General features: G+C 74.2%; 52 protein-coding genes and 1 tRNA gene (1 of these 53 running past the window's edge). 26 read left to right on the top strand and 27 right to left on the bottom strand.

Translation table 11 applies throughout. From position 1 onward, the window contains the following. Window positions 1-963 carry the 3' portion of a dynamin family protein gene (locus Q1A09_RS11345; RefSeq protein WP_299954829.1) on the top strand. The gene continues 861 nt to the left of window position 1, outside the view, so only the last 963 of its 1,824 coding nucleotides appear in the window; its start codon lies off the left edge, out of view; it ends in the stop codon at window positions 961-963. A gap of 304 nt (window positions 964-1,267) precedes the next feature. Here Q1A09_RS11345 and Q1A09_RS11340 read toward each other — a convergent pair whose 3' ends face one another. After that, entirely contained in the window at window positions 1,268-2,158 is an 891-nt protein-coding gene (locus Q1A09_RS11340; RefSeq protein WP_299954827.1) for a 1,4-dihydroxy-2-naphthoyl-CoA synthase, read from the bottom strand. A gap of 88 nt (window positions 2,159-2,246) precedes the next feature. Continuing rightward, complete coding sequence (locus Q1A09_RS11335) at window positions 2,247-3,743, bottom strand: alkaline phosphatase PhoX (protein WP_299954826.1); 1,497 nt, start codon at window positions 3,741-3,743, stop codon at window positions 2,247-2,249. Window positions 3,744-3,955: 212 nt separating this feature from the next. Here Q1A09_RS11335 and Q1A09_RS11330 point away from each other — a divergent pair, with 212 nt between their 5' ends. After that, window positions 3,956-4,744: an endonuclease/exonuclease/phosphatase family protein gene (locus Q1A09_RS11330; protein WP_299954823.1), complete on the top strand. Its 789-nt coding sequence runs from the start codon at window positions 3,956-3,958 to the stop codon at window positions 4,742-4,744. Here the strand turns inward: Q1A09_RS11330 and Q1A09_RS11325 are convergent. Both Q1A09_RS11325 and Q1A09_RS11320 read right to left on the bottom strand, forming a co-directional pair. Beyond that, a complete protein-coding gene (locus Q1A09_RS11325) occupies window positions 4,731-5,387 on the bottom strand; it encodes a Pr6Pr family membrane protein (RefSeq protein ID WP_299954820.1) in 657 nt (218 codons plus the stop codon). The two genes, Q1A09_RS11330 and Q1A09_RS11325, sit on opposite strands and share 14 nt — an antisense overlap. Window positions 5,388-5,419: 32 nt before the next feature. Continuing rightward, entirely contained in the window at window positions 5,420-5,878 is a 459-nt protein-coding gene (locus Q1A09_RS11320; RefSeq protein WP_299954817.1) for an NUDIX domain-containing protein, read from the bottom strand. A gap of 157 nt (window positions 5,879-6,035) precedes the next feature. Between Q1A09_RS11320 and Q1A09_RS11315 the strand changes: the two genes are divergently transcribed. After that, a complete protein-coding gene (locus tag Q1A09_RS11315; protein WP_299954814.1) occupies window positions 6,036-6,332 on the top strand; it encodes a hypothetical protein in 297 nt (98 codons plus the stop codon). 43 nt (window positions 6,333-6,375) lie between these two features. Here the strand turns inward: Q1A09_RS11315 and Q1A09_RS11310 are convergent, their stop codons facing one another. Both Q1A09_RS11310 and Q1A09_RS11305 read right to left on the bottom strand, forming a co-directional pair. Continuing rightward, on the bottom strand, window positions 6,376-6,978 hold the full coding sequence (locus Q1A09_RS11310) for a hypothetical protein (RefSeq protein ID WP_299954811.1): 603 nt from the start codon (window positions 6,976-6,978) through the stop codon (window positions 6,376-6,378). After that, window positions 6,978-8,675 carry a PHP domain-containing protein gene (locus tag Q1A09_RS11305; protein ID WP_299954806.1) on the bottom strand — a complete coding sequence of 566 codons (1,698 nt, stop codon included), beginning with the start codon at window positions 8,673-8,675 and terminating at the stop codon, window positions 6,978-6,980. Before Q1A09_RS11305 ends, Q1A09_RS11310 begins: the two co-directional genes overlap by 1 nt. Window positions 8,676-8,900: 225 nt before the next feature. Between Q1A09_RS11305 and Q1A09_RS11300 the strand changes: the two genes are divergently transcribed. The 4 genes from Q1A09_RS11300 (at window position 8,901) to Q1A09_RS11285 (ending at window position 11,433) form a co-directional block, all read left to right on the top strand. Further along, window positions 8,901-9,368, top strand: coding sequence for a MaoC family dehydratase (locus Q1A09_RS11300; protein ID WP_299954804.1), 468 nt, complete (start codon window positions 8,901-8,903; stop codon window positions 9,366-9,368). A gap of 145 nt (window positions 9,369-9,513) precedes the next feature. Further along, the gene (locus tag Q1A09_RS11295; protein WP_299954802.1) at window positions 9,514-10,083 is read left to right on the top strand and encodes a TIGR00730 family Rossman fold protein; all 570 of its coding nucleotides are present in this window, start codon (window positions 9,514-9,516) and stop codon (window positions 10,081-10,083) included. A gap of 36 nt (window positions 10,084-10,119) precedes the next feature. Continuing rightward, a complete protein-coding gene (locus tag Q1A09_RS11290) occupies window positions 10,120-10,314 on the top strand; it encodes a hypothetical protein (RefSeq protein ID WP_299954800.1) in 195 nt (64 codons plus the stop codon). Between the two features lie 3 nt (window positions 10,315-10,317). Then, a complete protein-coding gene (locus Q1A09_RS11285) occupies window positions 10,318-11,433 on the top strand; it encodes an NAD(P)/FAD-dependent oxidoreductase (RefSeq protein WP_299954798.1) in 1,116 nt (371 codons plus the stop codon). Here Q1A09_RS11285 and Q1A09_RS11280 read toward each other — a convergent pair. Both Q1A09_RS11280 and Q1A09_RS11275 read right to left on the bottom strand, forming a co-directional pair. After that, complete coding sequence (locus Q1A09_RS11280; RefSeq protein ID WP_299954796.1) at window positions 11,426-12,466, bottom strand: GGDEF domain-containing protein; 1,041 nt, start codon at window positions 12,464-12,466, stop codon at window positions 11,426-11,428. The genes Q1A09_RS11285 and Q1A09_RS11280 overlap by 8 nt on opposite strands. Before the next feature lie 153 nt (window positions 12,467-12,619). Beyond that, window positions 12,620-12,707, bottom strand: a tRNA-Ser gene (locus Q1A09_RS11275). Between the two features lie 147 nt (window positions 12,708-12,854). Here Q1A09_RS11275 and Q1A09_RS11270 point away from each other — a divergent pair. Further along, window positions 12,855-14,657 (top strand): helicase-related protein, encoded by a 1,803-nt coding sequence (locus Q1A09_RS11270; protein ID WP_299954795.1) that lies wholly within the window; start codon window positions 12,855-12,857, stop codon window positions 14,655-14,657. 67 nt (window positions 14,658-14,724) lie between these two features. Next, complete coding sequence (locus Q1A09_RS11265) at window positions 14,725-15,843, top strand: CaiB/BaiF CoA-transferase family protein (RefSeq protein ID WP_299954793.1); 1,119 nt, start codon at window positions 14,725-14,727, stop codon at window positions 15,841-15,843. Window positions 15,844-15,956: 113 nt separating this feature from the next. On the opposite strand, the gene Q1A09_RS11260 is transcribed toward Q1A09_RS11265, so the two are convergent. From Q1A09_RS11260 to Q1A09_RS11250, 3 genes are all read right to left on the bottom strand, one after another. Beyond that, complete coding sequence (locus Q1A09_RS11260) at window positions 15,957-16,811, bottom strand: MaoC/PaaZ C-terminal domain-containing protein (protein WP_299954790.1); 855 nt, start codon at window positions 16,809-16,811, stop codon at window positions 15,957-15,959. Between the two features lies 1 nt (window position 16,812). Next, window positions 16,813-18,168, bottom strand: a complete 1,356-nt coding sequence (locus Q1A09_RS11255; protein ID WP_299954787.1) for a 3-oxoacyl-ACP reductase — start codon at window positions 18,166-18,168, stop codon at window positions 16,813-16,815. A 163-nt stretch (window positions 18,169-18,331) separates the two neighbouring features. Then, the gene (locus Q1A09_RS11250; protein WP_299954785.1) at window positions 18,332-19,615 is read right to left on the bottom strand and encodes an acetyl-CoA C-acetyltransferase; all 1,284 of its coding nucleotides are present in this window, start codon (window positions 19,613-19,615) and stop codon (window positions 18,332-18,334) included. Between the two features lie 104 nt (window positions 19,616-19,719). Here Q1A09_RS11250 and Q1A09_RS11245 point away from each other — a divergent pair, with 104 nt between their 5' ends. The 3 genes from Q1A09_RS11245 to Q1A09_RS11235 all read left to right on the top strand — a co-directional run bounded on the left by Q1A09_RS11245 (window position 19,720) and on the right by Q1A09_RS11235 (window position 23,295). Beyond that, window positions 19,720-20,415 (top strand): TetR family transcriptional regulator, encoded by a 696-nt coding sequence (locus Q1A09_RS11245; RefSeq protein ID WP_299954783.1) that lies wholly within the window; start codon window positions 19,720-19,722, stop codon window positions 20,413-20,415. Beyond that, window positions 20,412-22,457: an acyl-CoA dehydrogenase gene (locus tag Q1A09_RS11240; RefSeq protein ID WP_299954781.1), complete on the top strand. Its 2,046-nt coding sequence runs from the start codon at window positions 20,412-20,414 to the stop codon at window positions 22,455-22,457. The genes Q1A09_RS11245 and Q1A09_RS11240 overlap by 4 nt, the downstream gene beginning before the upstream one ends. A 130-nt stretch (window positions 22,458-22,587) precedes the next feature. Beyond that, entirely contained in the window at window positions 22,588-23,295 is a 708-nt protein-coding gene (locus Q1A09_RS11235) for a trimeric intracellular cation channel family protein (RefSeq protein ID WP_299954778.1), read from the top strand. Between the two features lie 24 nt (window positions 23,296-23,319). Here the strand turns inward: Q1A09_RS11235 and Q1A09_RS11230 are convergent, their stop codons facing one another. Continuing rightward, a complete protein-coding gene (locus Q1A09_RS11230; protein WP_299954775.1) occupies window positions 23,320-26,241 on the bottom strand; it encodes a SpoIIE family protein phosphatase in 2,922 nt (973 codons plus the stop codon). A gap of 105 nt (window positions 26,242-26,346) precedes the next feature. On the opposite strand from Q1A09_RS11230, the gene Q1A09_RS11225 reads away from it, so the two are divergent. Together Q1A09_RS11225 and Q1A09_RS11220 are read left to right on the top strand one after the other, a co-directional pair. Continuing rightward, window positions 26,347-27,441 (top strand): EAL domain-containing protein, encoded by a 1,095-nt coding sequence (locus Q1A09_RS11225; RefSeq protein ID WP_299954772.1) that lies wholly within the window; start codon window positions 26,347-26,349, stop codon window positions 27,439-27,441. Window positions 27,442-27,495: 54 nt separating this feature from the next. Beyond that, window positions 27,496-27,669, top strand: a complete 174-nt coding sequence (locus Q1A09_RS11220; RefSeq protein WP_299954769.1) for a DUF1059 domain-containing protein — start codon at window positions 27,496-27,498, stop codon at window positions 27,667-27,669. A 93-nt stretch (window positions 27,670-27,762) separates the two neighbouring features. Here Q1A09_RS11220 and Q1A09_RS11215 read toward each other — a convergent pair whose 3' ends face one another. Beyond that, on the bottom strand, window positions 27,763-28,686 hold the full coding sequence (locus tag Q1A09_RS11215; RefSeq protein WP_299954766.1) for an aldo/keto reductase: 924 nt from the start codon (window positions 28,684-28,686) through the stop codon (window positions 27,763-27,765). 359 nt (window positions 28,687-29,045) lie between these two features. On the opposite strand from Q1A09_RS11215, the gene Q1A09_RS11210 reads away from it, so the two are divergent. The 3 genes from Q1A09_RS11210 (at window position 29,046) to Q1A09_RS11200 (ending at window position 31,696) form a co-directional block, all read left to right on the top strand. Continuing rightward, window positions 29,046-29,333, top strand: coding sequence for an HU family DNA-binding protein (locus Q1A09_RS11210; protein ID WP_299954763.1), 288 nt, complete (start codon window positions 29,046-29,048; stop codon window positions 29,331-29,333). A gap of 127 nt (window positions 29,334-29,460) precedes the next feature. Then, window positions 29,461-30,699, top strand: coding sequence for a serine hydrolase (locus Q1A09_RS11205; RefSeq protein ID WP_299954760.1), 1,239 nt, complete (start codon window positions 29,461-29,463; stop codon window positions 30,697-30,699). A gap of 46 nt (window positions 30,700-30,745) precedes the next feature. Then, complete coding sequence (locus Q1A09_RS11200) at window positions 30,746-31,696, top strand: acetamidase/formamidase family protein (protein ID WP_299954757.1); 951 nt, start codon at window positions 30,746-30,748, stop codon at window positions 31,694-31,696. An 81-nt stretch (window positions 31,697-31,777) separates the two neighbouring features. Here the strand turns inward: Q1A09_RS11200 and Q1A09_RS11195 are convergent, their stop codons facing one another. Genes Q1A09_RS11195 through glsA form a run of 3 tightly spaced genes read right to left on the bottom strand, consistent with a single transcriptional unit; the run spans window position 31,778 to window position 33,890 of the window. Then, entirely contained in the window at window positions 31,778-32,308 is a 531-nt protein-coding gene (locus Q1A09_RS11195) for a DinB family protein (protein ID WP_299954750.1), read from the bottom strand. A 48-nt stretch (window positions 32,309-32,356) separates the two neighbouring features. Next, window positions 32,357-32,902, bottom strand: coding sequence for a DinB family protein (locus tag Q1A09_RS11190; protein WP_299954747.1), 546 nt, complete (start codon window positions 32,900-32,902; stop codon window positions 32,357-32,359). Between the two features lie 55 nt (window positions 32,903-32,957). Next, window positions 32,958-33,890, bottom strand: a complete 933-nt coding sequence (gene glsA / locus Q1A09_RS11185; protein ID WP_299954744.1) for a glutaminase A — start codon at window positions 33,888-33,890, stop codon at window positions 32,958-32,960. Between the two features lie 48 nt (window positions 33,891-33,938). Here glsA and folP point away from each other — a divergent pair, with 48 nt between their 5' ends. The 4 genes from folP (at window position 33,939) to Q1A09_RS11165 (ending at window position 38,146) form a co-directional block, all read left to right on the top strand. After that, window positions 33,939-34,799, top strand: coding sequence for a dihydropteroate synthase (folP, locus tag Q1A09_RS11180; RefSeq protein ID WP_299954742.1), 861 nt, complete (start codon window positions 33,939-33,941; stop codon window positions 34,797-34,799). A 110-nt stretch (window positions 34,800-34,909) separates the two neighbouring features. Beyond that, window positions 34,910-35,335, top strand: a complete 426-nt coding sequence (locus tag Q1A09_RS11175; RefSeq protein WP_299954740.1) for a PaaI family thioesterase — start codon at window positions 34,910-34,912, stop codon at window positions 35,333-35,335. 136 nt (window positions 35,336-35,471) lie between these two features. Beyond that, window positions 35,472-37,067, top strand: a complete 1,596-nt coding sequence (locus Q1A09_RS11170) for a 4-coumarate--CoA ligase family protein (RefSeq protein WP_299954738.1) — start codon at window positions 35,472-35,474, stop codon at window positions 37,065-37,067. 92 nt (window positions 37,068-37,159) lie between these two features. Further along, complete coding sequence (locus tag Q1A09_RS11165; RefSeq protein WP_299954736.1) at window positions 37,160-38,146, top strand: NAD(P)H-quinone oxidoreductase; 987 nt, start codon at window positions 37,160-37,162, stop codon at window positions 38,144-38,146. A 99-nt stretch (window positions 38,147-38,245) separates the two neighbouring features. Here Q1A09_RS11165 and Q1A09_RS11160 read toward each other — a convergent pair whose 3' ends face one another. Continuing rightward, on the bottom strand, window positions 38,246-39,463 hold the full coding sequence (locus tag Q1A09_RS11160) for a cysteine desulfurase-like protein (protein WP_299954734.1): 1,218 nt from the start codon (window positions 39,461-39,463) through the stop codon (window positions 38,246-38,248). A 93-nt stretch (window positions 39,464-39,556) separates the two neighbouring features. On the opposite strand from Q1A09_RS11160, the gene Q1A09_RS11155 reads away from it, so the two are divergent. Then, window positions 39,557-40,123, top strand: coding sequence for a bacterial proteasome activator family protein (locus Q1A09_RS11155; protein ID WP_299954732.1), 567 nt, complete (start codon window positions 39,557-39,559; stop codon window positions 40,121-40,123). Between the two features lie 15 nt (window positions 40,124-40,138). On the opposite strand, the gene Q1A09_RS11150 is transcribed toward Q1A09_RS11155, so the two are convergent. The 8 genes from Q1A09_RS11150 to serS form a co-directional block, all read right to left on the bottom strand. Further along, a complete protein-coding gene (locus tag Q1A09_RS11150; RefSeq protein ID WP_299954730.1) occupies window positions 40,139-41,662 on the bottom strand; it encodes a chemotaxis protein CheW in 1,524 nt (507 codons plus the stop codon). A gap of 5 nt (window positions 41,663-41,667) precedes the next feature. Next, window positions 41,668-44,481, bottom strand: coding sequence for a PAS domain S-box protein (locus Q1A09_RS11145; RefSeq protein ID WP_299954728.1), 2,814 nt, complete (start codon window positions 44,479-44,481; stop codon window positions 41,668-41,670). Window positions 44,482-44,722: 241 nt separating this feature from the next. Then, on the bottom strand, window positions 44,723-45,277 hold the full coding sequence (locus Q1A09_RS11140; RefSeq protein WP_299954725.1) for a methyl-accepting chemotaxis protein: 555 nt from the start codon (window positions 45,275-45,277) through the stop codon (window positions 44,723-44,725). Then, complete coding sequence (locus Q1A09_RS11135) at window positions 45,196-46,479, bottom strand: methyl-accepting chemotaxis protein (RefSeq protein ID WP_299954722.1); 1,284 nt, start codon at window positions 46,477-46,479, stop codon at window positions 45,196-45,198. The genes Q1A09_RS11140 and Q1A09_RS11135 overlap by 82 nt, the downstream gene beginning before the upstream one ends. A 39-nt stretch (window positions 46,480-46,518) precedes the next feature. Next, on the bottom strand, window positions 46,519-48,153 hold the full coding sequence (locus Q1A09_RS11130; protein WP_299954719.1) for a methyl-accepting chemotaxis protein: 1,635 nt from the start codon (window positions 48,151-48,153) through the stop codon (window positions 46,519-46,521). A 128-nt stretch (window positions 48,154-48,281) separates the two neighbouring features. Then, entirely contained in the window at window positions 48,282-49,091 is an 810-nt protein-coding gene (locus Q1A09_RS11125; RefSeq protein ID WP_299954717.1) for an HAD family hydrolase, read from the bottom strand. Then, complete coding sequence (locus Q1A09_RS11120; protein WP_299954714.1) at window positions 49,084-50,037, bottom strand: HAD family hydrolase; 954 nt, start codon at window positions 50,035-50,037, stop codon at window positions 49,084-49,086. The genes Q1A09_RS11125 and Q1A09_RS11120 overlap by 8 nt, the downstream gene beginning before the upstream one ends. Next, window positions 50,034-51,338 carry a serine--tRNA ligase gene (gene serS, locus Q1A09_RS11115; RefSeq protein WP_299954712.1) on the bottom strand — a complete coding sequence of 435 codons (1,305 nt, stop codon included), beginning with the start codon at window positions 51,336-51,338 and terminating at the stop codon, window positions 50,034-50,036. The genes Q1A09_RS11120 and serS overlap by 4 nt, the downstream gene beginning before the upstream one ends. A 286-nt stretch (window positions 51,339-51,624) precedes the next feature. Here serS and Q1A09_RS11110 point away from each other — a divergent pair, with 286 nt between their 5' ends. From Q1A09_RS11110 to Q1A09_RS11095, 4 genes are all read left to right on the top strand, one after another. After that, the gene (locus tag Q1A09_RS11110) at window positions 51,625-53,058 is read left to right on the top strand and encodes a GuaB1 family IMP dehydrogenase-related protein (protein ID WP_299954710.1); all 1,434 of its coding nucleotides are present in this window, start codon (window positions 51,625-51,627) and stop codon (window positions 53,056-53,058) included. A 10-nt stretch (window positions 53,059-53,068) separates the two neighbouring features. Beyond that, the gene (locus Q1A09_RS11105; RefSeq protein ID WP_299954707.1) at window positions 53,069-53,416 is read left to right on the top strand and encodes a metallopeptidase family protein; all 348 of its coding nucleotides are present in this window, start codon (window positions 53,069-53,071) and stop codon (window positions 53,414-53,416) included. Between the two features lie 226 nt (window positions 53,417-53,642). Further along, window positions 53,643-53,978, top strand: a complete 336-nt coding sequence (locus Q1A09_RS11100) for a co-chaperone GroES (RefSeq protein ID WP_299954705.1) — start codon at window positions 53,643-53,645, stop codon at window positions 53,976-53,978. A gap of 265 nt (window positions 53,979-54,243) precedes the next feature. Continuing rightward, entirely contained in the window at window positions 54,244-54,420 is a 177-nt protein-coding gene (locus tag Q1A09_RS11095) for a hypothetical protein (RefSeq protein ID WP_299954703.1), read from the top strand. A gap of 152 nt (window positions 54,421-54,572) precedes the next feature. Here Q1A09_RS11095 and Q1A09_RS11090 read toward each other — a convergent pair whose 3' ends face one another. Both Q1A09_RS11090 and Q1A09_RS11085 read right to left on the bottom strand, forming a co-directional pair. After that, window positions 54,573-54,845, bottom strand: a complete 273-nt coding sequence (locus tag Q1A09_RS11090) for a hypothetical protein (protein ID WP_299954701.1) — start codon at window positions 54,843-54,845, stop codon at window positions 54,573-54,575. Between the two features lie 10 nt (window positions 54,846-54,855). After that, a complete protein-coding gene (locus Q1A09_RS11085; protein ID WP_299954699.1) occupies window positions 54,856-55,569 on the bottom strand; it encodes a hypothetical protein in 714 nt (237 codons plus the stop codon). Between the last annotated feature and the right edge of the window lie 509 nt (window positions 55,570-56,078).

Here is a 56,078-nt window from a genome sequence, read left to right as displayed (position 1 = left end):
CGCCCGGGCGCCACCGGGGTGCTGCCCGCTGAGGCCCGGGCGGCCCTGCTGGCCCGGCTCGGCGCGTTCGGGGTGCGGCTGGCCACCTCGCTGGTCCGCGAGGGGACCGACGACGCGGCATCGCTCGGCGCCCAGCTGGTACGGCGCAGCGGCCTGGCCGAGCTCGAGCGGCTGATCGCCGTCCAGTTCACCGCGCGCGCCGGTCGGCTGCGCGCCCGGTCGGCCGCCGCCGTGCTGGAGGACGCCCTGCGCCGGGCGCCCCGCCCCGGGGACGACGGTCTGCGGGCCGGGCTGGAGCGGCACCGGGCCGCCGCCGCCGACCTGGCCGAGCTGGACCTGATCGCCCGGCTGCGCGGCGCCGGCGCTCCCCTGCCGGCCGACCAGCGGCCCGCGGCGGCGCGGCTGCTGGGCGCCGAGGGCACCACCGCTGCCGCCCGGCTGGGCATCCCCGCCGAGAGCGACCAGGAGCAGGCGCGGACAACTGCGCTGGCCGCGCTCGGCGACTGGCAGGTCCGGGCCGCTGAGCCGCTCGCGCCGCGGGTCAGGACCGACGCGGCCGAGGTGGTCCTGCACAGCCTGGAACGGGTGCTGTCGGCCGCCGGCAGGTCAGGAACGGCCCTCCCGGAGCCACCGCGTGACCGACCGGGCGGGCAGCAGGAGGGCGCCGGCGAGGCTGAGCAGCCCGGCGGCGCCGATGGCGTACCGGTCGACCTCCGGGCCGCCGGCCACCACGCTGCCGACCACCAGCGACACCGGCACCGCCGCTCCCGCGACCGCCGCCAGCCCCCAGCGGGCCCAGGCGCGGCGGTGCAGCAGCAGGACGACGCAGACGGCGCCGAGCAGCGCCAGCACCCCGACCGCGGAGAGCGCGGTGACCAGGGTGGCCGCGACGCCGTCCCGCACGAGGTCCGCCGGGGTCTGCGGGTCCTGCGCCACCGCCCGGGCAGCCAGCCGCGACCGTGACCCGGCCAGGTCGGCGGCCGCGGCGGCCACCCCGACCACCGCGCCGACCGCGGCGAGCACCTGCAGCACGACCACCGCCTGCAGCACCCGGGGCACCGGTCCGGCGTGCGGCGCGGTCGGCGGCGGTGCTCCCCGGCTGATCGGCGGTCGCGGCGGCGGCCCGCTGCGCCGGGGCGCCGGCAGCCGGACGGCGGGGTCTGCGATCAGGGGGCTCTCCGGGCTCATCCCGGCGGACGCTAGCCCCGCCCGGTGACGCCCGGGTGGACGGCGGGCGGCCGTCCGGCCCGTCCCGGCGGCCGCAGGGTCAGACGTGCCAGGGGAACGGGGAGAAGTCCGGGTCGCGCTTCTCCAGGAAGGCGTCCCGGCCCTCCACGGCCTCCTCGGCCATGTAGGCCAGCCGGGTCGTCTCCCCGGCGAACAGCTGCTGGCCCACCAGGCCGTCGTCGATGAGGTTGAACGAGTACTTGAGCATCCGCTGGGCCGTCGGGCTCTTGGCCACGATGCGACGTCCCCAGTCCAGCGCGGTGGCCTCCAGCTCGGCGTGCGGCACGGCCCGGTTGACCATGCCCATCGCCTGCGCCTCGGTGGCGGTGTACTCCTCGCCGAGGAAGAAGATCTCGCGGGCGAACTTCTGCCCCACCTGGCGGGCCAGGTAGGCCGAGCCGAAGCCGCCGTCGAAGCTGCCCACGTCGGCGTCGGTCTGCTTGAACCGGGCGTGCTCGACGCTGGCCAGCGTCAGGTCGGCGACGACGTGCAGGCTGTGCCCACCGCCGGCCGCCCACCCCGGGACGACGCAGATGACGACCTTGGGCATGAACCGGATCAGCCGCTGCACCTCCAGCACGTGCAGCCGGCCCGGGTTGCCGGCAGCTCCCTCGTAGCCGTACTTCCCACGGACCCGCTGGTCCCCGCCGGAGCAGAAGGCCCAGCCGCCGTCCTTCTCGCTGGGTCCGTTGCCGGTCAGCAGCACGCACCCCACGTCCCGGGAGAGGCGCGCGTGCTCCAGGACGGCGAGCAGCTCGTCGACCGTCTCCGGGCGGAAGGCGTTGCGCACCTGCGGCCGGTCGAACGCGACCCGGACCACGCCGGCGTCCACCGCCCGGTGGTAGGTGAGGTCGGTCAGCCCCTCGAAACCGGGCACCGGCTCCCAGGCCGCGGGGTCGAAGGTCTCCGAGACGTCGGCGCGTGCGCTCACCCGCCGAACGTAGCCGGGGGCACGGCCGACCGCCCGCGCCGGGTTCTCCGGCGCGGGCGGTCGTGTGCCGTGCGGTGCTACCGGGCGGTCAGCGGATCTTGCGGAAGGGACCGGTGATCGCGAAGACGTACCCGGGGTTCGGGTCGGAACCCTCGTCCGGGCCGGAGGTGCCCTCGCCGCCACTGCCGTCGCCCTGGATGTTGGCGAACATCGTCTGCCGGTCGTGCGCGAAGTTCGGGCCGGTGAACTCCGAGCCACTGGCCTCGTTCCGGGCGAAGAAGAACGGCTCGTTGCTGGTCGTCGTCCCCACCAGGTGCTGCGCGCCGCTGCCGTCCTCGGCGATCATCACGCCACCGAAGGGGGAGACGGTGATGTTGTCCGGGCCGTCGGGGTCGTTGTCCTGGTCGCCCGGGGTGTAGACGAACCGGAGCTTGAGCTCGATGGTCTCCTTGCGCGGGTCGAGGAACCACACCTGCCCGTCGTGCGGGATCGCGCTGTCGCCCTCACGCGCGAAGGAGGACACGAAGTAGACCCCGTTGTCGCCCCACCACATGCCCTCGAGCTTGCGGCTGCGGGTGATCGGCTTGGCGTAGGCCTGCTTGCGGGTGGACAGGGTCCGCGCGTCCCGGTCCGGGACGGTGACCCACTCGATCGAGTAGGTCGTGCCCGCCTCGGTGGCCAGCGACAGGTCGGGGACGTGCGTCCCGCCGTCCATCGCCCGCATCGCCTCGAACGCGCCGTCGGTCGGCCCGAACTTCTTCAGGTCACCGGCACGGCGCAGGCCACCCGGGATGCGCGGGGCCGTCCAGCGGTACAGCAGGCCGTTGGGGTTGCTGGCGTCCTCGGTGAGGTAGAGCTGGTCGGCCCGCGGGTCGACCACGACCGCCTCGTGCGCGAACCGGCCCAGCATCTTCAGCGGCTGGGGGTTCATGTTCTCGGCCTGGTCGTACGGGTGGACCTCGAAGACGTACCCGTGGTCCTTGGTGAGCGTGCCGTAGGCGCCCCGGCTGCCGACCCGCGCCTCGGTCTCCTCGCAGGTCAGCCAGGTGTCCCACGGGGTGACGCCGCCGGCGCAGTTGTTGTGCGTGCCGGCGATGCTCACGTACTCGCGGATGCGGTTGTTGTCCTTGTCGACCTCGAGGTTGGTGGTACCGCCACCGCCCATGGGGTCGTAGGTGAAGTCGGGGATCGCCGGGACGGGGTTCTCCTCGGACCCGCTGACCTCGTGGTTGACGACGAGCACGCTGCCGGTGCCCGGACGACGGGGGAAGCTGGCGGTGCCGTCCGGGTCGGCCGGGGTGAACTGACCGCTCTCCAGCCGGGTCACCCCGCTCTCCGCGATGATCTTGTAGCTGAAGCCCCGGGGCAGCGCGAGGATGCCCTTCGGGTCGGGCACCAGGGGCCCGTAGCCGGTGACGCCCGCGGCGCCCGCCGGGGCGGCGCTGGCGCTGCCGGCGCCGAACAGGCTCTCGACGCTGCCGACCAGGGCGACACCGAGTCCGGTGGCGGCGGAGCGGGCGAGGAAGCCGCGCCGGGAGACCCCGGCGTCGTTGGTCTCAGGGTGCTGCTCGTGCGTGGTGGTCATGGGACCCTCCGTACTGGGGAAGCTAGCGGGATCCACGCTCTGCCTCGTACGTGGACGTCCCGTCACATCGAGACGAACAGGTCCGTGCCATCCGGCAGCTCGCAGTCGACCCCGCATGCACTCCCGCGCACGCCACTCCCCCGGGTCGGCAGCGCCGAGCTGCACCACCGCCGAGCTGGCCGCCCCGGCGTCGGCAGGGCAGGCTCCCGAGGATGCGGGTCGGGACGTTCAACCTCGCCTCCGGCCGGGACGCCGGCGGCCGCTCCGTCGACGCCGCGACGCTGCGGGCCGCGCTGGACGACGTGGACGTCGACGTGCTCGCCGTCCAGGAGGTGGACGCCGGCCAGCCGCGCTCGCACGGCGTCGACCAGGCCGCCGAGGTGGCCGCTGCGCTGGGCGCCACCGACTGGCGGCACGCCGCCGCGGTCGCCGGGACGCCGTCGCCCTTCCGCAGCTGGACGCCGGTCGACCCACCGGTGCTGCGCGGGCCGGGCGAGCCGGCCGACGGCCCGCACTACGGGATCGCGCTGGTCAGCCGGCTGCCGGTGCGCCGCTGGTCGGTGCTCCCCCTGGGCGCGGGCCGGGCCCGGCTGCCGCTGCAGGCACCCGACCCGCGCACCGGCCGGGTCCGCTGGTGGTGGTTCCCCGACGAGCCCCGGCTGGCGGTCGCCGCCGAGCTCGACGGGTGCACCGTGGTGGCCACCCACCTGTCCTTCGCCCCGCACACCGCGCTCCGCCAGCTGGTCCGGCTGCGCCGGTGGTGCGCCACCCTCCCCGGCCCGGTGCTGCTGGCCGGCGACCTGAACCTGGTCGGCCCGGTGCCCGCCCGGGTGTTCGGCGGCCGGCGGCTGGTCGCCGAGCCCAGCTACCCGGCCGGCGCACCCCGGGTGCAGTTCGACCACCTGATCGGCCCGGCCGGGCTGGCGGCGGCCCGGCCGCGGGTGCGCCCGCTGGCGATCGGCGACCACCGGCTGGCCACGGTCGAGGTCAGCCTGCGCTGAGCACCTCGGCACGGCGGTCCGTGGCGGGCAGCGCGCGGTCCAGGGCCCGGAACAGCACCAGGAACACCAGCGCCAGCAGGACGACGAAGCCCAGGTTCCCCAGCGCGACGGCGAGCCCGAGGACGCCGACGTCCAGGAAGGGATAGGGGTACCAGCCGGTCACCGCGCCGTGCGCCAGCGTGTAGCCGGCGTAGACCACCGGCCACACCAGCGCGGCCAGCACCGTGACACCGGTGATCCGTGGCCGCGGCCCCAGCAGCAGCCAGCCGAGCAGGGTGGCCACGGGTGACACGTAGTGCATCGCGACGTTGGTCCACCAGGACAGCCCCTGCAGGTGGATGGTCGGGGCGAGCACCACGGCGTACACCAGCCCGGTGACGGTGATGCCCAGCAGCGCGTCCAGTCGCAGCACCCGCCAGCCGCGCCCGTCCCGGTCGGGGTCGCGGGCCAGCGTGGCGGCCGCGGCCACCACCAGCAGGTTGCTCTGGATGGTGAAGTAGCTCAGGTAGCGGATCACCGGGGTCGCCGAGCCGGCGCCGTCGATCGTGCGCACCAGGTCGGTGAGCACCGCGGCGCCCACGACGAGGGCCAGCAGGCCCCACCAGACCCGGGCGAGGGTGGTACGCGGATCGGCAGCGGTCACCCCGACATCCTCGGCCGGAGACGCCCCGGACTTCAGGTGAGCAGCGGACGCAGCACCGGCAGGGACGCGGCGAACCCCGGGTGCAGCTCGGGCAGGTCGTCCAGGCCGAACCAGCCCACGCCGACGCTCTCCTCGTTCAGGGCCAGGTCCGCCGGCTCCAGCGGACCGGCCGGGGTGGCCAGCACCGTGGTGTAGCGCCAGCCGCCGTGGTCGTCGACCGACTCCCGCCCCAGGACGACGTCGGCGCGGCGCAGCCCCAGCTCCTCACCCGCCTCCCGCAGCGCCCCGTCGGCCGGGGACTCCCGCGGGTGCAGCGCGCCGCCGGGGGTGCCCCAGGTGCCGCCGTGGTGCGACCACTCGACGCGCAGCTGCAGCAGCACCTCCGGGCCGGTGCCGCCCGGCCGGTGCAGCAGCAGCCCGGCCGCCCCGGCCAGCCCCCAGTGCCGGTGACCCAGGGCGCAGGTGGTCCAGCCGTCGGTCAGGGAGCGCACGGCGACAGTCTGCCGTGGGGTCGACCCGCCGCCACCCGGGGCACCGGTCGGGCACGAGGCGATCCGGACGAGGCGATCCGGACGAGACGAGGAGTGGCGGACGCCCCACCCGCCCGGTCCGACGGTGGCATCGGCGCACGCCGGGCAGGATGACGGCATGGAGACCGTGCAGCTGCGCCGCTACGTGATGGAGCCGGGCCGGATGGCCGACTTCCTGGCCTGGTTCCCGACCCTGGTCCCGGTGCGGGCGCAGTACGGGTTCCGGCTGCTGTTCGCGCTGGTCGACGACGAGCACGAGACGTTCACCTGGGCCGTCGCGCACGACGGCGACCAGGACGAGTTCCGCCGGGTGGAGGCCGTGTACAACGACGCGCCCGAGCGGGCCCGGGTGTTCGAGACCTTCCCGGCGTGCATCGCCGACAAGGAGATCGGCTTCGCCACCCCGGCGGTGTGACGGCCCTGGGGCAGGGACCTGCGTCCCTGCCCCAGGGGGTCGGTCAGTGACCGCCCTCGCAGCACACGTGCGGGTCCTCGATCTCGAACGGCTGGAGCACTCCCCCGGCCGCCCGCTCGACGAGCAGGGTGAGCTGCCCGCCGGAGTGCGTCGGCCGCAGGAACCCGTTCGGGCCGGTCTCGACGACGTCGGAGCCCGTGGGCTCCACGCCGATCCCGTTCACCCGCTCGATCGCGGTGGCGGCGATCAGGTCGGCCACCGAGATCCGGCCGGTGACCCCGGCCGAGCCGGGGAACCGGACCGCCCGGCCCGCGGTGCCGGCACCGGCCTCGTCCAGCGCGACCCGAGCCGGGGCGGTGCTGCCCTCGTCGGCGTCCTCGCCGGGGTCACCGGCGACCACCGGTCCACCCAGCGCATCGGCCAGGGCCGCCCGGGTGGCCGCCGGGTCGGCCGGCTCCCCGGTCAGCCGCAGCGAGACCCCGACCCGGGGCGCCGGGCCGGAGCGGTCCACGTGCGTGCAGACCAGCTCCGCCCCGGCGCCCGAGCCGGCCAGCGCCTCGTCGACCGCCGCCAGCAGGTGGGCGTCGGGGACCTCGTCGGCCCCCGGCGCCACGCCCCACCAGAGTGCGGTCAGCGCCGCCGTCATCAGATCGCGTCGACGAACACCGGGTTGGCGTAGAACCAGAGGTCCTCCCACGGGTTCGCGTCCCCGACGACGTCCATCAGCGGGTTGCCGTTGCTGTCCAGCTGGTTGCCGTCGCTGCCGCGCAGGCGGACGTAGAACGAGCGCTCCACGTTGGTGAAGGTGTGCTCGAAGGTCCACTGCGCCCGGCCGCGGCCGACCTCGAAGGTCTTCACCACGGCGGTCTCCGGGGCGGTGAAGACGTCCCGGTCGGAGGCGGCACCGGTGACCGGGCCGCTGATGACGTCGACCTTGGCCAGCTTCGGCACGTCGCCGTTGGCGTTGGCGCCACCGGCCACCTTGACCGTGATGGTCACCGTGACGTCGCCGCCGCGGCGGACCCAGGTGCGACCGCCGAGCGTGGCGCCCTGCGGGTCGCCGTCCTTGGCCGAACGGACCCGCACGTCGAGGCCCTCGATGATCCGGCCGTGCACGGCCACGACCTTGCCGGCCTGCAGGCCCTGCATGATGCCCACGTAGGAGCGGGAGTCCGAGCCCACCAGGGTGCTGCTGTACTGCCCCGGCCAGAAGTCGCCGTACTGGGTGATCGGCCGGCCGGTGTCGACGGCGTCGCCCTTGGTGCCGTTGGCGTTGAAGTCCAGCGGGCCCTGGACGCGGGTGTCCCGGAAGACCCGGTGCGAGTCCGACGTCGCGGTGACCCACCACGGCTTGCCCTCGGCCAGCAGCGAGTCCCAGAGCCCGCCGACGGTCGCGGTCATCCAGTCGAAGCCACCGAAGGTGCGATAGGACTCCATCGGGTAGGGCACGAACCGGTCCGCCCGCTGGCCGGCGTTGTCGTAGTAGCCACGGCCGCTGCCGGGGCCGCCCTGCGAGGTCGGGATGCCGGCGGCCTGGTGACCGGGGGCGCCCTCCATGCCCACGGCGACCTGCGGGGCCGCGTCGCGCCAGTTGCGGATCTCGTGCGGGCTGTCGATGCCCTGCCGGCTCGGGTGGTTGGCGAACATCAGCGCGATCTCGGTGCGCCGGTTGCGGACCTGGTTGTCCAGGTACTTCAGCGCCTCGATGGCGTAGGGCTCGACGTTGCCGGTGACCCCCTTGGCCGACAGCACGCTGCCGTCGTAGCCGGCCTCGAAGGCCTTGAGGATGTCGACCGTCGCCGGGCCCGGCGGCAGCATGACCGTGGCGTGCTCGGCGCTCGGGATGTTCCACTCCAGGCCCTGGTAGATCATCGTGCCCGCGTACTGACGGCGGACCTTCTCGATCTCCGGGGTGATCTTGTCGATCGAGAGCTTCTGGTGGGCGACGCCACCGTGGTCGGTGATGACCATCCAGTCCAGGCCGTACTGCCGGCCCTTGATGACCTGGGTCGCCACGTCGTACTGCGCGTCCGGCGAGTACTTGGTGTGGATGTGGTGGTCGCCGGCGTAGAACTGCGAACGCCCGGTCCAGGCGTTGGTGGTGGTCCCGGCCTCGGCCGCGGCGGCGACGCCCTGGCCCAGCCCGCCCGCGACACCGGCGACACCGGCAGCGGCACCGGCGACGGCGGCCGCGGTGGCCAGGAAGCCACGGCGCGAGACCGACAACGGGTCGTCGGCCTGCGGGTCGGCCCAGGTGCCCTCGACCCCGGAGGTCGCGTGGTGGTGGTGGTCGTGGTCGCCGTGGTGGTGGTGGCCGTGGCCGTGGTCGTGGTCGTGGCTCATTCGAGGCGCTCCCGCATCGTCCGTCCTGCATCTGTCGGCAGCGACTCTCCGATGGGACCGCCACGAATGGGTGACACGCAGACGAGCATCCGGCCAACAACACACACTGGTGCGAACAGCTCGCAACAACGCGGTGCACGCGGGCGGGCCCACCGGCTCACCGCCCGGACGGCGCGCACCGGTGGCAGGATCGCGGCGCCGGACCCCGCACCCCGAGGAGAACCGATGACCGCATCGACGCGGACCACCACGACCATCGCCGAGCTGCCCTCGCTCACGGGCCAGGAGCTGGGCACCAGCGACTGGTTCGAGGTCACCCAGGAGCGGGTGAACACCTTCGCCGACGCCACCGGGGACCACCAGTGGATCCACGTCGACGTCGAGCGGGCCAAGGCCGAGAGCCCCTTCGGCGGACCGATCGGGCACGGGTACCTCACCCTCTCCCTCGTCGTCCCGATGTACTCCCAGGTGCTCAGCGTCAGCGACGCGAAGATGGGCGTGAACTACGGCCTGAACAAGGTGCGCTTCCCCGCGCCGGTGCCGGTCGGCTCCCGGATCCGGCTGACCGCGACGCTGAACGACGTCACCGAGATCGCCGGCGGCCTGCAGCTGACCATCGGCGCGGTCATCGAGCGGGAGGGCGGCGAGAAGCCGGTCTGCATCGCCGAGCTGGTCTTCCGCACCTACGCCTGAGCCCCCGCATCCCAGGGCCGGCCATGTTGGCGAACATGGCCGCCCGACCCGGCCATGTTGGCGAACATGGCCGCCCGACCCGGCCATGTTGGCGAACATGGCCGGGGTTCTCGGGGAGGACGGCGGTGCGCCTACCGTGCGGTCCGTGCGCATCGCCGTCTTCACCGGGTCCCACGCGGGCCCGCCGTCCCACCAGCAGGCTGCCGCCGACTTCGCCACCGCCCTGGCCCGGGCCGGGGTGGGCATCGTCTACGGCGGGGGCAACGTCGGCCTGATGGGCGTGGTGGCCGACGCCGCGCTGGCCGCCGGCGGCGAGGTCGTCGGGGTCATCCCCCAGCACCTGGTGGACGACGAGGTGGCCCACCCCGGCCTGCCCCGGCTGGAGGTCGTGCAGACGATGCACGAGCGCAAGGCGGTGATGGCCGACCTGTCCGATGCCTTCGTCGCCCTCCCCGGCGCCGCCGGCACCCTCGAGGAGCTCTTCGAGGCCTGGACCTGGGGGATGCTCGGGCTGCACGCCAAGCCGACGGCCCTGCTGGACGTCGAGGGCTTCTGGCAGCCGCTGCTGGGTCAGCTGCGCCGGATGGTCGACGACGGCTACCTCGCCGCCAACCGGCTGGAGGCCCTCGGGGTGGTGCACGACGCCGCGGAGCTGCTGGCCTTCGTCGACGGCTACCGGCACCCGGCGCGGAAGTGGACGCCCCCGGCGACCTGAGGTTGACGCCGGCGAGCCGTGGGCACCGGTCGGGGCATGCGACTGACGAGGACCCTGGTGGCGCTGGCGATCGCCGGGAGCACCGCGCTCACCGGTACCGCCCTCACCGGCTGCGCCGGCGAGAACACCGACCTGCAGCGCGGCGAGACCGACTGCGACGGCGGCAACAACAACAGCCACGACGAGAACTGCGACCAGACCGGCACGCCCGATCCGGCCGACAACACCTGACCGGTGGAGCACGCCGACGTCGTCGTGGTGGGGGGCGGGCCCGCCGGTGCGGCCTGCGCCGCCGCCGTCCGCCGGGCCCACCCGGACGCCGACGTGCTGGTGCTGGACCGCGCCGGGTTCCCCCGGGACAAGGTCTGCGGTGACGGCATCGCCCCGGAGGCTCTCGACGTGCTCGCCGGCCTCGGCCTGGACGTCGCCGCACTGACCGACGGGTACCCATCCGTGCCGCGGCTGCGGCTGCGCGGCCCCGGCGGGACGACGGTCGAGCGGGCGACCACCCGGCCCTCGGTCGTGGTGCCGCGCGCGGTGCTCGACGGCCGACTGCTGGCCCAGGTGCTGGCCACCGGCGTCCGGTTCCGCCGGCACACCGTCCGGTCGGTCACCGTGCACCCGGAGCACGTCGAGGTGGACGGCATCGTCCGGGCCGGGGTGCTGGTCGGCGCGGACGGCGCGGAGTCGGTGGTCCGCCGGGCGCTGGGCGTGCCGGTGAACCGGCCGGACCGGCTGGCGGTGGCGATCCGCGGCTACGCGCCGGTGCTGCCCGGCTCCGACGGCGTGCAGGTGGTGACCACGACGGAGCGCCGCTGGCCGGCCTACGCCTGGTCGTTCCCGCTCGGCGACGGCCGGGCCAACGTCGGCTACGGCGAGCTGGTCGCGGGCGGGGTGACCCGGGCGGAGCTGGTCGCCGGCCTGCACCGGCTGCTGCCGGGGGTGCAGCCCGAGGGCCTGCGGGCGCACCGGCTGCCGCTGTCGACCGGCCGGCCGGCGCTGCCCGGCGGCCGGGTGCTGCTGGCCGGGGACGCGCAGTCGCTGATCAACCCGCTCACCGGCGAGGGGATCTTCTACGCCGTGCTGTCCGGGGCGCTGGCCGGAGCCGCGGCGGGCGCCGGGGCGCGGGCCGGGCAGGTGCACCGGCAGCTGCTGCGGCGCCGGCTCGGCGGGCACCTGCGCGGGTCGTCGCTGGCCTCCCAGCTGAGCCGCTGGCCGGTGCTGATGGACGCGGCGGTGCGCGCGGCCCGCGAGGACCAGCGGGTGTTCGACGACGTCGTCGCCCTCGGACTGGCGGACGGCCGGCTCACCGCCCGGACCCTGGCGGCCACCGTGCGGCGGCTCAGGTGAGAGCGACCTCGACCCGCCCGCGACCGGCCCGCTTGGCCGCGTAGAGCGCTGCGTCGGCGGCGGCGTACAGCTCCTCCAGCCCGGTGGCGTGCGACGGCGCGTGCGCCACCCCCAGGCTCACCGAGACCGCGAGCAGCGTGCCGTCGGCCAGCAGCAGCGGCGCGGCCCGGACGGCGTCCAGCACCTCCGAGGCCCGGCGGACGGCCACGTCGGCGGAGCAGTCGGGCAGCAGGACGGCGAGCTCGTCGCCCCCCATCCGGCTCAGCACGGCGTCCCCGGCGCGGACGACGGTGCGCAGCACGTCGGCCACGTGAACCAGGGCGTCGTCCCCGACCGGGTGGCCGTACCGGTCGTTGATGGTCTTGAACGAGTCGACGTCCACCAGCACCAGCGAGGCACCCTGCGGGGTGAGGGGGGCGCCGAGCGCGGAGCCGAGGGCCTCGTCGAGCACCCGGCGGTTGACCAGGCCGGTGAGCGAGTCGACCGTGGCCTGCTGCTGGAGCAGCGCGACCAGCCGGTCGGTGGTCTCGGCGGCGCGGACCAGCATGATCGCCATCACCACGAGCACGGCGCCGAAGAAGCTGAGGTCACTGACCGCGTCGCCGACCGGCTGCAGGTGGAAGAGCACCACCGCGTCGCCGGCCAGCGACACCGCCGCGACCAGGGCGACCGCACCCCGCCGCAGGTTCACCCCGGCCCAGAGCACCGGGAACGCCAGGAAGGCCTGCCCACCGGCCGAGGGGTCCTGGGTGATCCAGTTCATCCCGCAGCACAGCCCGGCCCCGATCAGGGCGATCAGCACGTACCCGCCGCGGGCGTCGATCCGCTCGGGGGGAACGGCCCGGTAGACCGCCGCCAGCGCGACGAGCACCGCGGCGGTCACCCATGAGGCGACCATCCCCGCCCGGGTGACCGAGTTCGGGCCGAACAGCGAGAAGACCAGCATGACCACGGCGCAGACCAGCAGCACCAGGACCGCGGTCCGGGCGGCGCCGCGAGGGTCGCGGGCCCGCATGGCCGCTGGTGTCTGCATCCCCTGATGATCGGCGCAGACGGAGATCGACTGTGCACGACCGGACACCGCCCCCCTCGGGCGGGTGAGTCGTCTCCGACGCCGGCGAGACCGCACGGTCGCGCCCTGTGACGGCCCCCACCGTTCCGGTGAGGGCCGCCACCTGGGAGGATGCGGAGGGCGTGGGATTCGAACCCACGAAGAGGGGTTACCTCTTAGCGGTTTTCAAGACCGCCGCCATCGGCCACTAGGCGAGCCCTCCTGGCGGCGACGAGCCTAACCCCGGGCCCCGTACTCCCCGCCGTCCCGGCATGAACCGCCGCCGGACGGCGTTGCACCCACAGATGGTCCGCGAGGCTCGCGTCGACCTCCCCCAGCCTGCACGACAACCGAAGGACACTCCCTGTCTGTGACCGCTCCCCAGCAGTCCCCCACCCGTCGCCGTGAGCGCAGCGCCGCCCGTCAGGCCGCAGCCCGCGACGCCGACCGGACCGCCGCCCGCGACGAGCAGCGCGCCCAGCAGGTCTGGGTCGACGGCGCCGCTCCCGAGCTGCCCACCCGGGCCACCCGCCCGCAGAAGGTGGTCTTCCACCTGGGCCCCACCAACTCCGGCAAGACCTACGAGTCGCTGCAGGCGCTGGCCGCCCTCGGCTCCGGCGTCTACGCCGCCCCGCTGCGCCAGCTGGCGCACGAGGCCTACGCCAAGCTCTCCGCCCAGCTGCCCCCGGGCACCGTCGGTCTCTCCACCGGCGAGGAGGAGATCGACCCGTTCGCGCCGATCGTCTGCTGCACCGTGGAGAAGGCCCCCGACCGCGGCGAGATGCTGGTCCTGGACGAGTCGCACTGGGTCACCGACCCCGACCGCGGCCACCACTGGGCCCGGCTGCTGCTGACCGGCGAGTACCGCGAGATGCACCTGATCTCGGCCGCCGAGGCCTACCTGGTGCTCAAGCCGCTGGTCACCGACGCCCAGCAGGTGCAGGTGGTCAACCACAAGCGGCTCTCCCGGCTCGACGTCCTGCGCTCCCCGGTGCGCACCGACGGGGTGAAGCCGCAGACCCTGGTCGTCGCGTTCTCCCGCAAGACGGTCTACGCCGTCGCCGCCGAGCTCGACCAGCACCGGCCCGGCAAGGTCGGCGTCCTCTACGGGGCGCTGCCCCCGGCCACCCGTCGTGACGTGATCGACCGGTTCACCCGGGGTGAGCTCGACGTGCTGGTCACCACCGACGTGATCGGCCACGGCATCAACGTGCCGGCCACCACGGTGCTGTTCGCCGAGACCACCAAGTTCGACGGCCAGGAGCTGCGGCCGCTGCGCACCTGGGAGGTCGCCCAGATCGCCGGCCGCGCCGGCCGCTACGGCCTCACCGGGCACGGCCAGACCGGCATCCTGATCGGCGTGGCCGGGCTCAAGCCGGTCGGCGCCCTGGTCGCCTCCGGCGCTGCCGTCGCGCGCGGCGACGAGATGAGCGACCTGCCCAAGCGCCGCCCGCGGCTGCGCCCGGAGCTGGAGGACCTCGGCGCGTTCGAGGCCGTCGACCTGCCCGAGGCGCTGACCCGCTGGATGGCCTGGGCCCGCGCGGCCACCCGCGACGAGGGCATGACCGCCGACGACGTCACCGGCCTGGTGCTGCGGGTGCACGCCCTGCTGCCGATGCTCAAGGGCCCGCTCGGCGCCGCCGGCGACCTGCAGACCGTCTGGCGGCTGGTCAACCTGGCCATCGACTACAACCCGCCGCGGCGCACCCGCTGGCTGGTGCTCGCCCGCGCCGCCCTGCAGCACGCGATCGGCCTGCCCGTGCCGGTGGAGACCGTGCTGCCGGAGTACCCGGTGAAGGCCAGCGTCGAGGAGTACGAGCAGACCGCCGCCGCCGCGCGCGACGCGCAGACCCTGCTGCGCCAGTTCCCCGGCGTCGCCGGCCTGGACAGCGAGGACGCCGCCGAGCTCGAGGAGGCGTGCGCCAACACGATCACCGAGCTGCTGCCCGACGCGATCGCGATCGGCCGCTCCGGCAAGTGCGTGGAGTGCGGGACGTCGATCGCCCCGTGGTTCAGCACCTGCCGGCCGTGCAGCTCCGGGCCCTCGGGCGCGCGCGGCCCCGGACGCGAGGGCGCGTCCCGTGAGGGCGCCGGCCGCAACGGCCGCGGTGGCCGTCCGGCGTCCCGATCGGGGTCGCGGCAGGGACGCCGTCCCAGCCGCAGCGGCCGCTGACCAGCTGACCCGAGGGCGGGCTCCCACCGGGAGCCCGCCCTCGCCGCGTCCCTGCCAGAGTGGGCCGATGGGACCTCTGCACGGGCTCCGCGTGGTGGAACTGGCCGGCATCGGCCCCGGCCCGTTCGCCGCGATGCTGCTGGCCGACCTGGGCGCCGACGTGCTGCGCATCGACCGGCCGGGCGCCGCACCGACGTTCGGTCGGCCCGAGGTCGACCTGCTGGCCCGCGGTCGTCGGTCGGTCGCCGTCGACCTCAAGCACCCGGACGGCGTGGCCACCGTGCTCACCCTGGCCGAGCGGGCCGACGTCCTGCTGGAGGGCTTCCGCCCCGGGGTGACCGAGCGGCTCGGTGTCGGGCCGGACGAGTGCCTGGCCCGCAACCCGCGGCTGGTCTACGGGCGGATGACCGGCTGGGGGCAGGACGGCCCGCTGGCGCAGACCGCCGGGCACGATGTCGGCTACATCGCCGTCACCGGGGCACTGCACGCCATCGGCCGGGCCGGCGGGCCGCCGCAGGTGCCGGTGAACCTGCTCGGCGACTTCGGCGGCGGGGCGATGTACCTGGTGGTCGGGGTGCTGGCCGCGCTGCTGGAGAGCCGCGCCAGCGGGCGCGGGCAGGTGGTGGACGCGGCGATCGTCGACGGCACCGCGCACCTGTCCACGATGCTGCTCGGGATGCTCGCCGGCGGGCTGTGGCAGGACCGGCGCGGGGTGAACCTGCTGGACACCGGCGTCCCCTGGTACGACGTCTACGAGACCGCCGACGGCGGGCACCTGGCGGTCGGGGCGCTGGAGCCGCAGTTCTTCGCCGAGCTCACCGAACGGCTGGGCGTGCCCGGCGCGTCCCGCGACAACCCGGCCGCGCTCCGGGAGCTGCTCACCGAGACGATCCGCACCCGGACCCGGGACGAGTGGGCGACGGTGTTCGACGGCTCCGACGCCTGCGTGGCCCCGGTGCTGTCCTACGCCGAGGCCCGCGACCACCCGCACCTGCAGGCCCGCGGCACCTACGTCGAGGCGCACGGCATCACCCAGCCGGCGCCCGCACCGCGCTTCTCCCGCACCCCAGGCGCGCTGGACCGGCCGCCGCCGAGCCCGGGGCAGCACACCCGGGAGGCGCTCAGCGACTGGGGCGTGCCCGGCGTCGACGCCCTCCTGGCCACCGGCGCCGTCCACCAGCCCTGACCTCCCGGCCATGTTGGCCAACATGGCCGGGGAGGGCGGTCAGGCCGGACGGACCGGGCGGATCCGGCAGAACGGCCATGTTGGCCAACATGGCCGGCGGGCAGGCCCGGCCGTCAGGCGGGGCGGACGGTGCCGATCAGGTGCTCGGTGCCCGACTTCACGTTGCGGACGGCGAGGTCCCAGCCGCCGCCGGCCTGCTCGGTGGAGAGCGTGACAGTGCTCGGCAGGAACAGCGGCTTGCGGAAGGCGACGTCCACGGCAACGGCGTCCGGCAGCCGGCCGGACAGCGCGGCCAGCGCCCGGGCCTTGACCCACATGCCGTGCGCGATCGCCCGCTTGAAACCGAACGCCTTCGCGGTGAGCCCGGACAGGTGGATCGGGTTCACGTCGCCGGAGACCTTGGCGTAGCGGCGGCCGGCGTCGTCCGGCACCCGCCACTGCGCGGCCGGCCGGTCCAGCGCGCCGACCTCGACGTCGACGTCCGACGCCGGCGCGCCCTCCGGTGCCGAGGCGCCGCGGGCCAGGTAGGTCGACCGGCTCCGCCACACCTCGGCGCCACCGGCGGAGACCGAGGCGCACAGGTCGACGGTGGCGCCGCGGGCATGCGGTGCGAACCGCTCGGCCCAGACCTCCAGGTCCAGCTGCTCACCGACGCCGATCGGGCGGTCGGCCTCGATCAGGTTGCGCACGTGCACCAGCCCGGGCAGCGCCAGGGGGAAGGCCCGGTCGGTCATCAGCGCGACCTGCAGCGGGAAGGCCAGCACGTGCGGGAAGGTCAGCGGCAGCGCGTCGCCGAGCGGGAAGCGGCAGACCTGCGCGTAGTCGGCCAGGGCGGCCGGGTCGACGGCCACGCCGGTGCGGGCCAGCCGGGTGTCGGGCAGCTCGCCACCCCGGCCGCGCGCGGTGAGCGCGGCCCGGGCGAACAGCGCGGGGAGGGCGGGCGCGGCGTCGAGCACGGTGCGGGCCATCTCAGGCACCCAGCACCGACTGGCCGCAGACCCGCACGACCTGGCCGTTGACCCCGGCGCTGTCCGGCTGGGCGAGGAAGGCGATCGTCTCGGCGACGTCGACCGGCAGCCCGCCCTGCTGCAGCGAGTTCAGCCGGGACCCGACCTCGCGGGTGCCCAGCGGCATCTTCGCCGTCATCTCGGTGACGATGAAGCCCGGCGCGACGGCGTTGATCGTGGCCCCGCGCTCGGCGAACGCCGGCGCCCAGGCGCGCACCATGCCGATGATCCCAGCCTTGGACGCCGCGTAGTTGGTCTGCCCGCGGTTGCCGGCGATCCCCGACTGCGAGCTCACGCTGATCACCCGGGCGCCGGGCTTCAACGCGCCCTCGGTGTCCAGCAGCGCCTGGGTGATGTCCAGCTGCGCCTGGAGGTTCACCGCCAGCACCGAGTTCCAGCGGGCGGCGTCCATGTTGACCAGCAGCTTGTCCCGGGTGATGCCGGCGTTGTGCACCACGACGTCCACCCCGCCGTGCCGGGCGATCAGCTGCTGCGCCAGCCGGGTGCCGGCGTCGGTGCCGGTGATGTCCAGCGCCACCGCCGTCCCGCCGATCTCGTTGGCCACCTGGGCCAACTGCTCCCCCGCGGCCGGGACGTCGACGGCGACCACGTGCGCGCCGTCCCGGGACAGCACCCGCGCGATCGCGGCGCCGATGCCGCGGGCGGCACCGGTGACCACGGCGACCTTGCCGGTCAGCGGCCGGTCGCGGTCCTGCCCGGCCGGCACGTCGGCGGCGGTCACGGTGAGCACCTGGCCGTCGACGTAGGCCGCGCGGCCGGAGAGGAAGAAGCGCACCGGGCCGGCCAGCGACGCCTCGGCACCGAGCGGCACCTGCACCAGGTTCGCCGTCGACCCGCCGCGCAGCTCCTTGGCCAGCGAACGGACCAGTCCGTCCAGCGCCTGCCGGGCCGCGGCCTGGGCCGGGGAGGCGGCGTCGGCCGGCGGGTCGGCGAGCACGAGCACCCGACCGCTGGGGGCCAGCCGCTTCACCGCGGGCGCCAGGAAGTCGTGCGCGGCGGCCAGGTCGGCCGGCCCGGTCAGCCCGGTGGCGTCGAGCAGGACGGCGGCCAGCCGGTCGCCGTCCGTGCCGCCGTCGACGGTGACCGGCGAGACGACGGTGACGCCGTCGTCCTTGAGCAGCCGGGTCAGCTCGTCGCGCAGCCGGCCCTCCCCCGCCGAGCCGACCACCGCGGGCCCGGGCAGCAGCGGCTGGCCGGGCTCGTGGCGGCGCAGCACCGCCGGACGGGGCAGGCCGAGCTGCTTGGTGATGGTCGTGCCGACGCCGGAGTTGGCGAAGTCGCGGTACCAGTCGCTCACGTGGATTCCTTCCGAATGGAGAGGGCAATTCGGTCGTGCGGCCCCGAACTGGAGCGGGTTGACCCAGATGAGGCGGAGTTGAGCCGGGTGCGCGCGCGGCTCAACCCCGCCGTCCCCGGGTCGACCCGGAGACGGCGGGCCAGGCGGGCAGCCGCCGGGGGCCTCAGGACTCGAGGATGGCGACGACGCCCTGGCCGCCGGCGGCGCAGATGGAGATCAGGCCGCGCTTGCCCGGGCCGGCCTCGTGCAGCAGCTTGGCCAGCGTCGCCACGATCCGGCCGCCGGTGGCGGCGAACGGGTGGCCGGCGGCCAGCGACGAGCCGTTGACGTTCAGCTTCGACCGGTCGATGGAGCCCAGCGGGGCGTCCAGGCCGAGCTTCTCCTTGCAGAACGCCGGGCTCTCCCACGCCTTCAGGGTGGCCAGCACCGTGGAGGCGAACGCCTCGTGCACCTCGTAGAAGTCGAAGTCCTGCAGGCTCAGCCCGTTGCGCGCCAGCAGCACCGGGACGGCGTAGGCCGGGGCCATCAGCAGGCCCTCGCCGCCGTGCACGTAGTCGACGGCGGCGGTCTGGGCGTCGACCAGGTGGGCGAGCACCGGCAGGTCGTGCTCGGCGGCCCACTCGTCGCTGGCCAGCAGCACGGCCGACGCCCCGTCGGTGAGCGGCGTGGAGTTGCCCGCCGTCATGGTGGCGCCCTCGCCCTGCCCGAACACCGGCTTGAGCTTCGCCAGCTTCTCCCCCGAGGTGTCCGGCCGCAGGTTCGCGTCCCGGGAGAGGCCGAGGAACGGCGTCACCAGGTCGTCGAAGAACCCGCGGTCGTAGGCCGCGGCCAGCGCCTGGTGCGAGCGCACGGTCAGCTCGTCCTGCTCCTGACGGCCGATCTCCCACTCCGCCGCGGTGATCGCGGCGTGATCACCCATCGCCAGCCCGGTGCGCGGCTCGGCGTTGCGCGGGATCTCCGGGGCCAGCTGGCCCGGGCGCAGACCGGCGAGGGCCTTGAGCCGCTGCTGCACGGTCTTCGCCCGGTTGACCTCCATCAGCACCCGACGCAGGTCCTCGTTCACCGCGACCGGGGCGTCGGAGGTGGTGTCGGTGCCCCCGGCGATGCCGGACTCGATCTGGCCCAGCGCGATCTTGTTGGCGACCAGGACGGCGGCCTCCAGCCCGGTGCCGCAGGCCTGCTGGACGTCGTAGGCGGGGGTGGCCGCCGACAGCCGCGAGCCGAGCACGGCCTCCCGGGTCAGGTTGAAGTCGCGGGCGTGCTTGAGGACGGCGCCGGCGACGACCTCCCCCACCTGCTCCCCCTGCAGCCCGAACCGGGCGACCAGCCCGTCGAGGGTGGCGGTGAGCATGTCCTGGTTGCTGGCGCGGGCGTAGGCGCCGTTGGACCGGGCGAACGGGATGCGGTTGCCGCCGACGATCGCGGCCTTCCGGGTCTGTGCAGCCATCTGATCCTCCGAGCGAGGTCGGTTCCCCACCGAAATGGCCATTTCGGTGGGGGTCGAGGCGCGGCCTCTAATCGGTACCGAGAGTATCAGGTACCGTCGGTTGCGTGAACACGGAGACGGCCTCCCCGCCGCGCGACCGGCGGGACTCGCGCTGGGACGAGCACCGCCGCGCCCGCCGGGAGCAGCTGGTCACCGCCACCCTCGCCGCGGTCGGGAAGCACGGCGCCGGCGTCGGCATGGACGAGATCGCCGCCGAGGCCGGCACCAGCAAGACCGTCGTCTACCGGCACTTCGCCGACCGCAGCGAGCTGCACGTCGCCGTCTGCGCGCGGGTCGCCGAGCAGCTGACCCGCAAGCTGCGCGAGGCGATCGGCAGCAGCGACCACCCACGGCAGATGGTGACCGCCGCCGTGGAGACCTACCTGGTCTTCATCGAGGCCGACCCGGAGGTCTACCGGTTCGTCGTCGGGCACGCCCTCGTCGACCGCCCGGTCGGCCTGGTCACCGACGAGAAGGACCCGATCAGCAACCTCTCCGACCTGGTCGGCGACGAGGTCGGCGCCCTGGTCGGCGCCGCGCTCACCCGCGCCGGGCAGGACACCGCCGCGGCCGCGCCATGGGGCCACGGCGTCATCGGCCTGGTCCGGGCCGCCGCCGACTGGTGGCTGCGCGCCGACCGGCCCATGCCGCGCGCCCAGCTCGCGGCGCACCTCACCGACCTGGCCTGGACGGGGTTGCGCGGCGTCGTGACCCCCGGCCCCTCAACCCAGACCCCCGCGAGTCCGATGGAGGAAGCGTGACCAGCACCCCGACCCCCCTCACCACGGTCGACCCGGCCCGGCTCACCGAGGTCCTCGACGGCCGCTGGGCGCACGTGCGCCGCGACGCCCGCGAGCAGCTCGGCACCGCCCGCTACGCCACCGTGCACGGCGAGACGATGGCCGAGGCGCGCGAGCGGGTCACCCGGCTGACCGCCGAGCTGGCCGCCACCGGCAGCGTCGCCCTCGGCTACCCGGCGGCCTACGGCGGGTCCGACGACAGCGGCGGCTCGGTGGTCTCCATCGAGATGCTCGCCCAGGCAGACCTCTCGCTGATGGTCAAGGCCGGGGTGCAGTGGGGCCTGTTCGGCGGGGCAGTGCAAGCACTGGGCACCCAGCGCCACCACGACGAGTTCCTGCCCTCGATCATCAGCTTCGACCTGCCCGGCTGCTTCGCGATGACCGAGACCGGTCACGGTTCCGACGTCCAGCAGCTGCGCACCACCGCCACCTACGACCCGGCGACGCAGACCTTCGACCTGCACACCCCGCACCAGGCCGCCCGCAAGGACTACATCGGCAACGCCGCCAAGGACGGCCGGATGGCGGTCGTCTTCGCCCAGCTGGTCACCGGTGGGCAGCGGCACGGGGTGCACGCCTGGCTGGTGCCGATCCGCGACGAGGCCGGCGCCCCGATGCCCGGGGTGACGATCGGCGACGACGGCCCCAAGGCCGGGCTGCTCGGTGTGGACAACGGCCGGCTGAGCTTCGACCACGTGCGCGTCCCGCGGGAGATGCTGCTGGACCGGTACGGCCAGGTGGCCGCCGACGGCACCTATACGTCGTCCATCGAGAACGAGACCCGGCGCTTCTTCACCATGCTCGGCACGCTGGTGCGCGGGCGGGTCAGCGTCGGCGGCTCGGCCTCCTCGGCGACCAAGGTGGCCCTGGAGATCGCCGTCCGCTACGGCGACGTGCGCCGCCAGTTCGCCGCGCCCGGCGAGGAGCGCGAGGTGGTCGTCAACGACTACCTGGTGCACCAGCGCAAGCTGCTGCCCGCCCTGGCGCGCAGCTACGCCTTCTCCTTCGCCCAGGAGGAGCTGCTCGGCACGATGCACGACGTGCTGGGCGCCGATGCCGTCGACGAGGCGGCGCAGCGCGAGCTGGAGTCCCGGGCCGCCGGGCTCAAGGCGCTGCAGACCTGGCACGCCACCCAGACCATCCAGCTCTGCCGCGAGGCCTGCGGCGGCGCCGGCTACCTGCAGGAGAACCGGCTGCCCGGGCTGAAGGCCGACACCGACGTCTTCACCACGTTCGAGGGCGACAACACGGTGCTGATGCAGCTGGTCGCCAAGGGGCTGCTCACCGGCTACCGGGACGCCTTCGGGTCGCTGGACGGCTGGGGCAAGGCGGCCTTCGTCGCCGAGCAGGTCCGGGAGACCGTCCTGGAGCGCACCGCCGCGCGGGCGCTGATCCAGCGGCTGGTCGACGCCGTCCCCGGCCGGGAGGACGACGTCCCGTTCACCGACCGCGGCTGGCAGCTGAAGATGCTCGAGGACCGGGAGGCACACGTCCTGGCGGGCGTGATCAAGCGGCTGCGCCGGAACGCCGCCACCCACCGGGACGGTCGGCAGTTCGACGTCTTCAACGACGTGCAGGACCACGCGCTCAAGGCCGCCGAGGCGCACATGGAGCGCGTCGTGCTGGAGGCGTTCGTCGCCGGCATCGAGCGGACGGCGGACCCGGCGGCGCGGGCGCTGCTGTCCCGGGTCTGCGACCTGTTCGCCCTGGTCACCATCGAGGCGGACAAGGGCTGGTACCTGGAGCACTCCCGGATCAGCCCGACGCGGGCCAAGGCGCTCACCGGCGCGGTGAACGAGCTGCTGGCCGAGCTGCGCCCGCACATGCGCACCCTGGTCGACGCCTTCGCGATCCCCGAGGCCTGGCTGAACTGCGCTGTCCTGACCGAGGAGCCGGGCCGCCAGGAGACGATGGCCGCCCACGACGCCGCGCTGCGCACGCAGGGCACCGAGCCGCAGGCCGACGCCACCGCCACCGACCTGGAGGTGGTCCCCGCCCAGTGACCCCCGGCGGCCATGTTCGCCAACATGGCCGCCCGTCCCGGCCATGTTGGCCCCCATGGCCGCCGGGGAGGACGACGGGCCGGGCGGGGACGGCGGACGGCGGCGGGCCGGGGCCGGATGATGTGCGGTCGTGGAGATCGTGGCCGCTGCGGCGGAGACGCTGCGGGTGCCGGCCGTGGTCGACCTGGCGGCGGTGGTGGTCGGCGCGCTGACCGGTGGGCTGCTCGCCGCGCGGGAGGGCTTCGCCGTCTCGGGGGTGCTGCTGCTGGCGGTCAGCACCGGGCTGGGCGGTGGGCTGATCCGCGACGTCCTGCTCGCCGGTCCCCCACCGGTCGCGCTGACCAACCCGGCCTACCTGCCGACCGTGGCGATCACCGCGATGGTGACCTTCTTCTTCTCCGGCTGGCTGTCCCGGCTGACCGGCCTGCTGGTCGGCCTGGACGCGCTGACGCTCGGCTTCTTCACCGTGATCGGGGCGCAGAAGGCCGAGCTGGCCGGGCTGCCCAGCGCATCGGTGGTCTTCATCGGCACCCTCACCGGGGTCGGCGGGGCGGTGATCCGCGACGTGCTGCTCGCCCAGCGGGCCGACATCGTGCAGCCCGGCCCCTACAACGCCGTCGCTGCCCTGCTCGGCGCGACCGCGCTGACCGTGCTCGCCGGCCCGCTCGGCCTGCCCCCGCTGCCGGTCGCCGCGCTGGTCATCGCGCTGGTCGCGGCGCTGCGGATCGTCTCGGTGTGGCGCGGCTGGGAGGCCCCGGTCGCGGTCGACCTGCCGCAGCGGGCCCGCAGCCGGCTGGTGCGGCGCACCCCGCGCCGTCCGCGCCGTCGCCGCGGCTGACCCAGGCCGACCGCCGGACCTGGGTCAGGCCCGCCCGGCCCCCGCGCCGGGGACCACCGGCGGTGAGGGGCTGATCCCCGGGGGCACCCGCTGCGGGCCGGCCTCCGGCGGGCGCGGCCGGTCCTGCCGGTGCACCCGGACGGCGAGCAGCGCCACGTCGTCCTCGGTGTCGGGGAGGTACATCCGCTCCAGCAGCCGGTCGCACAGCTGCTGCAGCGGCAGGTCGGTCAGCCCGCCCAGCACCCGGCACAGCTCGGCGATCCCGGCGTCCAGGTCGCGGTCGCGGCGCTCCACCAGCCCGTCGGTGTAGAGCAGCAGCGTGCCGCCGCGCTCGATCACCGCGACCCGGTCGTGCCGGGGCCGGCGGGGCTCGACCCCCAGCAGCAGGTCCGGGTGGTCCCCGTCGAGCAGCGTGACCGTGCCGTCGGCGTCGAGCAGCAGCGGGGGCGGGTGCCCGGCGGTCGACCAGCGCACCCGGGTGTCGGCGACGGCGAGCTCCGGGTCGTCCTGCTCCAGGCGGGCGATCAGCGCGGTGGCCATGGTGTCCAGGTCCAGGCCGAAGCTGGCCCGGTCCAGGCCGGTGAGCACCTCGGCGGGGGTGCCACCGGTGTGGTGGCCGATGCCGCGCAGCAGCCCGCGCAGCTGGCCCATCGCCGCCGCGGCGCGGCTGTCGTGGCCGACCACGTCCCCGATGACCAGCATCGTCGCCCCGTCGGGCTGCACGAACGCGTCGTACCAGTCGCCGCCGACCTCGGCGCCGGCCGCGGCGGGCACGTACCGGACGGCGATCTCGCAGTGGTCCGGCGCCGGTGGGGCGGTGAGCATGCTGCGCTGCAGGGTCTCGGCCAGCTGGCGCTGCTGACCGAACAGCCGCGCCTGCTGCAACGCCACCCCGGCCCGGCGGCCCAGCTCCAGGGCGGTGCCCAGCTCCGCGTCGGTGTGCCGGCCACGCTCGGCCCCGACGTAGAGGCCCAGCGCGCCGAGGGTGATGCCCCGGGCGACCAGCGGGACGACGATCCCCGAGGTGGGCGCCAGCCGCGCCAGCAGCTCCTGGGCCGCCGGGTCGGGCAGCGCCCGCTGCACGTAGCCGGCGTCCAGGTCGGTGACCACCATCGGCCGGCCGCTGCGGATCACCCCGCGGGCCGCGGCCTCCTCGGTCATCCCGGCCACCATCGCGCGCACGTACTCGGCGAGCTCCGCGGAGCGGGCCGGGTCACCGTGGGCGGAGGCGACGTCCCGCATCCGGCCGTGCTCGTCGGCGACCACCACCCAGCACCAGTCCCCGAGCCCGGGCACCACCAGCTCGGCCAGCCGGGCCAGCTGCTCGGTGATGTCCAGCGTCCCGGACAGCACCCGGCCCGCCTCGGCGAGCAGCTCCAGCCGCGCGTTGGCCGCCGCCATCTGCGCGACGGCGGCGTCCCGCTGGGCGTCGGCCTGCAGCCGGGAGACGGTCAGCCCGATCTGCGCGGTCAGCGCCTCCAGCAGCGACACGTCCTCCTCGTCCAGCGTGCGGTCCTCGGCCCAGACGGCGACGAAGCTGCCGAGCACCCGGCCCTCCACCCGCAGCGGCAGCGCCGCCAGCGCCCGCACCCCCACCAGCTCGGACACCCCGGACATCGCCGGGAAGCGGGCCACCGCCTCCTCCCGGTCGGACAGCAGCACCCGCTCGCCGTGCCGGGCCACGTACTGGGTGGGCAGCGCGTCGTCCATCGGCAGCTCGACCCCGCTGACCGGCAGGACGACGTCGGTGCCGGACTCGACCGCGTCGACCAGCCGCCGGGTCATGTGCAGCCGCAGCTCGCCTCCGAGGGGGTCGAAGACCGCCAGGGCGGTGGCGTCGACGCCGAGCACCGCCGCGCAGCCCCGCAGCGCCACCTCGGCCAGCTCGGTCATCCGGTCGGCGTTGGCGAGCTCGGCGGCCACCTCGGCGATCGCCGCGGCCCGCTGGACCGCGACCATCCGGCGCTGGGCCTCCTCGCGGGCGCCGGTGACGTCGACCGTCGTCCCCAGCACGCGCACCGGCTGGCCGTGCTGGTCCCGCACCACCCGGCCCCGGGAGACCGTCCAGCGCACCGCGCCGTCGGCCCGCAGCGCACGCACCTCCACGACGAACTCGCCGGCCTCCCCGCCCAGCGCAGCCGCCATCGCCGTCCGGGCCGGCTCACGGTCGTCGGGGTGGATGCTGGCCGCCAGTTCCTCGGCACCGGTGAGCACCCGCGGCCCGGTCAGGCCGAAGATGGCCGCGTTGCGCTCGTCCCAGTGCACCGAGCCGGTGCGCAGGTCGTGCTCCCAGATGCCGACCGCCCCGGCCTCCAGGGCCACCTCGAGCCGGGCGGTCGAGGCACCGACGGCGGACTGGGCCGCCGCCAGCTCCAGCTCGGCGACGACCGAGGCCGCCAGCTGGGCCACCAGCTGGGCGTCGTCGTCGGACCAGGTGCGCGGCCGGTCGTCGTAGACGGCGAGCACGCCGACCACGTGACCGGACGCCGCGGTCAGCGGGGCCCCGAGGTAGGCCTGCACCTGCCCGGAGGCGACCGCCGGCAGCTGGGAGACCCGGTCGTCGTCGGCGGCGACCGGGACGACGAGCGGCACGCCCAGCCGCACGGTGATCGCCGACAGTGGCCCGGTGAGCAGCGCCGGTCCGCCGACCGCGCCCTCGGGCAGGCCGTGCCCGCCGATCACGACGTCCCGGTCGGTGAAGAGGGTGACCTTCGCGTGCCCGGCGCCCACCAGCCGCGCCGCCAGGCCGGAGAGCCGGTCGAACGGCGCCCCTGCGGAGGCCTCGTCCAGCAGCCGGCGTGCGGCGGCGATGCGCTGCGGGTCGGTCAGCGGGTCGGGCTGCGGGTCACCGCCGGTCGCCGTGCTGCCGTGCACGCTGGTCGACCTCCCCCGGTCCCCCGCGCCGACCACCCGGCCGGCCGCCCACCACGCGGCGGGCGGCACCATGCTGGCACGCCGCCGCGGTGCCCCGCGGGACCGCTGGCCGAGCGGTGCTCCCCCCGCCGGATGGGGCCTCTCAAGGACCGGCGGTGGACGACCGATCTGGTGGAGGTGACGTCGACCCTCTCGGACCGCTGGGACTGCCGGCCATTGCTGTCCGGCGCCGATGACCTGACGATCGTCTTCCAGCCGATCGTCGACCTGGCCTCGGCCTCGGTGGCCGGCTACGAGGCGCTCGCCCGGTTCCCGGGGACGGCCGCACCGGACGTGTGGTTCGCCGCCGCCCACGAGGCCGGCCTGGGCGCCGAGCTGGAGGGCCTGGCCCTGCGCAAGGCCCTCGCCTCGCTGCCCGATCTGCCGCCCAACACCTTCCTCACCGTCAACGTCAGCCCGCACCTGCTCGGCTCGGCCCCGGTGGCCGCCGCCCTCGCCGAGCCGGCGACGCTGCGCCGGGTCGTGGTCGAGCTGACCGAGCACATGCCCACCCCCGACCTGGCCGGGCTCCGCGCGCAGACCGCCGCGCTGCGCGGCCGCGGCGCGCTGATCGCCATCGACGACGCCGGCACCGGCTACGCCGGGCTGCAGCAGCTCGCCGAGATCCGCCCGCAGCTGGTCAAGCTCGACCGCGCCCTGGTCAGCGGCGCCGACACCGACCCGGTGAAGACGGCGCTGGCCGAGATGGTCGGCGCGTTCACCAGCCGGATCGACGCCTGGCTGCTGGCCGAGGGGATCGAGACCGCGGGCGAGCTCGCGGCCTTCGCCCGGCTCGGCGTCCCGCTGGCCCAGGGCTGGCTGCTCGGCCGCCCGGCACCACACTTCGCGCCGCTGTCCCCCGAGGCCGCCCAGCTGGTGCGCACCCAGGTGGCCCGCGCCCAGCTGGCGGAGTCGGTGGCCAGCCTGCTGCGCCCGCTGCGGCAGCACGGCCCCGGGGACGCCGACGGCGCCCCGCCGCCCTACGTCGTCCTGGACGACGCCGAGGTGCCGGTGGAGCTGGTGCTCGCCGACCCGCGCACCGGCGCCGCCTACCGGGCCCCGGTGTCGCTGCGGGTGCCGCCGTCGGCCGGGGTGGCCGAGACGCTGCAGCGCGCGCTCACCCGCCCGCCGGTGCACCGCTTCGACCCGGTGCTGTGCACCGACCGCACCGGCACCGTCGTCGGCCTGCTGCGGGTCGAGGACCTCGCCTCGGCCGCGGCCGCCGGCCGCTGACCCCGGGCCGCCCCGCCCCGGCCCCACCCCCACCTCCCGAGCACTGGAGCCGCCATGAAGACCTTCGCCTGCGGGGACGTCGTCCCCGGCTGCACCCGGACGTTCACCGGACCCGACGAGGACGCCGTCCTCAGCCAGGTGGCCGCCCACGCGGCCGCCGACCACGGGCTGGGCAGCGTGCCGCCCGAGCTCGTCGCCCAGGTCCGCGCGCACATCGTCGCGGCCTGAGGAGGGACCCCGCTGCTGCCCACGACACGTGCGCGGGGCCCTGCAGCGGGGCCGATGGCGCTCGGTGGGCTGCCTGCGGCAGCCCACCGAGCCTCAGGCGCTGGCGTCGGTGAGGCGCTGGCGCTGCTCGTCGGTGAGCACCAGGTCGAGCATCGGCAGCAGGTCGGCCAGCTGCTCCACCGAGCGGCCACTGGCGATCGGCGCGGTGACGGCTGGCTGGTCGGCCAGCCAGCGCAGCGCCACGGCCGCCCCGGTCACGCTGTGCGCCTCGGCGACCTCGGCCAGCGCGGACAGCACCCGGTCGCCCTTCTCCCCCACGTACTTCGCCGCGCCCTTGGCCCGCGGCGAGTCGATGGTCTCGCCGGCCCGGTACTTGCCGGTCAGGAAGCCGCGCGCCAGCCCGAAGTAGGGCATCGAGCCCAGCCCGCGCTCGGTCACCACGGCGGCGAGCTCGGCCTCGTAGACCTCGCGCTCCATCAGGTTGTAGTGCGGCTGCAGCGCCACGTACCCGGTCACGCCGAGCTGCTGCGCGGTGTCCAGCGCCTCGGTCAGCCGCTTCGCCGAGTAGTTCGACGCCGCCGCGTACCGGACCTTGCCGGCCTGCACCAGCTCGTCGAAGGCGGTGAGCGTCTCCTCCAGCGGCGTCGTCTCGTCGTCGTAGTGCGCGTAGTAGAGGTCGATGGTGTCGACCTGCAGGTTGCGCAGCGACCGCTCGGCGGCCGCCCGGATCTCCGGGGCCGACAGCGGGTGCTCCTTCTCCCCCGGCGAGGCCTTGGTGGCCACGACCATCCGGTCGCGGACGCCGCGCTCGGCCATCCAGTTGCCGAGGATCGTCTCGGAGACCCCGTTGCCGTACATCTCGGCGGTGTCGACGAACGGGGACTGGGTGCTGGGGACGGCGTCGAGGAAGCGGTCGAGCAGGGCGAAGGACGTCGGCTCGTCGGCCGTCCACCCGAACACGTTGCCGCCCAGGCAGAGGTCGCTGACGGTCAGATCGGTCCCGGGGAGCTGTGGCATGGGCTCCACGCTAAGCGGGCTCCCGGGACGTCGCGCGGCGGGCGCCGGGGTGCCAGCAGGGTCCTGATCCGTGACGCTTGTGACCAACGAGCAGGAAAACCCCGGAAATCCGGGGGTCCGGCTCGCCAACACCCAGGTCGGCATGGCAACGTGCCCGCCGTTGCTGGTCGACGACGGGGTCGGCCAGATGCGCCCACCGGGCCCCCGCCGCGCTGTTCGTCCGCGGCGAGTCGGCACGGTGGAGGCCCCGGAGGTCCGCCAGGACGACCGGGGGCGCGACCGGCCCAGCCGGACGCGACACCAGACTGCGCCCGCCCCGCACCGGGGCAGGCTGCTGATCACACTGTGAGAGGAACACCATGAACAAGGCTGAACTCGTCTCCGCCATCGCCAAGCGCGCCGACGTCCCCTCGTCGACCGTCGACTCGGTGCTCAACGGTCTCCAGGAGGAGCTCGTCGAGGCCATCACCCGCGGCGAGAAGGTGGCCGTCCCCGGCCTGCTGACCGTCGAGCGCTCGCAGCGTTCGGCCCGCACCGGGCGCAACCCGCAGACCGGTGAGTCGATCGAGATCGCCGCTGCGCACACCGCCAAGGTGACCGCCGGCTCCAACCTGAAGAAGGCTGCTGCCGCCGTCCCGGTCCAGTGACGCAGGGCCCTCTCGCAGGGCCGCACTGAGCACCACCTCCGACGCCCCCGTCGCGCTCCTGGCACCCCGTGCCAGGATGCGCGGCGGGGGCGTCGTTCATCGTCGAACGAGCCGGCGAGGAGGACCCGTGACCGCGGTGCAGACAGACCTCTCGATCACCACCGACCCGGCCGAGGTCGGTCTGGACGCCGCCCGGCTGCAGCGGCTGGACCGCAGGCTGGCCCGCTACGTCGACGAGGGGCAGCTGCCCGGCTTCCTGGTCACCGTCGCCCGGCACGGCCGGCTGGTGCACGTGGGCACGGGCGGGCAGCGCGACGTCGAGGCCGGCCGGCCGGTCACTGCAGACACCCGCTGGCGGATCTACTCGATGACCAAGCCGGTCACCTCGGTGGCGGCAATGTCGCTGTACGAGGAGGGGGCCTTCGAGCTCACCGACCCGATCAGCCGGTGGCTGCCGGAGTTCGCCGAGACCCGGGTCTGGACCGCCGGGCCTGCGCAGCAGCCCGTCACCGCCCCGCTGATGGAGCCGATCCGGGTGTGGCACCTGCTCACCCACACCTCCGGGCTGACCTACGGCTTCCACCACGCGCACCCGGTCGACGGCGCCTACCGGCTGCGCGGGCACGAGTGGGGTACCCCGCCCGGCGCCGACTCCGCCGAGGTGGTGGGCCAGTTCGCCGAGCTGCCGCTGCTGTTCCAGCCCGGCAGCGAGTGGAACTACGGGGTGTCCACCGACGTCCTGGGCCGGCTGGTCGAGGTGATCGCCGGCAAGCCGCTGGACGAGGTGTTCGCCGAGCGGGTGTTCGGGCCCCTGGGCATGACCGAGACGTCGTTCGGCCTGCGCCCCGGGGACGACGTCGACTCCCTGGCCCAGCTCTACGGCCCCGGCGTGACCCTGCTGCCCGCCCCGTTCGCGCAGGCCGCGCACCGCAAGCCGACGTTCCTCGCCGGTGGGGCCGGGCTGGTCTCCACCGCCGGTGACTACCTGCGGTTCGTGGAGATGCTGCGGGCCGGCGGGGTCACGCCGTCCGGGGAGCGGGTGCTGGGCCCGCGGACGCTGGCGCACATGGTGCGCAACCACCTGCCCGGCGGCCTGGACCTGGAGTCCGCCGGCCGCCCGCTGTACGCGGAGACCCCGCTGCGCGGCGTCGGGTTCGGGCTCGGGTTCTCCATGGTGCTGGACCCGGTGCGCTACGGCGGGGTGGCCAGCGTGGGCACCTACGGCTGGGGCGGGGCGGCGTCCACGGAGTTCTACGTCGACCCGGTCGAGGACCTGACGGTCACCTTCTACACCCAGCTGCTGCCCTCCAGCACCCTGCCGGTGCGCAACCACCTCCGCCCCCTGGTCCAGCAGGCCCTCGTGTGAAGACCGGCCATGTTGGCGAACATGGCCGGTCTTGGAGGATGTCGGCATGGAGCCGAGCCACGTCCTGCTGCCCGACGAGCGCACCCTGCACGGCCACTGGGACCCCTCGCTCCCCCCGGCGCTGACCGTCGAGCCGGGGACGACGGTGCGCATCGGCACCCTGGACTCCGGCTGGTGGACCGGCGCGCACACCGGCGAGCACGGGCTGGACATGGTCGGCCGCCCCCGCCACCCGGTGCACGACGATGCCTACGGCCACGCGCTCACCGGTCCGGTCGCGGTCGCCGGCGCGCAGCCCGGTCAGGTGCTCAGCGTGCGGATCGACGACGTCGTCCCCGCGGCGTTCGGGACGACGTACGTCGGCCTGCGCTCGACCCCGCTCAACGAGCGGCTCGGGGTGACCGCCGAGCCCGTGGTGCACAGCTGGTCGCTGGACCCGGTCGCCGGCATCGGCCGCAACCAGGCCGGGCAGTCGGTGGCGCTGCGGCCGTTCCTCGGCGTCATGGGGGTGCCGCCGGCCGAGCCGGGTGCGCACTCGACCATCCCGCCGTACTGGCACGGCGGGAACATCGACTGCCGCGAGCTGGTCGCCGGCGCGACCCTCTACCTGCCGGTGACCGTGCCCGGCGGGCTGCTCTCGGTGGGCGACGGGCACGCCGCGCAGGGCGACGGCGAGGTCGGCGGCACGGCGATCGAGTGCCCGATGGACGCCATCGACCTGACCCTGGACGTGCTGCCGGACCTCTTCGGTGCCCCCGTCACCACGCCGGTCGCCCGGACCCCCGCCGGCTGGGTGACCATGGGTGTGGCCGACGACCTGGACGAGGCGATGGCGATCGCGCTGGACGCGATGCTCGACGTGATGGCCGCACTGCACGGCATCGGCCGCTCCGACGCGCTCGCGCTGGCCAGCGTGGTCGTCGACCTGCGGGTCACCCAGGTCGTCAACCAGGTGGTCGGCGTGCACGCCGTCCTCCCCTGGGGCGCCGTCCGCTAGACCCCTGAGCGGCCATGTTGGCCAACATGGCCGGAGGTCGCCCGGCCATGTTGGCCAACATGGCCGGGGCAGGGGCAAGGGCTAGCAGCCGGTGGTGCCGTCGATGCGCTCGCGGAGCAGGTCGGCGTGGCCGTTGTGCCGGGCGTACTCCTCGATCATGTGCAGGAGCACCCAGCGCAGCGACACCCGCTCGCCGTGCCGCAGCCCGGCGCTGACGTCGTCCAGCGAGGCGTGCCCGGCGGCGGTCGCGCGGCTGGCTCCGACCTCGGCGGTGAAGGCCGCCAGCTCCGCCGGGACGGCGGTGGCCGGGACGTCGCCGTCGGCCCCGACGCCGTCGAAGTCCGCATCCTCCGCCGCGGCCCAGTAGTGCGTCGGGACGTCGCGGCCGGCCACCACGCGGGCGAACCAGTACCGCTCGACGTCGGTCATGTGCCGCAGCAGGCCACGCAGGCTCAGCCCGGACGGCGGCAGCGGCCGTTCACCGAGCTGCTCGGGGGTCAGGCCGGCGCACTTCACCAACAGCGTCGCCCGGTGGAGGTCCAGCCAGGCCGCCAGCGCGGCCCGCTCGCCGTCGGTGAACGGCGGGTCGACCCGGACCGGAGCGACGGTCACCGGCCCCACCGCACCCCTGAGGAGCCGGCGACCCCGGAGCCCGGCCGTTCAGTCACCGGTGACGCCGTCGATGCGCTCGCGGAGCAGGTCGGCGTGGCCGTTGTGCCGGGCGTACTCCTCGATCATGTGCAGGTACACCCAGCGCACCGAGACCTGCTCGCGGCTGCGGCTGGTGCGGCCCCGGCTCAGGTCGTCCAGCGACCCGAACCCGTCGGCGACCTCCCGGCTGCGCTCGCACTCCTGCGCGAACCGGGCGAACTCCCCGGCCACGACGTCCGGCCCGCCCGCGTCCCGGCCCACCCCGTCGAAGTCGCCGTCCGGGTCGTCGGGAGAGCAGTACACGTCCGGGAGGTCCTCGCCGTCGAGCACGTGCCGGAACCAGCCCTGCTCCACCTCGGTCATGTGCCGCACCAGCCCGCGCAGGCTCATCGACGACGGCGGCACGGACCGCTCGCCCAGCTGCTCGGCACTCAGTCCGGCGCACGTGGTCAGCAGGGTGCTCCGCTGGTACTCCAGCCAGGCCCGCACCGCGTCGCGCTCGCCGTCCAGGTACGGCGGGTCGATGCGCACCGGCGCGTTCACGAAGTCGTCCATGACCGCAGATCATGGCGGCTGCCCGGCTCCCGGGGCGCGCGTCGGCGCCCCGGCGTCACAGCAGGGACAGCCCCAGCCGCTCGCTGAGCAGGTGCAGGGCAGCCCGCCCGGCCCGGGAGTTGCCGGCGCGGTCCAGCGGCGGCGACCAGGCGCAGACCCCGAACCGGTTGGGCACGTCGCCCATCACCGCGCCGGCCACCCCGCTCTTGCACGGGAAGCCGACGTCGTAGGCGAACTGCCCGGCCGCGTCGTACGTGCCGCAGGTCAGCATCACCGCGCTGACCCGCCGGGCCAGGGGCTCGGTGAGCACCCGGTCGCCGGTGCGTGGGTCCACCCCGTCGTGGGCCAGGAAGCGGGCGGCGCGGGCGAGCTGCCGGGTGGTCACGGTCAGCGAGCACAGCTGCGCGTAGGCGTCGACCACCTCGTCCACCGGGTGGGTGAAGTTGTCGAACGAGCTCATCAGGTGGCCCATCGCCGTGTTCATGGCGGCGCTGGCGCGCTCCTCCTCCAGCACCTCGGGATCGGGCTCGAGCCGCTCGCCGACCAGGCCGGACAGCAGGTCGGTGACCGCGTCGACCGCCGCGCCGGGTGACCCGGTGGCCTCCACCAGCACGTCGCACACGACGACGGCGCCGGCGTTGATGAAGGGGTTGCGGGGCACCCCGTGCTCGCGCTCGAGCTGCACCAGGGAGTCGAAGGGGTCGCCCGAGGGCTCCCGGCCGACCCGCTGGAAGAGGTCCTCGCCGACCAGGCGGAGCGCGGCGGTCAGCGTGAACACCTTGACCACGCTCTGCACGGGGAAGCCGACGTCCGCGTCCCCGGCCACGTGCTCGGTGCCGTCGAGCTCGCACAGCGCCAGCGCGAACCGCTCGGGCCCGGCCCCGGGCTGGTCGACCTGGTCGTCCTCGGCGAGCGGCCGGGCCTCGGCGGCCACCCGGTCGAGGACCTCGGTCAGGTCGTCGGGCACGTCGGAGGGGGTGGTGGACACCCCTGGACGGTGTCACGGAGCGCGCGACCGGGCTGGTTGAGTGGGCGTGTGCTGCGCATCGGTGCCCTGGACGTCCCCGCCGGCGGGCTGGTCGTGATGGCGATCGTCAACCGCACCCCCGACTCGTTCTACGACCGCGGTTCCACCTACGAACTGGACGCCGCGCTGGCCCGGGTCGACCGGGTGGTCGCCGAGGGCGCGGACATGGTGGACGTCGGTGGGGTCAAGGCCGCCCCGGGCGCGGAGGTGGACCCGGCCGAGGAGATCCGCCGCACCGTGGACCTGGTCGCGGCCATCCGCGCGGCCCACCCGGAGCTGCCCATCTCCATCGACACGTACCGCGCCGAGGTCGGCCGGGCCGCGCTGGCCGCCGGCGCCGACGTGGTCAACGACGCCTGGGGCGGGACCGACCCGCAGCTCGCCCACGTCGCCGCCGAGGCCGGCGCCGGGATCGTCTGCACCCACGCCGGCGGGCTGCCACCCCGCACCCGGCCGCACCGGGTCACCTACGACGATGTGGTCGCCGACGTCGTCCGGCGGACGACGGCGCTGGCCGAGGCCGCGGTGGCCGCCGGTGTGGACCCCGAGCGGGTGCTCATCGACCCCGGGCACGACTTCGGCAAGAACACCCGGCACTCGCTGGAGGCGACCCGGCGGCTGGACGAGCTGGTGGCCACCGGCTGGCCGGTGCTGGTGGCGCTGTCGAACAAGGACTTCGTCGGGGAGACCCTCGACGTCCCGGTCGACGGCCGGCTGACCGGCACCCTGGCGGCGACCGCGGTGAGCGCCTGGCTGGGCGCCCGGGTGTTCCGCGCGCACGACGTGGCGGCGACCCGGCAGACGCTGGACATGGTGGCCGCGATCCGCGGCGACCGGCCACCGGCCCGCACCACCCGCGGCCTGGCCTGAGGAAGCACCCCGTCCTACGCACCCCTCGCACGCCCGGGGCGAGCCACGGGACGGGGCCGGGGTCCGGGCACGACGCTGGGTCGCGCACGGTCGCCGCTAGGTTGCCGGGCATGGCCGCCACCGGGTTCCTCACCGCCGACGAGCTCAACGCGATCCTGCCGGGCACCCTCCCGGGGCTGCTGGGCATCGTCGTCGACACCCACGAGCCGGGCCGGCTGACCTCGCACCTGGACGTGCGGCCCGAGCTGCTCGCGCCCAACGGCTACCTGCACGCCGGCACCGTGGTCACCCTCGCCGACACCAGCTGCGGCCTGCCCACCCGGGCCCTGCTGCCCGAGGGGTCCAGCGGCTTCACCACCATCGAGCTGAAGAGCAACCACCTGGGCACCGCCCGGGAGGGCCGCATCACCGCCGTCGCCACGAACGTGCACGCCGGCCGGACGACGCAGGTCTGGGACGCCGTGGTGACCGCCGAGGCGACCGGGAAGACGCTGGCGCTGTTCCGCTGCACCCAGTCGGTGCTCTGGCCGCGGTGACTCCTCGCCTCCGGCACTGATGACCTCGCCTCCGGCGGTGATGACCCCTGCGGGCTACCGGCGGGTAGCCCGGGTGTGGCGCACGACACTCCGGGTGTGAGACTGACGTCACCGCACCTGAGTCGAGGAGGACCCCGTGCCGCTGGCCAGCCGCTATCCCGATGTCGAGATCCCGGAGCTGTCCGTCCCGCAGTTCGTGCTGGCGGGCGCCGGCGAACGCGCCGACCGCCCCGCCCTGATCGACGGCCTCTCCGGCGAGACGATCACCCATGGTGAGCTCGCCTTCTACGTCGAGCGGGTCGCCGCCGCGCTGCACGCCCGGGGCCTGCGCAAGGGCGACGTCGTCGCCGTCTTCAGCCCGAACACCATCTGGTACCCGGTGGTCTTCCACGGCATCGCCGCGGCCGGCTGCGTGATCAGCCCGGTCAACGCGCTGTACACGCCGGAGGAGATCGCCTTCCAGCTCAAGGACTCCGGCGCCAAGGTGCTGGTCACCGTCTCCCCGTTCCTGGACCGCGCACTGGCGGCCACGGCGAAGTCGCCGGTCGACGAGGTCATCGTGATGGACGGCGCGGAGGGCCACGCCTCGCTGCGCGACCTGATCACCGCCGACGCCCCCGCCGTGCAGGTGGACATCGACCCGGCGAACGACCTGATCACGCTCCCGTACTCCAGCGGCACCACCGGGCTGCCCAAGGGCGTCATGCTCACCCACCGCAACCTGGTGGCCAACGTGACCCAGTCCCGCCCGCTGGCCGGGGTGGACGAGGGCAACGAGCGGATCGTCGCCGTGCTGCCGTTCTTCCACATCTACGGCCTGACCGTGCTGATGAACCAGGGCCTGCAGTGGGGCGGCGCCGTCGTCACCCTGCCCCGCTTCGACCTCGAGCAGTTCCTGCGGGTCATCCAGGACCAGAAGATCACCCGGGCCTTCGTCGCCCCGCCGATCGTGCTGGCGCTGGCCAAGCACCCGCTGGTCGACCAGTTCGACCTCTCCTCGCTGCGCAGCGTCACCTCCGGTGCCGCGCCGCTGGACGAGTCGCTGGCCCAGGCCGCGCAGGACCGGCTCCGCAAGGGCGCCAGCGAGGGGGTCAGCGTCGGGCAGGGCTACGGCATGACCGAGCTGTCCCCGGTCTCGCACACCACTCCCGAGGTCGGCCTGGAGCCGGCCGGCGCCGGACCCACCCCCAAGGGCACGGTCGGCTACGCGCTGCCCAACACCGAGTGCCGGCTCGTCGACCCGGCCACCGGCGAGGACGCCGCCCCCGGCGAGCGCGGCGAGCTGTGGGTCCGCGGGCCGCAGGTGATGAAGGGCTACCTGAACAACGCCCAGGCCACCGCCGAGACGCTGGACGCCGAGGGCTGGCTGCACACCGGTGACGTGGCGATCGTCGACGACGAGGGCCGCTACACCGTCGTCGACCGGGTCAAGGAGCTGATCAAGTACAAGGGCTACCAGGTCGCCCCGGCCGAGCTGGAGGCCGTGCTGCTGAACAACCCGCAGATCGCCGACGCCGCGGTGATCGGTGTGCTGGACAGGGAGAGCGGCGACGAGCTGCCCAAGGCGTTCGTCGTCCGGGCGCCGGGCTCGGAGATCACCGAGGACGACATCAAGGCCTACATGGCCGAGCACGTCGCACCGCACAAGAAGATCCGCCTGGTCGAGTTCATCGACCAGGTGCCCAAGTCGATGGCCGGCAAGATCCTCCGCAAGGACCTCAAGGCCCGCTGACGCGGGACCCTGGACGATCATGGGGGTGACCCACCGGCACCCACATGATCGTCCAGGGGCGGGTCGCGCTGCGTCCTCCTAGGGTCGGGGCCATGCGTGCGGTGACGATCTCCTCCCCCGGCGGCCCTGAGGTGCTCGGGTGGGGTGAGGTGCCCGACCCGGTGTGCGGGCCGGGTGAGGTGCTGGTCGACGTGGCCGCGGCCGCGGTGAACCGGGCCGACCTGCTGCAGCGGCAGGGCCACTACCCGGCCCCGCCCGGCGCCAGCGAGGTGCTCGGCCTGGAGTGCAGCGGCGTGATCAGCGAGGTCGGCGAGGGCATCACGGGCTGGTCGGTCGGCGACGAGGTGTGCGCGCTGCTGTCCGGCGGCGGGTACGCCGAGCGGGTCGCCGTCCCGGCCGGTCAGCTGCTCCCCCGCCCCGCCGGGGTCGAGCTGGCCACCGCGGCGGCGCTGCCGGAGGTGGTCTGCACCGTCTGGTCCAACGTCTTCATGCTGGCCGGGCTGCGCGCCGGTGAGGTGTTCCTGGTCCACGGCGGTGGCAGTGGCATCGGCACCATGGCCGTCCAGCTCGCCGTCCGGGCCGGCGCCCGGGTCGCGGTCACCGCCGGCAGCGCCGCCAAGCTCGACTTCTGCCGCGAGCTGGGGGCGGAGATCCTGGTCGACTACCGGGAGCAGGACTTCGTCGAGGTCGTGAAGGAGGCGACCGGCGGGCACGGGGCGGACGTCGTGCTGGACATCATCGGAGCCAAGTACCTGGCCCGGAACGTCGACGTGCTGGCCACCGGCGGCCGGCTGGTCGGCATCGGCATGCAGGGCGGCACGAAGGCCGAGATCGACCTCGGCAAGCTGATGCGCAAGCGCGCCTCGGTGGCGGCCACCACGCTGCGCTCCCGCCCGGCGACCGGCCCCGGCGGCAAGGCGGAGATCGTCGCCGCCGTCCGGCAGGACGTGTGGCCCGACGTCGAGCGCGGCGTCATCCGCCCCATCGTGGACCGCCGCCTGCCGATGTCCCGCGCCGCCGAGGCGCACACCCTGCTGGAGTCCAGCGGCGCCATCGGCAAGGTCCTCCTCGTCCCCTGAGCACCCGAGCCCCTTGCCCCCGGCCCCGACCCGAGACCCGGCCTGCTCGCAGGGGCCCGCGACGAGCTCGCGAGTCGTGGGGGGCGAGCAGGTCCTTCTTCAGCGCAGGGCGGAGACGTGGTCGATCAGGTGACCGACCTCCTCCGGGGTGTTGTAGTGCATCAGCCCGAGCCGCACCGCGCCGCCGGTCTCGTTGACCCCGATCGCGTCGAACAGCTCGCGGGAGTAGAAGTCGCCGTCCCAGGCGCAGACGCCGCGCCGGGCCAGCTCGCTGACCACCTGACGGGGGCGCATCCGGGAGACGGTGAACGACAGGGTCGGCGTCCGGTGCCGGGGGGAGCCGAGCACCTGCACGTGGGCCATCGACCGCAGCGCGTCGTCGAGCCAGCCGAACAGCCCGGCCTCGTACCGGTCCACCGCGGCCATCGAGGTGGCCAGCCGCTGCCGCCGGGTGCCCCCGGCGTCGGGGCAGAGCGCGGCCAGGTGGTCGACCGAGGCGGCCACCCCGGCGTACAGCTCGAAGGACGGCGCCCCCACCTCGAACCGGTCGGGCACCCGGTCCGGGGCCGGCGCGAGCTTGTCCGGGTGCAGCTCGCCGAGCAGCCCGGGGTGGGCGACGACCGCGCCGACGTGCGGGCCGCACCACTTGTAGGCCGACAGCGCCAGGAAGTCCGCGCCCAGCTCGTCGGCGTCCAGCAGCACGTGGGGCGCGGCGTGCGTGCCGTCGACGTACACCAGCGCCCCGACCCGGTGCGCCCGGACGGCGATCGCCGACACGTCGGGCCGGGTGCCGATGGCGTTGCTGGCGGCGGTGACGGCGACCAGCCGGGTACGGCCGGTGACCAGCTCGTCGTACTGCCAGTCGGGCAGCTCCCCGGTCTCGATGTCCACCTCCGCCCAGCGGACGACCATGCCCACCTCGGCGGCCACCTGCAGCCACGGGCGGATGTTCGCGTCGTGGTCCAGCCGGCTGAGCACGATCTCGTCACCGGCCCGCCAGTGCTTGGCCAGCGCGCGGGCCAGGGTGTAGGTCAGCGTGGTCATGTTCGGCCCGAGGACGACGCCCGAGGGCGTGCCGCCGACCAGGTCGGCCACCGCGGACCGCGCCCCGGACACCAGCGCCTCGGCCCGCGCGGAGGCGGCGAACACCCCACCGCGGTCGGCGATCGGCACCCGCATGGCCTGGGAGACGGCCCGGATGACGCTCTCCGGGACCAGCGCACCGCTGGGGCCGTCGGCGTGCAGCAGCCCGTCGGACAGCCCCGGGAAGAGCCCCCGGACCCGGGCGACGTCCAGCTGGCCCCCGCCCGACGACATGCCGGGAGCCTAGTTCGTCCGACCGTGGCCCGACCGGGCAGCGGGGGCCCGGGCGCTCGGCGGACCCTGCCCCGGGCGAGGCAGGATGGGGCCATGACAGCACCAGGCACCGGTCAGCCGCACCCGCAGCAGGTCCTCGTCGTCGGGCCCGACGGTCAGCCGGTCGGGGCCATGCCGATGCCGCAGAGCGGAGCGACGCCGATGCCGCAGGACGGGATGGACGGCGACGACGACGGCATGGCCGGGGTCGGCGACCTCGTCGAGCAGCCGGCGAAGGTGATGCGGATCGGCACGATGATCAAGCAGCTGCTGGAGGAGGTGCGGGCCGCGCCCCTGGACGACGCCAGCCGCAACCGGCTGCGCGACATCCACGCCTCCTCGATCCGCGAGCTCGAGCAGGGCCTGGCCCCCGAGCTGCGCGAGGAGCTGGCCCGGATCACCCTGCCGTTCACCGAGGGCGAGACCCCTTCCGACGCCGAGCTGCGGATCGCCCAGGCCCAGCTGGTCGGCTGGCTGGAGGGCGTCTTCCACGGCATCCAGACCGCGCTGTTCGCCCAGCAGATGGCCGCCCGGGCCCAGCTGGAGGAGATGCGCCGCAAGGCCCTGCCCGGTGGCTCCCCGGCCGCCGACCAGCGCCCCGGCGGCGGCCAGTACCTCTGAGCCCGGCAGCGGTGGTCAGACCGCGGTGAGCTCGGCGGTGCCCAGCCGGGACGTCGGGAGGGCCGTGGTCGCGCGGAGTCGCCGGGCCACGGCCCGCAGGTCCAGGTCGGGCAGCAGCCGGGTCTCCTCGCCCACCCGCACGAGGGGCGCCGACTGCAAGGTGGCACCCCGGTCGCCGCGGACGGCCTGGTCGGCGTCGGTCCAGGTCAGCGGGGAGATGCTGCGCAGGGCGTCGACCGCGAACGCCACCACCTCGTCGTCCATCTCCACCAGCAGCAGGCAGGTCGACGGGCCGACCTCCCGCTGCTCGCGGCCGAGCAGGGTGGACAGGCACAGCACCGGCACCACGGCCCGCCGGTGGGTGACCAGCCCGAGCAGGCCGGGCACCGACGTCCGGGTGAGCGAGTCGGGGAACGGCAGGATCTCGCTGACCTGCTCCAGCGGCGTGGCGATGTCCAGGCCGATCGAGTAGGTCAGGTAGGACGGCGCCCCGCCCGCCGCGGCGGCCGCCGCCGACAGCGCCGGGTCCTCGTCGCTGCGGGTGGCCTCCAGCGCGGTGTTGACCGCCGCGAAGCCGGACAGCTGCGGGTCGGTCAGCATCGTCCCGCCGTCCAGCACCAGGCAGTCACCGACGCCGTCGACCTCCACCATCCCGGCCAGCAGGTCCGGCCGCGGCAGGGCGAACGACGGGGTGGGCAGAACGTCGTCCGGGCCGACGTGGGCCAGCTCCAGCAGCTCGCTCAGCGCCAGCACCACGTAGCCGTGCCCGAGGTCCAGCACCAGGCCGGCCCCGGTGTCCGCGCGCGGCAGCTCGCCCAGGCCCAGCAGGACCAGCGGGTCGACGACCGGCACCTCCCGGTCGGCGTAGACCACCGTGCCCGGGCACATCCGGCTGGTCAGCACCGAGGTGCGCAGATCCGGCGTGGGGATGGTGGTGTGCACGTGCGCGGCGTCGATCGCCAGCTGGTACCCCCCGCAGCGCAGCACGGTCAGGGTGTGCCGGCCGGCCGGCTGCCCGCCGGACCCCACCGGCGCGGCATCCCGGGTGACGTCGGTGACGGTGGGCACGCCGGGCAGCGCCAGCACCGCCGCGGCGTCCAGCACGCTGTACGCCCGGCCGGTCTCGGGGTGCCGGAAGGTGTGCGAGAACAGCAGCCCACCGCCGTGCGCGTGCGCGGCCACCAGGGTGTCGGTGGCGACCTCGCAGATGCCCTGCACCTGGTCGGCCAGCAGCCCGAGCACCCGGTCACCCGAGGCCACCACCACGACCACCTGGTCCGCGCGTCGTTCCTCGGGGCGCCCGGTCACGGCCTGCAGGTCCAGCACCGGCAGGACCAGCCGGCGCAGCTCGATCGCGCCGAGCAGGCCGGGGGCCGCCGCGGGCAGTCCGGCCAGCTCGGCCGGGCACGGCACGACCTCCCGCAGCGCGGACAGCGGCAGGGCGACGTCCATCCCGGCCAGCCGCAGCAGGCCGTGGACGACGTCCCCGCCGGGGCCCGCGGCGCGGTCGGGTGCCAGGTCACCCGGCGCGTTGCTCACGACGGTCAGTCCGCGGCGGCGAGCTGGGCGATGAGCTCGTCGACCTGGCGGGACGCCTCCTGCTGCTGCTGCGTGGACTCGGAGATGCTGAGGATCGTCTCGTTGGTGCGGGTGACGCTGCTGACGATCCGCTCGAAGGCGTTCTCCGCCCGCTTGGACACCTCCGAGCCCTGGGCGACCCGCTCGGCGGACTCCTCGATGAGCTTGCCGATCTGCTGGGAGGCGGTGAACGAGCGCTCGGCGAGCTTGCGCACCTCACCGGCGACGATGGAGAAGCCGACGCCGTGCTCACCGGCCCGGGCGGCCTCGATCGAGGCGTTGAAGGCCAGCAGGTTCGTCTGGTTGGCGATCTCGCCCATGACCCGGACGATCTCGGTGATCGAGTTCGACGACTTCTGGATCAGCGCGATCGCCTCCAGCGATGCGCGCAGCGCCTCCACGCCCTGCCGGGCGTTGTCCTGGGTCTCGGCAGCGAGCCCGGTGGCGGTCTGCGAGCTGCGGGCGATGTCCTCGATCGACGCCGACAGGTGCCGCACCGACGCGGTCATGTCCTGGGTGCCCGAGGCGATCCGCCGCTCCCGCTCTACCTCGGCGGTGACGTCGTAGGCGAACTTGACCACCTTGAACGGCTGGCCGGTCAGGTCGAGGATCGGGTTGTAGGTGGCCTGGATGTGCACGTCGCGGCCGTACTTGCCCTTGCGGTGGAACCGGCCGGCCAGCACCTCGCCGGCACCCAGCCGCAGCCAGAAGTCCCGGTACTCCGGCGAGCGGATGTACTCGTCGTCGCAGAACTCGCTGTGGTGGTGGCCGATGATCTCCCGCCGCGAGTAGCCCATGGTGCGCAGGAAGTTGTCGTTGGCGGTGAGGACGTTGCCGTCCAGGTCGAACTCGATCACGGCCTGGGCGCGGTCCACCGCGTTCACCCGCGCCTCGATCTCCGCGCTGCGCAGCTTGGCCGCGGTGACGTCGCTGGCGAACTTGACCACCTTGAACGGCCGGCCCAGGTCGTCCAGGATCGGGTTGTACGTCGCCTGGATCCAGACGTCGCGACCGCTCTGGTGGATCCGCCGGTACTCCCCGGTGTGGAAGTCCCCGCTGCCCAGCTTCTCCCAGAAGTCCCGGTACTCCTGGGTGGTCGTGTAGACGGGGTCGCAGAAGACGCGGTGGTGCTTGCCCTTCACCTCCGACAGCGTGTAGCCCAGGGCGTCGAGGAAGTTCTGGTTGGCGGTGATGATCGTGCCGTCGAGGTTGAACTCGATCACCGCCTGGGCGCGCTCGATCGCCGCCACCTTGCCGGTGAACTCGGCGTTCTGCAGCTTCGTCCGGGTGACGTCGGTGGCGAACTCGACCACCTTCACCACCCGGCCGGAGTCGTCGAGGATCGGGTTGTAGGTGGCCTGCAGCCACACCTCGCGCCCGTCCTTGTCCCGGCGTTTGAACTCCCCGCTCTCGTGGTGGCCCTGCCCGAGGCGCTGCCAGAACTCCGCGTACTCGGCGGAGGCGGCGTAGGAGGGCTCGCAGAACAGCCGGTGGTGCTTGCCGCGGATCTCGGCGAGCGGCCAGCCCATCGTGTCGGTGAAGTTCTGGTTGGCCGTCAGCACCCGGCCGGTCAGGTCGAACTCGACGACCGCCTGGGCCCGCTCGATCGCCGCCACCTTGCCGCGCGCCTCGGCGCCGGCGAACTTGGCCTCGGTGATGTCGCTGGCGAACTTCACGATCTTGATGGGCTTGCCGGCGTCGTCGAGGATCGGGTTGTAGGTGGCCTGCAGCCAGATCTCGCGCCCGTCCTTGGCCAGGCGCTTGAACTCCCCGGACTCGTAGCCGCCGCTGCCCAGCCGGGCCCAGAACTCCTCGTACTCCGCGCTGCTGGCCAGCGTGGGCTCGCAGAACATCCGGTGGTGCTTGCCCTGGATCTCGTGCAGGGCGTAGCCCATCGTCGCCAGGAAGTTCGGGTTCGCGCTGAGCACGGTGCCGTCGGTCTTGAACTCGATCACCGCCTGGGCCCGGTCGATCGCGGCGACCTTGCCGCGGGACTCGGCGTCGGCCAACCGCGCGACGGTGATGTCGCTGGCGAACTTGACCACCTTGAGCGGGTGACCCTCGTCGTCCAGGATCGGGTTGTAGGTGGCCTGCAGCCAGACCTCGCGGCCGCCCTTGGCCAGCCGCTTGTAGACCCCGCCCTCGAACTGCCCCGAGGCCAGCCGCTGCCAGAAGTCGGCGTACTCGGCGCCGGCGGCCGTGCTCGGCTCGACGAACATGCGGTGGTGCTTGCCGCGCACCTCGGCCAGCGTGTAGCCCATCGCGTCCAGGAAGTTCGAGTTGGCGGTGAGCACGGTGCCGTCCAGGGCGAACTCGATGACCGCCTGCGACCGGTCGAGGGCGACGGCCTGGTTCTGCCGTTCGAGCGCGGCGACCTTCCCCTCGGTGATGTCGGTGGCCAGCACGACGACCTTCGCCGGCCGGCCGGAGGCATCCGGGATGGGGATGTAGGAGCCGCGCAGCCACACCTCACGGCCGCCCTTGGCCAGCCGCTTGACGACCACCCCCGCGTCGACGTCCCCGGCGGCCATCCGCTCCCAGAACGCGGCGTACTCGGCCGACGCGGCGTGGGCGGGGTCGCAGACCTTCCGGTGGTGCTGCCCGACCAGCTCGTCGGCGGAGTACCCCATGATGTCCAGGTAGTGCTGGTTGGCCGTCAGCACGGTCCCGTCGAGCCCGAGCTCGACCATCGCGGACGAGTCCCGCATCGCCTCGGCGATCCTGCACAGCTCGCGCAGGTGGTCGGTCGCGGCGGGGTCCTTGCCGGTGGGGTTGGGCATGCGCGGGGCACCTCGATGGCTCGTGGACGTTCCGGTGGGACGCAGTGAGTCTCGGTCGCAGCGGCACCGACCTTCAGCGGACGGCGTCGTCCATCACGTGGTCGTCCCATCCGTCGCACCGGCCCCACCCGGCCCGCGCCGTCCGCAGGGGGCCGCCCGCGCCACGACGACGGCCGGCACGTCACCACCGGGCGGGCGGTGACGTGCCGGCAGGGCACCGGGGACGGGCCGGTGGGCGGGCTCAGACGGTGAACCGGCGGACGGCGTCCTGGAGCTCGTCGCTCATCCGGGCCAGGTCCGCCGCCGAGCGCTGGGCCTCGGCCACGCCCTCGTTGGTCTGCTGCGTGCCCGCGGCGAGCCCGGAGATCGCGGTGGCGATGCTCCGCGAGCTGCTGGCGGCCTCGGCCACGTTGCGGTTCATCTCGTTGGTGGTGGCGGTCTGCTCCTCCACGGCGGCGGCGATGGTGGCCTGGTAGTCGTTGATCTGGCCGATCACCGAGCTGATCTCCTCGATGGCCGCGACCGCGCCGGCGGTGTCGCCCTGGATGGCCTCGACCCGCTTGGAGATGTCCTCGGTCGCCCGCGCCGTCTCCTGCGCCAGCTCCTTCACCTCGCTGGCCACCACCGCGAAGCCCTTGCCGGCCTCACCGGCCCGGGCGGCCTCGATCGTGGCGTTGAGCGCCAGCAGGTTGGTCTGCTCGGCGATCCCGTTGATCAGCTTGACCACGGTGGCGATCTCCTGGGAGGAGTCGCCCAGCTTGCCGACGGTGCGGGTGGTGTTCTCCGCGACGGCCACGGCCTGACCGGCCACCCGCGACGCCTCGCTGGCGTTCTGCGAGATCTCCCGGATCGCCGCCTCCATCTGCTGCGACCCCGTCGACACCGTGTCCACGCTGGAGGCGACCTCACCGGCCGAGGCGACGACCACGTCGGCCTGACCGGTGGCGGTGCGCGCGCTCTCGGCATGCCGGCCGCCCCGGCGTTCAGGGCCTGGGAGGCCCCGGCCAGCCGGCCGGCGGACTCGTTCACCAGCGTGAGGACGCCGCTGAGGGAGTCCAGGGTGCTGTCCAGCGACCGGGCGACCTCGCCGAGCTCCGCGCCACCGGTCTCCCCGGCGCGCACGCTCAGGTCGCCGCCGGCCACCTGGTCGAGCACCTCACGGACCCGCTGCACCGGCCGCATCACCGAGCGGACGACGAGCAGCGCGAGCACCACCGAGACCAGCAGGCCCACCGCGATGATCGCGAGGGTGAGGGTGCGGGCAGCGGTGTAGGCCGCACGCGCCTCCACGGCCGTCGCGGCGGCGTCGGTGGCCGCCGCGTCGGTGGCGGTCACCAGCGCCGCAGAGATGGCGGCCTCGGTGTCGTTCATCTGGGCGATGAGGCCCAGGGTCTGCTCGGGCGTCCGGGTGCCCTGCCCGGCGGAGAGCTGCTGGAGCAGCCCGAGGTACTGCTGCGACGCCGCGGCGAACTGCTCGTAGCCGGCCCGGGCCTCGTCGGACAGCGGCAGGTCGCCGGCAGCCTCGGTCGCCTCGGTCAGCACCTGCAGGCTCGCGGTCGAGGCCTGGGCGAACGCGGCTCGCGTCTCGGCGGGGAGCTCGGAGATGCTCGCCCGGGCGTTGGTCGCGGAGAACTGCCACCACCCGGCCTGCAGCTGCCGCAGCGCGTCCAGTGGCACCGCGCCCTCGGCGTGCACCTGCTCGGCCTTGTCGCTGAGCACCGCCATGCGCTGGATGCCGACCAGACCGACGGTCAGCGTGGTGACCGCGACCAGGCCGATGGCGACGAGCAGCCGCCCGCAGCCCCACCCGCGAGGCGATCGAGGCGACCCCGCGCCCTGCTCCCGACTCGTCCTGCGGCTCGTCCCGTGCTCCGACGTCCATCTGTGCCTCTCCGCCCGAGGGCTCGCTGCTGCGGCCCGCTCGCCGTTCTCATCGGCAGTCCGACCGGTCGGTCGAGTGCAACGGGCCGGAGACGCCGACGACAGGACGCCGGCCACCGCGCGAGCGGTGACCGGCGTCCGGGGAGGCTGGGTGGGTCAGACGGTGAAGCGGCTGACCGCCTCCTGCAGCTCGTCGCTCATCCGGGAGAGCTCGGCCGCGGACTGCTGCGCCTCCGCGACCCGCTGGTTGGTCTCGGCCGTGCCCGCCGCCAGGCCGGTGATGGCCGTGGCGATGCTGCGCGAGCTGCCCGCCGCCTCGACGACGTTGCGGTTCATCTCGTTGGTGGTGGCGGTCTGCTCCTCGACCGCCGCGGCGATGGTGGCCTGGAAGTCGTTGATCTCACCGATGACCGCGCTGATCTGGCCGATCGCCTCGACCGCGCCGGCGGTGTCGCCCTGGATGGCCTCGACCCGCTTGGAGATGTCCTCGGTCGCCCGCGCCGTCTCCTGCGCCAGCTCCTTCACCTCACTGGCCACCACCGCGAAGCCCTTGCCCGCCTCACCCGCCCGCGCCGCCTCGATCGTGGCGTTGAGCGCCAGCAGGTTCGTCTGCTCCGCGATCCCGTTGATCAGCTTCACCACCGTGGCGATCTCGGCCGAGGACTCCCCCAGCTTGCCGACCGTGCGCGTCGTGTTCTCCGCGACGTTCACCGCCTGACCCGCCACCCGCGAGGCCTCGCTGGCGTTCTGGCTGATCTCCCGGATCGCCGCCTCCATCTGCTGCGACCCCGTCGACACCGTGTCCACGCTCGAGGCCACCTCCCCGGCCGAGGCCACGACCACGTCGGCCTGACCGGCGGCGGTGCGCGCGTTGTCCGCCATCGACTGCGCGCCGGCGCTGAGCTGGCTCGACGCGCTGGCCAGCCGGCCGGCCGAGTCGTTGACCAGGGTCAGCACCCCACCCAGGGCGTCCAGCGTCTCGTCCAGGGACTCCGCGACCAGCTCCAGCTCGGCGCCGCCGGTCCGGCCGGCGCGCACCCGCAGGTCACCGCCGGCGACCTTCTCCAGGGTCTCCCGGATCCGCTGCACCGGGCGGGTGACGCTGCGGGCCATCACGACGGCCATCGCGACGGAGACGGCCAGGCCGATGGCCACGCCGGCGATGGTCAGCAGGCGGGCGCTGGCGTAGGCGTCGCGGGCCTCCTGCACGGTGGCCTCGGTGGCGGCGATCTGCGCGTCGGTGGCCACGTTGAGCGCGGTGACGGCGTCCTCCTCGGCCTGGATGAGGGTCGGCAGCACCGAGAAGACGTCCCCGCCCGCGGCGCCGATCTCGGCCATCTGGGCGCTGGTGTCGTCGTAGAGCGCGATCGCTCCCTGGAAGTCCTGGAAGGCGGCCTCGGTGGCCGGCTCGAGCGTCGTCTCGTCCAGGCCCGCCCGGAGACCGTCGAGCGTCCCGCGGATCGCCACCGACTGCTCCTGCAGCGACTGGACGATGTCCGGCCCGAGGCCGGGGCTCTGGCTCCGCGAGGTGGCGGCCTGCATCTCCCAGTAGGTCGAGCGCAGCAGCAGGATGTCCCGCAGCGGGACGGCCCCGTCCTCGTAGACGGCCTCGGCCTGGTGGCTGAGCTCGCTCATCCGCGTGACGCCGATGGCGCCCACGATCAGCGTGATCAGAGCGACCACGAGGAACGCCACCAGCAGCCGGGCCTGCAGGCCCATCCGCTGGACGAGCCCGGTGGCCCGGGAGGAGCCGGGGGGCTCGGTGTGGTCGGTGCCCTGGACGTCGATCATGAAGAGCCTCTCGCGCGGTCGGGCGCACCCGAGCGCCCTGCTGACCGTGAGATCGGCAGTGCACGACCGGACCTGCAGCGCAGCGAGGTTCCGGAACCGGAAAGTCCCCAGAACGGGTCGGTCCGAGGTCAGACCCGGAGCGTCGCCAGGAAGGCCGCCACCCCGTCGTCGTCGTTCGAGCCGGTCACCGCGGTCGCCGCGGCGAGCACGTCGGGGTGTGCGTGCGCCGTCGCGACCGCCTGCCCGCCGCCCTCGCGCACCCAGTCGAAGGCGGCCAGGTCGTTGGGCATGTCCCCGAAGTACACGACGTCGGCCGGCGCGAGTCCCCGCTCCGCCGCCAGCCGGGCCAGGCCGGTGGCCTTGGTGACCCCGCGCGCGGAGATCTCGGCCATCGCGTCGGAGGAGGAGGTGGTCACCGTCGCGGTGTCCCCCACCACCTCGGCGACCAGGGCGACGAACTCGTCGCGGGACAGCCGCTCGTGCCGGGCCAGCAGCTTGGCCACCGGCTGGGCGACCATCTCTTCGAGGGTCGCCTCCGCGACGCCGGGCGCGTCCTTGTCCCAGCGCGGCCGGTAGATCGGCTCGTGCCGGAACTGGTCGCCGTACTCGACGGCGAACCAGGTGTCCGGCTGCCGGCGGCGCAGCTGCGCGGTGACCTCCCGCAGCACCTCGGGCTGCACCGGGTGCTCCTCGAGCACCCGGAACGGCCCCAGCTCGAGCAGGACCGCGCCGTTGCAGCAGATCGCCGTGCCACCGCCCAGCCGCTCCCGGACGCCGAGCATCCAGCGTGGCGGGCGCCCGGTGGCGATCACCAGCGGCACCCCGGCGTCGGCCCAGTGGCGAAGCTCGGCGAGGCTGGCGTCGCTGATCGTCTCGTCGCTGCGCAGCAGCGTGCCGTCCAGGTCGCTGACGATGAGCTTGGGGCGCCAGTCAGACATCGGTGCCCTCCAGGGCGAGCAGTGCCTCGAGGTAGCGGGCGACGCCGTCGGCGTCGTGGCCGCTGGTGCGGTCACCGGCGGCGGCCCGGACGGCGGGGTGGGCGTTGGCCATGGCGACCGCCCGGCCGCCGCCGGCGGTGACCGCCTCGAACATCGGCAGGTCGTTGGGCATGTCGCCGAACACCAGCACGTCGCCGAACCCGACCCCGAGCGCGTCGAGGACGACGGCCAGCCCGGTGGCCTTGGTGACCCCCGGCGGGAGGACCTCGATGAAGCCCAGCCCGGCATGCGTCAGCTCGGCGTCGGCCGGGTCGACCACCGACCGGGCCAGCGCGACCAGCTGGTCCTCGCCCAGCCGCGGGGAGCGCAGGAAGACCTTGAGCACCGCCCCGACCGGCAGCACCTCGTGCCGGGGCAGCAGGTGCGCCGGCTCCGGGTAGGGCCAGTCGAAGCCGTGCTGCACCCGCAGCGGCTGCAGCGCCTCGGCCTGCTCGGCGGCGTCCTCCACGGCCACGATGAGCTCGCCGGCGACGTCCTCGATCGCAGCGATCACCGCGGTGGCGACCTCGCGGGTCATCCCGACGGTGCGCAGCACCTCGTCCCGCTCGCCGCCGGTGCCGAACCGGACGACGTAGCCGCCCTGGGCGAGGACGGCGATGCCCTGCCCGGCCATGGCCGCGCGGACGCTCTCCAGCAGCCGCGGCCCGCGCCCGGTCGCGCCGACCACCGGGATGCCCGCGGCGCGGCAGGCGGCGATCGCGGTGGCGGTGCGGGCGCTGACCTCACCCGCCGAGTCGAGCAGCGTGCCGTCCATGTCGCTGACCACCAGCCGAGGCCGCCAGCTGCCCAGCCGGGCCCCGAGGTCGCCGAGGTCGACCAGCTCCTGGGCGCGACCGGCCGCGGCCGGCGCGGTGAGGCCGCCGCCGCCCGGCTGGTCTCCGGTCATGCGGGGAGCCCCGGCCCGGCGACCGCCGCCAGGGACATGCCCGGGGTGAGCACCTCGTGCCCGCCCAGCCAGGGGCGCAGCGCCGCCGGCACGTGCACCGAGCCGTCGGCCTGCTGGTGCACCTCGAGCAGGCAGGCGATGGTGCGGGCGATCGCGCACAGGGTGCCGTTGAGGGTCGCCGCGGGCTGGGGCTTCCCGTCGGCGTCCCGGTGCCGGATCTGCAGCCGGCGGGACTGGAAGGTGGTGCAGTCCGAGGTGCTGGTCAGCTCGCGATACGCGCCCTGGCTGGGGAACCAGGCCTCGATGTCGAACTTGCGGGCGGCGCTGGTGCCCAGGTCGCCGGCGGCGATGTCGACCACCCGGTAGGGCAGCTCCAGCAGCTGGAGGAACTCCTCCTCCCACTGCAGCAGCCGGCGGTGCTCGGCCTCGGCGTCCTCGGGGGCGCAGAAGCTGAACATCTCGACCTTGTCGAACCAGTGCACCCGGATGATGCCGCGGGTGTCCTTGCCGTAGGAGCCGGCCTCGCGACGGAAGCAGGACGACCAGCCGGCGTAGCGCTTCGGCCCGGCGGAGAGGTCGAGCACCTCCTTGCTGTGCATCCCGGCCAGCGCCACCTCCGACGTCCCGACGAGGTAGAGGTCGTCGCGCTCGACCCGGTAGATCTCCTCGTCGTGCTCGCCGGTGAAACCGGTGCCCTCCATCGCCTCGGGCTTGACCAGCGCCGGGGCGATCACCGGGATGAAGCCGGCGGCCACCGCGCGGGTGATCGCCAGCTGGGCGAGGGCGAACTCCAGCAGCGCGCCCGGGCCGGTGAGGAAGTAGAAGCGGGCGCCGGAGACCTTCGCGCCGCGCTCCATGTCGATCGCACCGAGCGCCTCGCCGATCTGCAGGTGGTCGCGCACCTCGAAGTCGTAGGCGGGCACCTCACCGACGGTGCGGATCTCGACCGCGTCGTCCTCACCGCCCGGCGGGACGTCGGGGTGCACGACGTTGGGGATGCGCAGGTGCGCCTGGCGCAGCACGTCGTCGGCGGCCCGTTCGGCCTCCTCGGCCTCCTTGACCCCGGCGGCCAGCGCCTTGGCCCTCTCCAGGACCGCCGGGCGCTCCTCCTTGGAGGCACCGCGGACGGCGAGTGAGGCGGCCTTCTGCTCCCCGCGCAGGTCGTCGGCGGCCTTGACCGCGGCCCGGCGCTCGGCGTCGGCGGAGAGCAGGGCGTCGACCAGGGACTCGTCGGCTCCCCGGGCACGCTGGCTGGCGCGGACGAGGTCAGGGTTCTCGCGGACGAGGCGCAGGTCGATCACGAGGTGATCGTAGGTGGCCCGGCCCGCTGCTCCCGGCCCGCGCCCGACGTCACCGTCCCCGGGCCGCGACGTCGGCCACGCACCCCTCGCCCCGATGTCGACCGCCCGGGTCAACCCGCGCCGGCTGACGTTGAGCCGCGCCAGGACGTGGCTCGACGTCAGGGCAGGTGGCTCGACGTCGAGGCCGGCGGCTCACGTCCAGGCGGAAAGGTCCACGTCGGAGCGGCTGGACGTCGGGCGGGCGACGGGATCCCCCGGCCGTCGCCGGTCCTGGGACACTGGGGGCATGCGGTTCCTCGGTGACGCCCGTCCGGCCCACGACCTCACCTACAGCGACGTGTTCATGGTGCCGGCGCACTCGACCGTCGGCTCCCGGTTGGAGGTCGACCTGACCACCCCCGACCGGGTGGGCACGACCATCCCGATCGTGGTCGCCAACATGACGGCCATCTCCGGACGGCGGATGGCCGAGACCGTGGCCCGCCGCGGTGGTCTGGCCGTGCTGCCGCAGGACATCCCGGTCGACGTGGTCACCGAGGTGGTCGACTGGGTGAAGCACCGCCACCCCGTCTACGACACCCCGATCACCCTCTCCCCGACCTCCACCGTGGGCGAGGCGCTGTCGCTGCTGACCAAGCGGGCGCACGGCATCGTCGTGGTGGTCGAGGGCGGGGCGCCGGTCGGCGTGGTCACCGACGGCCAGTGCCAGGGCGTGGACCGGTTCACCCAGCTGTCCGAGGTGATGACCCGCGACCCGCTGACCATCCCGGCCGGCACCGACCTGCCGAAGGTCTTCGACGTGCTCTCCGGCGAGCGGATCAGCGCTGCACCCGTGGTGGACGGCGACCGGCTGGTCGGTGTCGTCACCCGCAAGGGCGCGCTGCGCTCGGCGATCTACACCCCGGCGACCGGGCCCGAGGGCCACCTGCTCACCTCTGCCGCGGTCGGCATCAACGGCGACGTCGCCGGCAAGGCGAGCGCCCTGCTGGCCGCCGGGGTCGACGTGCTCGTCGTGGACACCGCGCACGGGCACCAGGAGAAGGCGATCGAGGCGGTCGCCGCGGTGCGCTCGGTGGCCGGCAGCACCCCGGTCGTGGCCGGCAACGTGGTCACCGCGCAGGGCACCCGCGACCTGATCGCCGCCGGCGCGGACGTCGTCAAGGTCGGCGTCGGACCGGGCGCCATGTGCACCACCCGGATGATGACCGGCGTCGGCCGCCCGCAGTTCTCCGCGGTCGAGGAGTGCGCCGCGGCCGCCCGCGAGCTCGGCAAGCACGTGTGGGCCGACGGCGGCGTCAAGCACCCCCGCGACGTGGCACTGGCACTGGCCGCGGGGGCGGCGAACGTGATGGTCGGCTCCTGGTTCGCCGGCACCTACGAGAGCGCCGGCGACCTCAGCGAGGACGGCACCGGCCGGCAGTACAAGGAGAGCTTCGGGATGGCCTCGGCCCGCGCGGTCAAGGCCCGGACGTCGTCCCAGTCCGGCTTCGACCGGGCCCGCGCCGGCCTGTTCGAGGAGGGGATCAGCTCCTCGCGGATGTACCTGGACCCGGCCCGCCCCGGCGTCGAGGACCTGATCGACCAGATCGTGGCCGGCGTCCGCTCCTCGGCCACCTACGCCGGCGCCCGCACCGTCGAGGAGTTCCACGAGCGCGCGGTGCTGGGGGTGCAGAGCGCGGCCGGCTACGAGGAGGGCCGCCCGCAGCCGACCAGCTGGTGACGCTGCACTGATGGACGCGATCCCGCTGCCCCGCTTCGAGGAGCTGGTCGCCGACGCGCTCGACGAGGTGCCGGCCCAGCTCATGGACCTGCTGGACAACGTCGTCGTCCTGGTGGAGGACCGCCACCCCGACGAGCCGGACCTGCTCGGCATCTACGAGGGGTACGCCCTCACCGAGCGGGGCGCGGACTACGGCGGTACCCTCCCCGACCGGATCATGATCTACCGCGAGGCGATCTGTGACGTCTGCAAGGACGAGGACGAGGTGGCCGAGGAGGTCGCGATCACCGTCGTCCACGAGATCGCGCACCACTTCGGCATCGAGGAGGAGAGGCTCCACGCCCTCGGCTGGGGCTGACACCCGCGCTTTCGCGCGATCAAGCACCCGCGCTTCCGCGCGATCAAGCACCCGCGCTTCCGCGCGATCAAGCACCCGCGCTTCCGCGCGATCAAGCACCCGCGCTCTCGCGCGATCAAGCACCCGCGCTCTCGCGCGATCAAGCACCCGCGCTCTCGCGCGATCAAGCACCCGCGCTCTCGCGCGATCAAGCACCCGATCCGGCCGGCGGGTAGCGTTGGCGGGCGTGCCTGAGGACGTCGCCCGGAGCGGCTCGCTGCCGATCAAGATGCTGCACGACCGACTGCTGGTCTCCCTCCGCAAGGAGGACGGTGACCGCCGGTCCAGCGGCGGCATCCTGATCCCGGCCACCGCCCAGGTCGCCAAGCGGCTGGTGTGGGGCGAGGCGAAGGGCGTGGGCCCCAACGTGCGCCAGGTCAAGGTCGGCGACCAGGTGCTCTTCTCCCCCGAGGACCAGCACGAGGTCGAGGTGCACGGCGAGGACCTGATCATCCTGCGCGAGCGGGACGTGCACGCCGTCGCCGCCGAGCGGATCGAGGAGTCGACCGGCCTCTACCTCTAGGCGGGGATGCCCGGGATCGTCCCGCGCAGCACCGGGTCGGCGGAGACCTGTGCGAGCAGGTCGCCGGGCAGCTCGTCCTGTAATCGACCCCGCCGGCGATCAGCTCGCGGTACTGGGTGAATCTTGGCCTGCACCACGACCAGGTCGTCGCGGGGGCGACTGGGCTGCGTGGGGCATCACCGCGAGACCACGCCCGGATTCGCCTTCGCCGTCGGCCGGGGCGGCTACTAAGCTGTGCACACGAACGTCGAGATGAGGAGGTCGGATGACCTTCGGACGGTGGTTGATCGCCGCACTTCTGGTCGCCATCGCGGTCGTGGGATTGGTACTGCAGGAATGGCCAATGGTGATGGCGCTGACAGCCGGTATCCTTCTGGGCTTCGCAATCAGAGCAATCCGACGAAGCCCCCGTCCCGCGGACCCGAATTCATCTTCCGAGTGATTGCCGGAGGGCGCGCTCGACCCATGGGCCAAACCGGTCCGACTGCTCCAGCAGGCAGGCGCGCCACCCAGACGGCACCGCGCTCCTCCGTGCTGCCCTGCACACGACACAGGGGCCAGGTCCTGAGGACCTGACCCCTGCGTGCCAGCAGGTCAGTCGTTGCTTGGTCGCTGGCGCAACGACGCGCGACCGACGAGCGCGGCCACCAGCGCACCCAGCGTTAGGACCGGGAGGTACCCGAGCAAGTCACCCTCCCCTTGGACGGCGGTGAGCAGTACGAGTACCGCGGCCACAGCCCCGCCGATCACGAGGCCCTTCCGGTCACGGAACGGGGCGGCTGCCGCGGCACGGTGTTCCGGGTCCTGGTACTTCTTCGCCAAGACCACCATCCCGGCCGCCACGAGACCGATCGACCAAGCCATCATCGGTATCCCCTCACCGGCAGTAGCCGTCGCCCTGGCTGCCAGAGTACGCGGGGAAGGTGTAGTTGGACTTCACTGCGATGCACTTCCCGTCCGCGATGGCCCAAGCGGCAGCAAGGGAGATCGAGCCGGCGGACGCCACGAAGAGCACGTTGAACGGCGGCGGGGCGAACGCACCCATACCGGCAATGAACGCGGAGCTCGCGGCCACCTTCTGGGTCTCACTCTTGTTGAAGTAGACCGTTCCCGTGATGATCCCCCAGGTGTAGTGGGGATCGGCCACGACCGGGAACACCGCACCGGTCGTGTCGAACGTCTGCGTGATCTGGGACCCTGCCACGGAGTAGCTCGTGTCGAGCTGCTTGCCATTCGCGTCCACGGCCCAGGGTGCGTTGAAGCGGCCGGTGGCAACCCCGTCCCGCTGGACGACTACGCCGCCCAGCGGGTCGACCACCAGCGAAGCTCCGTCGGGCAGTTCGACGTCGTACGTGGTGCTCGTCGCCGAGCTCGCGTCGGCGAGCACGCTCATCATCCGGAACCCGTCGGGCGTGGACTGGATCGCGATTGTCTCGTCGCTGTCACCAACGACGGTGGTCCCGCCGGCCAGAGTGTCCGCTGCCCGGTCGCCGACCAGTTCAGGAGTCACCGCCACGGTGTCGGCCCCGCGCCCGGCCAGCACTGGGTCACCGGCCTCAGTTGGCAATTCCACGGCGGGGTTGTCAGCCACCACCGTCGTCCCGACGGCACCACGGACCGCGGCTGCCACATCCTCGGCGCCCGTGTCAGCCTGTGCGACCGCCGGGACCCCCCCCCACTGCCATTGCCGCCCCAACGACAACACCGGCGAGCTTTGCTCTACGCATGAAATCAGCCCTTCTCGCAGGACATCCCCTGCTATTCAACTGCGACTGCCGAGCGACTGCCGCGCACTGAAGGTAGCCATGGCCAGAGAGGCCTCACAAGCCTTCTCGTGAACTTTTCGGCCATTCTTTTCGAGCATTCGTTCATGCTTTGCGCAACCGATCTATTCAATCGCGATCGAGGCAATAGTCTGCCGACCGACCATAAACGGACGACGTCGTCCGATGCAAGAAGCAGCTCCAAGACTTCGCAAACTTCTTGTCGGGCGCTCGGATCGCCCAGCGCCGCGGTGAGGCCCGGGGGGGGGGGGGGGGGGGGGGGGGGGGGGGGGGGGGGGGGGGGGGGGGGGGGGGGGGGGGGGGGGGGGGGGGGGGG

Source organism: uncultured Modestobacter sp. (genome assembly GCF_947486615.1).
GTDB lineage: Bacteria > Actinomycetota > Actinomycetes > Mycobacteriales > Geodermatophilaceae > Modestobacter.
This window is presented reverse-complemented; position numbering and strand designations above follow the sequence as displayed.

Bases quoted from the DNA above. Each gene is read 5' to 3' on its own strand.
- Q1A09_RS11095 (WP_299954703.1), top strand. From the start codon at position 54,244: ATGACCTTCGGACGGTGGTTGATCGCCGCACTTCTGGTCGCCATCGCG.
- Q1A09_RS11120 (WP_299954714.1), bottom strand. From the start codon at position 50,037: ATGACCGGAGACCAGCCGGGCGGCGGCGGCCTCACCGCGCCGGCCGCG.
- Q1A09_RS11250 (WP_299954785.1), bottom strand. From the start codon at position 19,615: ATGGCTGCACAGACCCGGAAGGCCGCGATCGTCGGCGGCAACCGCATC.
- Q1A09_RS11305 (WP_299954806.1), bottom strand. From the start codon at position 8,675: ATGAGCCACGACCACGACCACGGCCACGGCCACCACCACCACGGCGAC.
- Q1A09_RS11290 (WP_299954800.1), top strand. From the start codon at position 10,120: ATGCGACTGACGAGGACCCTGGTGGCGCTGGCGATCGCCGGGAGCACC.
- Q1A09_RS11145 (WP_299954728.1), bottom strand. From the start codon at position 44,481: ATGCCCAACCCCACCGGCAAGGACCCCGCCGCGACCGACCACCTGCGC.
- Q1A09_RS11260 (WP_299954790.1), bottom strand. From the start codon at position 16,811: ATGGCCCGCACCGTGCTCGACGCCGCGCCCGCCCTCCCCGCGCTGTTC.
- Q1A09_RS11110 (WP_299954710.1), top strand. From the start codon at position 51,625: ATGCGGTTCCTCGGTGACGCCCGTCCGGCCCACGACCTCACCTACAGC.
- Q1A09_RS11130 (WP_299954719.1), bottom strand. From the start codon at position 48,153: ATGATCGACGTCCAGGGCACCGACCACACCGAGCCCCCCGGCTCCTCC.
- Q1A09_RS11165 (WP_299954736.1), top strand. From the start codon at position 37,160: ATGCGTGCGGTGACGATCTCCTCCCCCGGCGGCCCTGAGGTGCTCGGG.
- Q1A09_RS11230 (WP_299954775.1), bottom strand. From the start codon at position 26,241: ATGGTGCCGCCCGCCGCGTGGTGGGCGGCCGGCCGGGTGGTCGGCGCG.
- Q1A09_RS11315 (WP_299954814.1), top strand. From the start codon at position 6,036: ATGGAGACCGTGCAGCTGCGCCGCTACGTGATGGAGCCGGGCCGGATG.
- Q1A09_RS11160 (WP_299954734.1), bottom strand. From the start codon at position 39,463: ATGTCGTCGGGCGGGGGCCAGCTGGACGTCGCCCGGGTCCGGGGGCTC.
- Q1A09_RS11280 (WP_299954796.1), bottom strand. From the start codon at position 12,466: ATGCAGACACCAGCGGCCATGCGGGCCCGCGACCCTCGCGGCGCCGCC.
- Q1A09_RS11155 (WP_299954732.1), top strand. From the start codon at position 39,557: ATGACAGCACCAGGCACCGGTCAGCCGCACCCGCAGCAGGTCCTCGTC.
- Q1A09_RS11200 (WP_299954757.1), top strand. From the start codon at position 30,746: ATGGAGCCGAGCCACGTCCTGCTGCCCGACGAGCGCACCCTGCACGGC.
- Q1A09_RS11220 (WP_299954769.1), top strand. From the start codon at position 27,496: ATGAAGACCTTCGCCTGCGGGGACGTCGTCCCCGGCTGCACCCGGACG.
- Q1A09_RS11175 (WP_299954740.1), top strand. From the start codon at position 34,910: ATGGCCGCCACCGGGTTCCTCACCGCCGACGAGCTCAACGCGATCCTG.
- Q1A09_RS11310 (WP_299954811.1), bottom strand. From the start codon at position 6,978: ATGACGGCGGCGCTGACCGCACTCTGGTGGGGCGTGGCGCCGGGGGCC.
- Q1A09_RS11090 (WP_299954701.1), bottom strand. From the start codon at position 54,845: ATGATGGCTTGGTCGATCGGTCTCGTGGCGGCCGGGATGGTGGTCTTG.
- Q1A09_RS11125 (WP_299954717.1), bottom strand. From the start codon at position 49,091: ATGTCTGACTGGCGCCCCAAGCTCATCGTCAGCGACCTGGACGGCACG.
- Q1A09_RS11105 (WP_299954707.1), top strand. From the start codon at position 53,069: ATGGACGCGATCCCGCTGCCCCGCTTCGAGGAGCTGGTCGCCGACGCG.
- Q1A09_RS11210 (WP_299954763.1), top strand. From the start codon at position 29,046: ATGAACAAGGCTGAACTCGTCTCCGCCATCGCCAAGCGCGCCGACGTC.
- Q1A09_RS11265 (WP_299954793.1), top strand. From the start codon at position 14,725: ATGGGACCTCTGCACGGGCTCCGCGTGGTGGAACTGGCCGGCATCGGC.
- Q1A09_RS11300 (WP_299954804.1), top strand. From the start codon at position 8,901: ATGACCGCATCGACGCGGACCACCACGACCATCGCCGAGCTGCCCTCG.
- Q1A09_RS11215 (WP_299954766.1), bottom strand. From the start codon at position 28,686: ATGCCACAGCTCCCCGGGACCGATCTGACCGTCAGCGACCTCTGCCTG.
- Q1A09_RS11335 (WP_299954826.1), bottom strand. From the start codon at position 3,743: ATGACCACCACGCACGAGCAGCACCCTGAGACCAACGACGCCGGGGTC.
- Q1A09_RS11190 (WP_299954747.1), bottom strand. From the start codon at position 32,902: ATGGACGACTTCGTGAACGCGCCGGTGCGCATCGACCCGCCGTACCTG.
- Q1A09_RS11330 (WP_299954823.1), top strand. From the start codon at position 3,956: ATGCGGGTCGGGACGTTCAACCTCGCCTCCGGCCGGGACGCCGGCGGC.